The sequence below is a fragment of the Thermosporothrix hazakensis genome, from assembly GCF_003253565.1.
Classification (GTDB): Bacteria; Chloroflexota; Ktedonobacteria; order Ktedonobacterales; family Ktedonobacteraceae; genus Thermosporothrix; species Thermosporothrix hazakensis.
The window spans coordinates 1-56,958 of record NZ_QKUF01000031.1 but is presented as its reverse complement, the minus strand read 5'-3'; the positions used below and the strand labels follow the sequence as shown (position 1 = coordinate 56,958).

Here is a 56,958-nt window from a genome sequence, read left to right as displayed (position 1 = left end):
GGCCCAGGCAGACAAGCAATACGGGCTCTCCTCGCCAATCCTGATGCAAAACGCAGGTAAAAGCGCCGCAGACATCTTTATCGAGCATTTACCCTCACAGCAAGATATTCATAACCTCAATATCCTGCTCCTCATCGGGCCGGGGAACAACGGTGGTGATGGTCTGGTGATGGCGGAGCACCTGAAAAATGCCGGTGCAAGCATCAATCTCTATCACTGGAAACAGCGCAGATTGATTATTCGCGGCGAAGAGATCGAGTCCGAACATGTTGCGCGCGAGTTTGAAGCAGCGCTGCAACGCGCCGATTATATTATTGACGCCCTCTTAGGCACTGGAACTTCACGACCACTTACCGAAGATATGCGGCACCTGCTTCAGCGGGTTGAGCAAGAACGCAAGCGCCGCAAGTCCGTGCGCGTTGTCGCGATCGATCTACCCACCGGGCTAAACGCGGATACCGGCAAAGTCGATGAGGGCTGCATCCGCGCCGATATGACGATTACGCTGGCCTGTCCCAAACAGGGCTTCTTCTTCTTCCCCGGGCGCGATTACATTGGCGAGCTCTATGTTGGCTCTATCGGGCTACCTGAAGCCCTTGAACAGGATCTGCACACCGAGATGCTAACGACAACGCTGGTGCATCGCATACTCCCGGAGCGCCCACTGAACAGCAACAAAGGGACATTCGGCAAGGTCATGCTCTTCTGTGGCTCACCTCCCTATCCGGGGTCTGCCTATCTCGCAGGACGTGCTGCGGCCCGGGTTGGAGCCGGTTTGATTACGCTGGCAGTCAGCGAACAGATGCTGCCAATCTATGCCAGCTCCTTCCATGAGGCAACCTTTGCGATTCTACCTGAACGCGCCACTACGGCCGGTCCGACTGAGAACGAGACCACGGTCAAAGTACGCAGCTTGATTGCACATATGCAAGGATATCGCGCTCTGCTAATCGGTCCTGGCCTGGGCCAATCAGCACAGACCCGCGAAATGATCCTGCAACTGCTGGAATACCTGCGCTCTCAACCCCGCGAACAGCGCCCGCGCCTGATTATCGATGCGGATGGCCTCAACAACCTATCGGCACTTGAGCACTGGTGGACCTACCTGCCGGAGGACACCGTAATTACCCCCCATCCAGGCGAAATGGGGAGGCTCTGCAATGGTCACAAGGTGTCAGGGGGCGATATCGAGAGGCTGGAGCTGGCACGCGAGAAAGCCCGGGAATGGAAGGTAACACTTGTGCTCAAAGGGGCCTGTACGATCATCGCGACCCCCGACGGCAAGACACGCATGAACTGGTATGCTAACCCTGCACTTGCCTCTGCCGGTACAGGCGATGTGCTTGGGGGCATGATTGCGGGCTTTCTGGCTCAAGGGCTAGCGCCGTTTGATGCCGCCAGCGCCGGTGTCTATCTACACGTAGCAGCCGCGCAACTGGTCAGTCAGGAAACAGGGCCCGCTGGTCTGCTGGCCTCGGATCTGCTTCCTCAGATTCCTCGGGCCATGCTGCTGACAACGAAAGAAGAACTCTAGCCAAAAAAGAAGAGGCCGTCTTCAACTGTATGTCAGTAGGGGACGGCCTTTAATAGTAACAATGGCTTGGTAGGGTCTAGCAAAGCTACTCGGCGCTGGTCTCAGCGGTCTCCGCAGCGCTCTCTTGAGCCGGAGCAGCATACTTGCCAGCCTCATCAACCACATGCACTGTGATCTTCGGTTCCAGTTGGGATGCAACCTTGACGGTAACGCTATATGTACCAACGGAACGAATTGGCTCAGGCAGAGTGATAGAGCGACGATCAACCACAATACTTGCGTTGCGCAGTGCTTCCGCAATATCCTGTGAGGTGATCGACCCATACAGGCGACCCTCGCTACCAACTCTCTCCTTAAAGGTCAGAGCAACCTGGCTCAAACGCTCCGCGAGCTGGCGCTGCTGCTCAGCCAACTTCTCCTGCTTGCGCTTCTCGGCAGCAATGCGCTGTTCGCGATTAGCAAGCAGACTGGGAGTGGCCCCCGCCGCAAGCTGACGCGGCAAGAGATAGTTGCGGGCATACCCATTAGCCACATCTTTTAAGTCTCCGGCCTTTCCAAGACCTTCGACATCCTGTAAAAGAATTACTTTCATCTTAATAAAGCTCCTCAAGAGGTGTAGGGCGATAAATGACCCGGCTACCTCCTCACGCAAAGTCAACGCCGAATATTATATCGCTTTGAACAGGGTTTGTCCAGAAAGCTTTTTCAGCCGAAATACCGCTTCCCTGCATCATCTCCTCTCCTGTCATCTCCAAATCAGAGTTTCATCTTCCGAAAATGAAAGAAAAGATATGAACACGCATGGAATTTCGTCGATCTTGAATCAAAAAGCCAGTCTTTGCCTCCCAAATGGTAGCCCTTACAGGCCATAGAAGCGCTGTGCTTTTCCCTGATATAGCTGGAACACTCTCTTCTCTTTCGCCGTGGCACATGCAAGAGGTGGTTTCATCCTTTGCCAATTCTTGAGTGACATAACCTTCCACCTCTCTTTTGCTTTTTCACCGAGCGGGCAACAGACAAAGGATCAGAAAGACATGGGAAACACATCACGGCAACAGGGTGAGCGCTGGTTTGCAACGCTCATCGAGCAGAGTCATGACCCTATCGCGCTTGTGCAGCTAGACGGAACTATCACCTATATCAGCCCATCTATTGAGCGCCTTACTGGATATTCTGTTGCGGAATATCTGAACAGGAACTTCTTTACTTTACAACACCCTGATGACGTTGCCGTGGTGCGTGCGCGTATTGACCAGATCAAAGACAAGGCAGGAGCCACCACTACGGTCAAGTATCGGCGCCAGATTAAAAATGGCGCCTGGATCTGGATCGAGGCCGTCGTCACCAATCAGCTCGCACACCCACAGCTCCAGGCCCTGTTGATGAACTACCACGATGTCACCGAGGCCGAGCAGACCAAACGCCAGATTCAGGAAAGCCAGGAACAGTATCGCGCCCTCATGGAAAAATATCAATGCTTACTTGAGCGGGAGAAACAAGCACGCGCCGAGACCGAGGCAGCCAGACAACACCTGTATGATCTGTTCATGCAGGCCCCCGCCAATATCACCATTACCAGTGGCCCGGAGCATCGTATCACGTTAATGAACCCTAACACACAGCAAACCATCGGACGCCGCGATATACTCGGCAAGCCCCTGCGCGAAGCTATACCAGAACTGGTCGAACAGGGCCTTCTATCGCTGCTTGATCAGGTTTATCGGACCGGACAGCCAGTTATCGGCAAAGAGCGCCTGATCCGTTTCGATAAATATGGGACCGGCCATCTAGAGAACGGCCACTTCAATTTTACCTATCAGCCGGCCCGTAACGCGCAGGGCGAGGTCGAGGGAATCATGATCTACGGTGTTGAGGTCACGGAACTGGTCGAGGCTCGGCAGCGGGCCGAAGAGCTGGCAAATCAGCTCGAAGCAGAACATGCACGCCTGGAACAGGTACTTCAGCAGATGCCCTATGGCGTCATAATTGTTGAAGCGCCCACTCATAAAATCGTGCTGTGCAATCAGCAGCTTGAACAGATCCTGGGGCTGACGTTCCCAGCAAACAGCATACTTGAGTATGACCAGTATCGTGGCTACCACCCCGACGGACGCCGCTATGAGCCTGAAGAATGGCCGCTCTATCGCGTCGTCACAAAAGGGGAGACAATCCAGGGCGAAGAAATCACGTATGTGCGTGATGATGGCACATCCATTATCCTGCGGGTAAACGCGGCACCGATCTATAATACTCGTGGGGAGATTATCGCCGGTGTCACGGTTCTCGATGACATTACCAGGCGGAAGCAATTCGATACACGCAAAGATACCTTCATCAGTATGGCAGGCCATGAGCTGAAAACGCCCCTTGCCGCCCTCAAAGGCTATTCACAGCTACTTCAGCGCCGCCTGAAGCGCCAGAATGACGAGCAAGCCAAACAGTTTATCAACAAGATCGAGGCTCAGACAACACGACTCCATCGCCTGATTGATGACCTGCTGGATCTCTCAAAGATTCAGAGTGGCCGCCTGGAACTGCATACTCAGGATCTGATGCTTGATATCCTGGTACATGAGGTCGTCGATGATATCCAGATGACGACCCAATCTCATACGTTGCGTATTGAGGGCAAAACAGATGCCATTATCCACGGAGACAGAGACCGTCTCGGACAGGTGTTCACCAATCTGCTGACTAACGCGCTGAAATATTCGCCCGACGCCGATACTATCATCATTCATCTGCGTACTGAAAACAAGTGGGCAGTGGTCAGCGTGCAGGATTTTGGTATCGGCATTTCCAGGGAGCATCAACAGCGCATCTTTGAGCGCTTTTATCAGGTACGCGATGATACCGGACGTACCTTTTCCGGGCTTGGCCTCGGGCTCTATATCACCAATGAGATTATCAAAGCACATCAAGGGCAGATGCACGTTGAGAGCACTCCGGGGCAGGGCTCCATCTTCAGTATTCTCTTACCAATCAAGTCGTAGCATGACAGAAGGGCACTCCGAACAGAGCGCCCTTCTTCGAGCTGCTCGCTTAATAAGCAAGTTCCCTCTGGAACGTCGTTACAAAGGGACGATAGAAGGCGGCAATTGAGCGAGGTAACCGCCCGATCAAAAGTGTCCCCTGGGTCTGGTATTCCATGTGCTCCACATAGCCCCGCCGATGGAACAATTCAACAAGATCGCCACGATCAAAAGGGATCACCACTTCAACGGTGCCCATATGCGTCGCCAGCACCGTCGCAATCATGTCACCTAACGCTTCCAGCCCCTGTCCCTCGCGAGCCGATACCGGCACCGCGTTCGGATACAGAGTAAGGTCAAGGTCAGTTGGATCATCCAACAGATCCACCTTATTCAGGACGGTCACACGTGGCTTCTCTCCTGCACCTAGCTCATCCAGCAACATATTCACTGTCACACTCTGCTCAATCGCATTAACATGGCTGGCATCAACCACCTCAAGCAATATGTCAGCGTTGAGCACCTCTTCCAGTGTGGCCCGAAACGCGGCGATCAGATGCGTGGGCAGCTTCTGGATAAAGCCGACTGTATCAGAAAGCAGGATTTCCTGATTTCCGGGTAACACGAGATGACGGGTAATTGGGTCAAGCGTGGCAAACAGCTTGTTCTCGGCCAGCACTCCAGCAGCAGTGAGCGCATTAAACAGCGTCGACTTGCCCGCATTGGTATAGCCAACCACAGCTACATGTGGCATTGAACGCGTAATACGCTGTCTTCTCTGCACGGCACGCTGCATCCGAATCTGCTCAATCTCCTCCCGCAACTCGGCAACGCGCCTGCGAATGCGGCGACGGTCAACCTCCAGCTTTGTCTCACCGGGGCCACGAATGCCGATAGCCCCACCAGCAGCACCAACCCCACGCGAGCCACCGCCCTGCCGGGAAAGCGCCAGATTGTTTCCAGCCAGCCGGGGAAGCCGATATTCAAGCTGAGCCAGTTCAACCTGAAGCCGTCCCTCGCGGCTCAAGGCCCGGCGGGCGAAAATGTCGAGGATCAACGCCGTACGATCAATCACACGGGCATGCAGCATCTTTTCCAGGGTGTGCTGTTGCGTGGGAGTCAGTTCGTCATCAAAGATCACGAGGTCGCAGTGTAACTGTTTTTCCAGGTCAGCAAGTTCCTGGGCGCGTCCCTTCCCCAGGTAGGTCAGAGGGTCGGGATGAGGAAGGCGCTGAACAAGAGAACCCACAACCAGAGCTCCGGCAGTCTGGGCAAGGGCTGTCAACTCAGTCAGAGAATCCTCCGCACTCCACATCCCATCATGCTCATCAGCCTCTACAGCTACCAGCAAAGCCTGTTCCGGCCTGGTTCGGGTATGCGTATAGTGAAGACGTTCGCGGTTCGCCGTAGCTACCTCCAGTCTGGTACTGAGAAAACCAGCTCGACTGATGCTACTGTCCCAAAAACGGGGCAGCAACATGGACACCAAAAATCATCTATACATTTCAAGAGTAGTCTTTCTTCTCCGAAAATGCAAGCATAGCAATCCTGTTTCTTCCGGTTATGGCATCGGGGGCAGCGTGTGCAGGAAGAGACTGTTTATGCGAACGAAATAGCTCCCCTGAAGCATTCTATTGTAGAAATCCCGCCAGGGCAGATAGTCTTCTGTCTGAAGATGCAGAGCCGCCAGTTGGGGATCTTTATTCTGCAAAGCCAACAGAAAACCGCCGAGCAGCATCAATAAGAACAGCCATAACAGCCATGACTCAACCAGGCCAAGCGCTCCACCGACCAGCAGATCAACCACGCCAGCAGCCGGAATGCTCTGGATCAGCCCGCGAATCACCGTTCCCAGGATATGCAGCAAGAGCACCGCACCCAGAAACAGCGCGATATAGACAATGACCGGAGTTGCCGCAAGCCCATTTGAGGAAAGGAACGCCACCAGTTGCGGACCAAAGAAAAAAACCACAGCAATTCCTACAGGAATACTGAGGAGATGTATCAGGCTAAAAATAGCCCCGTTCCGTATTCCATTGAAAATGAGCAACAAAGCACTTATCAGAATCAGAATATCAAGAAGCATCTATCCCTCCAACCAAAAAACAGGAGTAACGAATAGGAATAATATCTTCTATTAGGATACGTCCCTGCTCCATTCTCCGTCACAAAAAGCGCCTTCTGAAAAGCCTGTAGAAGAGGAAGAACAAGGAAGAGCTACGACGAAGGCAGCGCTTACCAGTAGACAGATAGGATATAATGAGGAAAATTGCTGAAGCCAAAGGACATCCATGCACGCCAGCAAAGAACAGAAACACACCGAAAACGGGGCACGCACGCTCCAGCTTCCTCACGGGCTCCTGAAACTCCCGGTCTATCTACCTGATGCCACCCTCGGAGTGGTCCGCGCCGTTGATAGCACAGACCTTGAACAGTGCGGGGTACAGGCACTCGTGATGAATACCTATCACCTGATGCAGCGCCCCGGCTCATCAACCATTCAGGCCCTCGGCGGTCTCCATACTATGAGCGCGTGGGAGCACCCGATTATCACCGATTCGGGCGGCTTTCAAGCCTACTCTCTGATTCAGCAAAACGCCAGGTTTGGCACGCTGGACGCGGACGGCATCACCTTTAAGCCCGAAGGAGCTACCCGCAAATTTCAACTGACACCGGAAAAGGCGGTCCAGCTTCAGTTCAGCTATGGAAGCGATATCGTGATGTGTCTGGACTATTGCACCCATGTCGATGCACCCGATGATGTTCAGCGCCTCTCGGTCATGCGCACCATCGAATGGGCCAAACGTTGCAAACGCGAGTATGAGCGCCTGCTGAAACAGAAGAAGCTGGCGGAAGAGAAACGCCCTCTGCTCTTCGCGGTGATTCAAGGTGGCGGCTCAAGGGAGCTGCGCAAACAGTGCGCTGAAGCCCTGCTCGACATTGGCTTCGATGGTTTCGGCTATGGCGGCTGGCCGCTGGACAAACAGGGACGTTTACTCGCCGATATCATCAGATACACGCGTGAGCTGATTCCCGCGCAGTATCCCATGCATGCCCTGGGCGTCGGCCACCCGAGCAATGTCGCGGAATGTGTGCAGATCGGCTACGAGATCTTTGATAGCGCCATGCCAACCCGCGATGCACGTCATGGGCGCCTGTATTGCTTTCAGGATAGCGCACAGGAAAAATGGTTCCAGTACATCTATGTGGGCGATGACAAGCATATCAAGAATAAGCGCCCGGTCTCCGAAGTCTGCGACTGCCTTTGTTGCCGTCACTACTCGCTCGGCTACCTGCATCATCTCTTCAAGGTGGGTGACACACTCTATTACCGACTGGCAACCCTGCACAATCTGCGTTTTATGACCATGCTCACCGAGCGACTGCGAGCACATTATGTCCACAACTGATGAGCAACTGGAACGCCTGGTTAGCGCCGTACTGGACAGCAGCAAGTATAGCGGAGTCTGCCCTGACCTGGTACTACAGGTCGGGCAGAGCGAACTTGCCAGGCGGAAAACCTTCAAGGAAGCGGTCAAGAGTACCAAAAACAAGCTGCACCAGGTCAGCGGCGCGTACTTCACCGGCAAGGAAGATTACACGCGTTGGCTTGGGCGCTTACAGCAGGCAAAAGACCAGACACAGCAGAAGGAAGCATGCACAGATATCATGCGCTATCATGCCTCAACCAGAGAGCGCCTTCCTTTTCTTGAAGAGTTCTATGCCAGCCTCAGCCCCGAACTCTCCTCAGCGCACAGCATTCTGGACCTTGCCTGTGGCTTCAATCCGCTCGCCCTGCCGTGGATGCCGCTCGCAGAGGATGCAAGCTACCATGCCTGTGATATTCAGCAGCCAATGATGGACTTCCTTCAAGAGTGGTTTCGGATCAGCGGTGTTCACGGACATGCCGAGAGCCGGAATATCCTGCTGCATCCGCCACAGGAGCAGTTCGACGTTGCGTTCCTGCTGAAAACGCTTCCCTGTCTGGAACAGATCGACAAACAAGCAGGTCTCCATCTTTTACAGGCGATACAGGCCCGCTACCTGATCGTCTCGTTTCCGGCCCGCAGTCTGGGAGGCAAAAAGAAGGGGATGGAGACCTACTACGAGGAGCATTTCCGCTCTCTGGTAGCAGGCACTCCGTGGGAGGCTCGAAGCATTCAGCTTCCAAACGAACTCATTTTTGTTGTTCACAAACCCGAACTCAGCGCCGAGAAGCCGACATAGGTGGAAGCTCCTGCGGTTGCCCGTGTGGAGGTTGCTGCTTTCGAGATGGAATAAACCGCGAGGCCCACCAGCAGAACAGCAGCATACAAGCCGAGAAAAACCCGATCAACAGGTTCAGACCCAGGAACTGAGCGATAGCGCCCGCAAACAACAGAACGGGAATCGAGCCAATGTTATAGAGCATAAATTGCAGCGAAAGGACACGGGCTCGCCCGGACTCTGGCGCCCGCTCCTGCATAATCGTGTTAGTAGGAATATTCACACAGGCCAGCGCTCCGCCAAGCAAGAGCACCAACACAATCGTAACGATCATCACCCACGGTGCGGATGCTCCCTGTGTATGATCGATCCGCAGAGCCACCCAGTGAATCAATGGAAGCAGCACAAAGCCCACAGCCAGCGCCACAAAACCAATGACCGTCAGCCGAATCTTGCCTATCTTCTCGCTGATCGGCGTCATCAGGATCGAAGCCACCACCAATCCAATACCTGCCGGAGCCAGAATCAGGGACATATCCTCGGGAGGTCGATTCAGGAACTCGCGCACGAACGGCCCGGCCAGCTCACCAATCAGCAACTGAATGATCCCGACCACAGAAAGCTGAACCACCGCGAAGAAGAGCAAGCGATCAGCCTGCACAATGCGCCAGCCCTCAAGCATATCCTGCCACAGGTTCATCAGCAGCGAGCGATATACATGGGTCTCCTGTAGCTTCGGTTTCTGCTGCACCTGACGCTTTGCGGTAAAGGCACGCGCCGGGATCAGGAGAATCAGGATCGCACACACCACATAGAGCGCCCCTACCAGCAGGAATAGCATGTCTATCGGCTCTGTATGCAGTGTGACTGTCCCGAAATGGAAAGTAAAGGGCGGAAAGAGCGCTACCACAAAACGTCCCAGAACCAGAAAACCAAGCGCTTGAGAAACGGTCGTCGAGATATTAAACAGCGAGAGGGCCGGCATAATGTCGCGCTCCCCAACCAGCAGGGGAATAGAGGAACCTTCAGCGGGAATAAAAAACTGACCAATGAGCGATGTAATATACGTCAGCACAAACAAAGGCCAGACGTTGGTACGATCGTAGAGCAGGCTGACAAACATCACTACAACTGTCACCATGCGCAGAAGATTACTGAGCCAGAGCACCGTGCGTTTATCAAAACGATCAACCAGTACCCCGGCCACTGCACTGAAAGGCAGTGCGGGCAACGTAAAAGAAATAATCGCAAGTCCAGCCATAAACACGGAATGCGTGACATCATTGACCAGCACAATCACACCATAATTCGTGGCATTCAAAATGGTCAATGAGATGAGTTGTGCCAGCCAGAGCTTGAGGAAATTCGGATTGCGCAGTACTTGCCGCACACTTGCACTGCTGCCTCCCGGCTTGGTAGACAACGACATTGTCGAGATACTCCTGAAAACAAACAGATAATGGAGGATATGGCTTCACGGCTCATAGAAACACTGCTCCGAAACAGGCTCCACTGCTTTTTTAAAACCTCATCCTCTGAGTTTTGTTGCTTTCTTCTCTAAACGAATAAGCCATATGAAAAGTTTGATAAGGAGCGTCACGCAACAAGAAATAATGAAAAATTCCTGCTTTCTCCGTGTTCAGAACCGCGAGAAAGCGCGATATTCACTCTCATCAAAAGAGGGAGGTCATGCGCTCTTTGATTGACAAGCCAGGAAACCAGACCAGAGAAAAATTGCAGTAATAGTTTCGCGTACACAAAGCCGATCCCGTTCCAAAGCGCGTCCATCCTGACAAGGCAATTACGGCACAGAAACGCTCCTGCCTGCTTGATATAGTAGTACATCCCAATACACAACGCAAGCAAGATAGAGGCAAGGCGGCAGCGAGATCAGCCCGTTACCTTGCCTGAGCTTCAATTCGTGCTATAATTTGGGGTCAGGAGAAAATAACGTTGCAAGAAGAACAGCAGAACAGGCACCAGAAGAAAGAAATGAACACAATTACGCAACCATCTACGACACAGCAACACCAGCAGAAGACAGATTTGCTCTCGTTGACCCTGCCCGAGATGAAGGCATGGTTTGTCGAGCAGGGAGAAGAGGCCTATCGCGCCAAGCAGGTCTATAGCTGGATCTATCAACGGCTCGTCACCGACTTTGAGGAGATGACCAACCTGCCCAAAGCGCTACGACAACGCCTTGCCGATAAAGCCAGCATCGGGCCAATCGTGGTCCGGAGTGAGCTGCATTCAAAAGATGATCGCACCCGGAAGATCCTCATTGAGCTGGAAGACGGCAAACTGATCGAATCGGTGCTGATGCTGTATCCACCACTGGGAGAGAGCAGCGCCCGCGCAACCGTTTGTGTGTCCAGTCAGGCGGGCTGTGCCTATGGCTGTACCTTCTGCGCAACCGGACAGATGGGTTTTGATCGGCACTTACGCGCGGGTGAAATCGTGGCCCAGGTGCTTTTCTTCGCCCGAGAGCTCCGCAAGGCTCCCTGGAAAGCCGCAGGGCTGCCTGCAAGCGCCCCCATCGACCATATCACCAATATCGTGCTGATGGGCATGGGCGAGCCACTGCATAACTACAAGAATGTCCTTCAGGCACTGCGTATCCTCAACAGCAAGGACGGCTTCAACCTCGGCGCACGCCATATGACGGTTTCAACCGTCGGGCTGGTACCAGCCATCCGCAAGCTCAGTCAGGAGCCGCTTCAGATCAACCTGGCGATCTCACTGCATGCACCAAGCGATGAGGCACGTAGCCAGACCATGCCGATCAACCGGAAATATCCGCTCAGGGAGCTGCTAAGCGCCTGCCAGGATTATATTCAGGCGACAGGCAGACAGGTGACATTTGAGTATGTGCTGCTTTCAGGAGTCAACGATACGCCCGATCACGCGAATCAGCTCGGCGAACTGCTTTCGCCCCTGCATCAATTTGCCCATGTGAACTGTATCCCGGTGAACCAAACCGCGGCAGGGTATCGCCCGCCAACGCCGGACGCGATCCGAACATTCAGAGCGATTCTCAATCAGCATGGAGTCAGTAACAGTGTGCGTGCCGAACGAGGAGATGATATCGCGGCGGCCTGTGGTCAGTTGCGCACGCGCTTCGAGCAGCGGAAACAACTGAGCGTCATCAACAACTAGCGAGGAAACAAACAAAGGGTGTCCGCAAGGAATATCTCGAAACGAGTGTACCCCTTGTGGACACCCTTGTTTGATCGCACTCTTGCATAGGCAAAGCCGGCTCTTAGCGAACTTTGGGGAGCTTGCTCATAGTGCGCAAGCAACGTGTGCAAATGTTCACCGTACGAGGAGTGCCATTGATTGTCAGGCGACGGCGCTGCACATTGAGCACGAAACGACGACGAGTGCGGTGCTGCGAAAATGGTACATTGTTACCATACATGGGCTTGCGCTCACAGATATCACAACGACCTGCTGCCATAGCTCTATCTCCTTCCTTATCGGCTTCTACGATACACAAAAACGCTCCCCAAAGGGAGGTCAGCGCATCGTACAGCGACTGATTCTTGATTTATGAAAGAGGACTCTGGTATACTGCTTCCGTGGTTTCCCCTCAATTGCGAGGATTGCTGGTTTGATACCAGGGCCACACCGCAATGATAATAAGCGGAAACAGAAACGTTGTCAAGAGCGATAGCCCTTTTCAAGGCATAGAACTCCGACACGTTATGCGAGTATACCCGATATCGCCTCATTTGGCAAGAGAGAAGAGCATCATATATGTCGGAAGCCCATACACTACAACCACAAACGGGGAACCGCCCACGAGGGAAAATCGAAGTGTTGCCAAACGCAATCCAGAGTATTGCGGTACAGGCAACGACTCTGTGTTATGGCGTGCTTGGCCTGGCCTCACCGCGTCTACGCAATGGAGAGGCTGTACGACTGGATGCAAAGCAAGCCAATCAAGGGGTACGTGTTAACGTGGTTAATGGTCAACTCATAATCGACGTATACGTTGTCCTGGAATATGGACTGCGTATCTCCGAAATTGGTCACAATATCATGAGTACCGTCAAATTCTCAATCGAAAAGATGCTCGGCATTCAAGTTGCTGAGGTCAATGTGAACGTTCAGGGCTTGCTCCACAGTCCTGACTCACAACCTGAGCAAGCATAATTCATAACAAAGGTAGTTAAATCCCCAATGCAGGAACAAACACCACGCACACTACGCCACCGGACCAGACGGATCAGCGTCTTTGATGGTCAGGACCTCAAAAATGCCATCCTGGCGGGAGCAGCCTGGTTAGAAGAAAATAAAGAGACAATTAACGCTTTAAACGTTTTTCCCGTCCCGGATGGTGATACCGGCTCAAACATGTCTGCTACGCTAAAGTCAGCTATCCGCACAATCGCAACCAGTGAAGAAACCTCCGCCGCCGCCATTGCGGCCCGAGTCGCGCACGATGCCCTGCTTGGTGCACGCGGCAATTCAGGCGTCATCCTTTCACAGACCCTGCGTGGTCTGGCTCAGGGGCTCGATAAAAAGACAACCTTTACCGCGCCCGATCTGGCCCAGGCATTTCAGGAGGCCTCACGCCTGGCCTATCGTGCCGTGCTCAAGCCGGTAGAGGGCACGATCCTGACTGTCGTTCGTGAGACAGCAGAGGCCGCGCAACGCAGCGCCCAACAGGGTGATGACCTTGTTTCTCTGCTGCATGAAGTCGTTATAGCCGCTCGTCTGGCAGTCGCACGGACACCAGAACTTCTCCCCACTCTGAAACAGGCAGGCGTTGTCGATTCTGGAGGGCAGGGTTTTTATCTCTTCCTTGAGGGCATCTGGCGCTACATTCGAGGCGAAAACGCGACCGATGAGGCCAGTACACCGCAGCCCATAGCACCCCAGACCAAAAAAGGACGCGTCACGGTTGAAGAAGAGTTTGGCTATGAGGTTGTCTTCCTGCTCAAAGGGAAGGATCTCAACGTTGAGCAGATTCGGCAGGCCATCATTGATATGGGTGGCGTCTCAACCGTTGTCGCCGGTGATGATACCCTGCTCAAAGTACACACGCATACCCTGACCCCGGGCAAAATCCTTGACTATGGCGTTAGCCTCGGCAGCCTGTCAGATATCAATATCGAAAACCTTCAGGAACAGAGTCTCTCCTATGCCGCAGAAAGCGCACAGGAACACGCCGAGACAACGAAAGAGCAGGAGGCACTTCCAATCGCTACCATTGCCGTCGTTGCTGGCGGGGGCTTTGAAAAGGTCTTCCAGGGCCTGGGAGTCTCCTCCATCGTCTCCGGTGGCCAGACCATGAACCCAAGCATTGAAGAGCTCCTCGAAGCCGTTGAGAAGGCTCCTTCCCGACAGGTCATTCTCTTACCCAACAATAGCAACGTCGTGCTCAGCGCACAACAGGTCAGTTCCCTCACCGAAAAAGACGTCTACGTCGTTCCAAGCAAAACCTTACCACAGGGGATTGCAGCCCTGATCGCCTTCAATTTTGACGCCGATTTCGCAACCAATTGCTCCACCATGACCGCGGCCCTGCAATCCGTCCAGACAGCAGAAATCACTACCGCCGTTCGGACTGTCCAACTGGGAACGGTCAACGTTCGTGAAGGCGACTTTATCGGCGTGATTAACGGACACCTTGCAGTGGCAGGACAGGATCTTCAACAGGTCATGACTGATACCCTGCTCCGTATGCAGATAGATGCATATGAACTTGTCACCATTTACTACGGGGCAAGCGTTTCAGAAGAAGATGCAGCAGAGATCAGTAAGAGCCTGAAGGAACAGCATCCCCACCTCGAAGTAGAAGTTGTCTCAGGTGGTCAACCATACTATGCCTACATTCTTTCGGCAGAATAAAAACATTGCAGGAGGCCAGAATGCCCATACGAATAGTCACCGATAGCACCGCCGATATTCCCGCAGAACAGGCTCAAGCGCTTGGCATCACTGTTGTTCCACTGACCGTCTTCTTTGGTGAAGAGTCGTATCTTGATGGCGCTGAACTCGATACCGCTACGTTCTATCAGAAATTGCAGGAAGCGCCAGACCTACCACGCACCTCACAGCCCTCACCAGCTCGCTTTGCAGAAGCATATACCCGCCTGATCCAGGAGGGAGCCGATGGCATCATTTCAGTCCACCTCTCATCCGGTTTGAGTGGCACATACCAATCAGCATGCACCGCCCGTGACAGCCTCCCGGAAGAGCTCCGCCAGGTCCCGATAGAGATCATTGATTCACGCAGTATTAGCGCCGGTATGTCGCTGGCAATTTTGAAAGCTGCCCGAGAAGCGCAAGAAGGACACAGCCTGGACGAGATCAAGAATGTCTTGCTTGACCGCCTCTCACGGAGTCGCGTGCTCGCGATTCTGGATACGCTGGAATATCTGAAACGGGGGGGACGCATTGGCGCAGCAAAAGCCTTTTTGGGCAACATGCTCAGCTTTAAACCGATCGTGACCGTTAAGGAAGGCGTTGTTGCCCCGCTTGAACAGCCACGTACCCGCAGTAAGGCCTATGTCCGGGCTGCACAGCTTGCGAGCGAATTCGCCCCCTTTGAAGATATTGCCATTGTAGAAGCCAACGACGAGGTTGGACAGCAACTGGAAGCCACGCTGCGCACAATCTATCAGGGAGAGATCACGCATTATAAGTTTGGCGCGGTCCTCGGCACCCATACCGGTCCGGGCCTTGTTGGTGTAGCCTTCATCAGTCAGAGGCAGCTCGACTGAGCAGACACCCGGAGTGTATGGAGCATTCGCCCATACACTCCGCATTTCATCCCTTCCTCGCTTTATTCCTGAATTCCCCCGCTTCAAGCTGTGCGCCTGCTCTTTGTCCGCTGTTTGAGGCTTTTTCTCGCTCCGCCAACATCAAGAAACGTGTTGACAAGCATTGACTAATAATACCATGTCACGTACAATAGAACTAAGATCATGCTTTTCTACCGGAAAAGCGACATCACATGGTAGAACGAGAAGGGTGTGCATCCAGAAAGGAGTACGAAACGAACCGCTAGAGCGAAACGTGGACCATCAGAGAAGAGTGAAGACAGGCATCGGTTCAGGAGAAGTAATCTCTAGCAAGCTCTATAGCATGTCCTGTTATACTCGATATAGACATAGGCAATCACCATAGCATGGTTGCTTCCGACTCATAGTTTCATGTAGGAATTGCCAGCATGGCATAAACTACAAAAGGAGGAACGACTGTGGGAATGTTACGGGTGATGTCAAGACGTGGTGACGACCGTCTGACATGGGATGAACAAAAGGCTCTGGTAAAAGACCCCGAAGCCCTGGCCGCAGTTCGAGAAGCAGAGCGCATCTTTGAGCAAGAGCGTAGCAAAGGCGCAACTGCATTCCGTATTGAAACAGGCAAACCGGCACAGCGTATCGACAAATTTGATGCTACTGCTGAACAAATCATAATGGTTCCGCGTGTCGTCGGAGGATAGATCCTTTTCCTTGCCTTACGACTTGCGCTGAGCTCTCGGTGTCTTCGGCTCATCTCGCTCCGCCCTGACAGATTACTCCATATCTGCACAGAGGTTACAGCCTCTCTAAAAGCAGAAGGGGGAGCGCTCCATTCTCCCGAAAAAGGGGTACAAGACAACACTGTATCTTTCATCAAAACACGAGAGGGTATGGAGCGCCTTCCCGAAGTGCCAGGGCGCACACAGACGTGTTTGTCATTGGAGAAAGCAGGGTCTCCCCGTTCCCGGGCATTGAAAGCACCGGGCAACTCGCTCTGTCGGTTTATGCAATCAGGTCAGGGGGTAAGGGCGCACAAAAGAGCGTCCTTATTCCTCCTCATCTTCATCCTCAGAACCACGCAGTTCAATACGTGCGATCTTCTGATGACCATTCTGTTTCGCGCATGAGTGCGGCCCATCCCCGAGTGGAGCTTTGCAGTAAGGACAGGTTGGCCGCCCTGCCTCCATTAACAGATTGACCTCATTGGCCAGGGCAAGGGCATCTTGTGGCAAAAAGTGAAAGACAATAGCATCATCCTCACGAATAATCACTTCCGGCTGCTCGTCCTCATTCAGTGCGATCTCAAGCGGAGTCAGCAGCAACAGGAAGGTATCATCCTGCTCATCATAATTGAGCTTGATTTGGCCGATATGAAATTCATAGGTAGGCAGCGTCGGGAAATCGTCGGGCATTCCACTGGGTTCAGGAAGCCCCCCGGGACGCGCTTCAAGCCGAAGCACCTCCCCTTCAATCACAATTTTCAACACTTCATCTAGCGTCTGCGCCAGCGTTCGCAGATACTCTTTCTCCATCCAGACGACAGCTGTAGCGTACTCGCTTCGTGCGAACAGCCGAAAGCGCCTCTGACCAGGAGCGCCTACTGCATCCGCTCCTAAAAGATTGACACGACCAAGATCAGTACTCATTACACACCTCTTATTCCAGGAATCTCACTCCTCACGAGTGGGAAGATTTGCCGTCTCTTCTGTATACCAACGAGCAGGCAAGCTCAGGATGTACAATCGCCTCATACACGTTTAACAAACTGGAATGTTGACAAAATAGCCCTGCTTCTTTCCGCGGCCCTATACTCGCTTTCATGGCGTCATCGGCCTCGGCCACAAAAGCGGCCAGCCACCTGGCGCGTACACGTCACCAGGCGGCTACGATGGGTACCACACCTTAATAGCCACGATTGGGATCATACACATTTTGCAATGGTTGACCGGCAGTGTAGCGTGCCAGATTTTCAGCGAAGAGATCGGCCAGCCGCTTTTCATAGTGGATATTCTCTCCAGCAATATGCGGCGTAATGATGACATTGGGCAGGGAAAACAACGGACTTTCCGCGGAGAGCGGTTCTTCTGCAACAACGTCCAGCCCGGCACCAGCAATCCAGCCTTCTTGAAGAGCCTGAATTAGTTTTGGCTCATCGATCACCTGTCCCCGCGCAACATTCACAAGATAGGCATTTCGTTTCATTGCTCGTAGCTCGGCTTCTCCTATCATGCGCTCGGTCGCGGACGTCAGCGGAACCGCAATCACGATGTAATCGCAGTGTGCAAGCATTGCCAGCAGATCCGAGGCTGGATAGAGTAAATCAACATCGGGATCTTTGTCTCCTGGCTGCGCCGAACGCCGCGTCCCCACCACATTCATGCCGAATGCTCTTCCCAGTTGTGCCACTCGTCGTCCAATATGGCCCAGACCGATGACTCCGAGCGTCTGTCCGGCCAGTTCCCGCCCTTGCAGCCGATACCAGCTTGCACTACGCGGCCAGATATGGCGATCCTGTAAACGAACCATTTCAGGCCAGGAGCGATTGAACATGAGCATGCTTCCAAACACATATTCACCGATACTGGCCGCATGGATACCAACCGCGGTTGTAACCAGCACACCGCTATCAGGAGCAAGAATACCGGTATGTTGCAGATTATCAATACCTGCTCCCGTTGCCTGAAGCCAGCGCAGCTTGGGCGCCAGCTGACGCCAGTTGTCTGGCACCCAGTATGAGCAGAGAATCTCTGCATCATGGAGCTGAGCCAGAAACGCATCAGGATCAGTGACACACAGGACAGGCTCTCCAACGATTTGCTGAAAGCGCTGTACCGAAGCTGTGGCAAACGGAAATGTACTGATAATAGTCATAGAACGTACGCTCCTCCATCACTGGTAACGACAACACAAGAGAGGATCCCGCAAACGCCTGTAGAAGAGGATCACGCGGGAGATTGACCACTCCTGAGCGGACAGTGGCCCGGCCTCAAGAACTGGTCTGTCAAATAATGCCAGGCATAAAACACTTGCACACAAAAAGAACCATCTTCTCCTATTTTACACCGAAGATGACGTAACAGCTTGGCAGCACTTGTCTGGCATCAGACTGAAAGCCCTGTTACAGATCGGTCATCTCGCGTCAAAGGCCCCTTCTCCCTGCTATAGAGACAGGAGAGCAAGGAGGTCCCATCCTTCAATAACAGTAGCAGACGTCACGTGCTTTGATCTACCAGCACGCACACATAGTACACTCATCATGGAGAGCGGGCGGACTCATACAGAGGGTCGGGTCAGGAAGGGGGAGAACAGAGTGATATTGCAGACTATACGAAAAACCGAACGTAAGTTACACGTGTGAAAGAGAGAAGGGGAGAGCAAGGACAGAGAAGGATCGAGGGCATAAAGAGAAAAAGGCCGTTCTTTTTGAAGGTAAAAAGAGAAAAAGAGAAGAAAAAGAGAAGCAGGAAGCAGAGAGAAAAGCCAGACAGGCAAAAGCAAGGCGACAGATAGGAGAATACACGATCATGTATCTACTGTTGCATTTATTTAACTCGCTGTGCTATAATCCGAGTGGCTAAAATGGTGGGTACAATGTGAAGTAAAACAGACAGGGTAAACCAGGATGAAGCAAGAGCCGCCCTCTGTTTGGGGACCGTTAGTGTTAGTCGGTCAATTAGGCTTCACTATCGCCATTCCCATTGCGTTGTTAGCATTACTTGGATACTGGGTTGATGGCAGGTTCCATACCGCGCCATTATTTATACTGCTCGGGCTGCTGCTTGGCCTGATCTCAGGGATCTTCGGAGCATACCGTTTATTGAAGACTGCGGGTATTTTCCGATCCTACGAAAAGAAGAAGGATCGTTAACGATACTATGAACAAGAGACAAGATTTCAAGAACGGAAGCCGCCTGTTCATCATTGGGATTCTGCAAGCAGTACCCCCACGCATAATGGAGGACGTCGCGTGCAGCTCTGGAAACTTCCTCATTTTCAATTAGCGCCAGAAGAAATTTTTCATCTCGGGCCTATTCCTGTAACCAACACACTTCTCTGTACTATACTGGGAATTGTAATCATACTCGTGTTATTCTTCTTTGCTGGTCGGCGCAAAGAGATGGTCCCCCGTGGCCTGCAAAACGTCGCGGAGTGGGCGCTTGAGTCTCTCATGAGTCTCGTTGAGAGCATTGCCGGCAAAAGATGGGCGAAAAAATTCTTCCCCCTGGTTGCCACTCTCTTCATATTTATCTTTGTCTCGAACCTGGTCGACATTCTGCCGGGTGTTGACTCGATCGGCACCATTCACGGCGCAGTCAAAGCAGGCGAGCAGATGGGTCCGTTCCTGTTCGGTGACTCATCCAACAAGATCATACCCTGGCTTCGCCCCGCGACGACAGACCTGAATCTGACGCTTGCGATGGCGCTGGTCACGGTTCTCACCGCGCAGGTTTTCGGTTTCTACGCACTGGGTGCGAAAGAGCACATCTTCAAGTACATCAACTTGCCAGCGCTGAAGCAGGGTCCTGTCGGGTTTATTACCTTCCTTGCCACCTTGCTGGAAATCGTACAGGAATTCAGCCGCATTCTGTCGCTCTCCCTGCGACTCTTTGGTAACATCTTCGCAGGTAGCGTCGTGCTGGCGGTTTTTGCCTTCCTGCTTCCAGCCCTTGTGAATATCATCTTCATTCCCTTCGAGATGCTGGTTGCATTCGTGCAGGCATTCGTGTTCTCGCTGCTGACGCTGGTGTATCTCCAGTTGGCAGTGACCAGCCATAGTCACGAAGAGCATGGAGAAGAGCACAGTGTTGAAGGGCAGGCAGTAGCGACACACTAAGACCCATCAAGCCACGGGAACAGGCATTACCCGCCTGTTTCCACCAATCCTTGTGACACTTTTGTCATGCTACTCGCGACATCACGTTGCGATTGCATAAATGAATTCATTTAATTACGAAACAACAGGCTTTGTCCTTAAGGAGGATTTTTCAAATGGATCTCAAACCACTCGCAGCAGCTATCGCAATTGCAGTCGGCGCACTTGGCCCTGGTCTTGGTATTGGTATCGCAGCCGGACAGGCATTCAGCGGTGTTACCCGCAACCCTGAATCCGCCCCTGTGGTTTTCCCTCAGCTGATCCTGGGTCTGGCCTTCGCAGAAGCTATCGCTATTTATGCTCTGGTCGTTGCCCTGATGATCCTGTTCATCTAGTCCAGGTGCTATCTGAACATTGCCAATTGCAAGCGCGAAGAGACACAGCACTCCGTATGGAGCATCTCTAGAACAGGAGGCAACATACGTGAGGCTGCGTCTCAACGCGCGTAACAGTTAACTATCTGGACGCCAGGAGAAAAAAGCATGCAAACACTGTTGCATACAATGGTTATCGCTGAAGAATCGAGCGGTGGCGTCAGTGCGCTTGGCATTAACACATGGTTCTTCGTTTCACAGCTGATCAGCTTTCTTGTTGTTCTGGTCATCCTCTGGAAGTGGGGCTTCCCGATGATTCAGAAAACAATGGAGAAGCGCCAGCAGATTATTCGTGAAGGGCTTGAGAACGCAGAGAGAGCCAAGCGAGATCTACAAGAGGCACAGGCTCGCGCAGACCAGGTTCTGCAAGATGCACGCCGCCAGGCCCAGGAAACGATTGAAAAAGCGGCCCGCGACGCACAGCAACAGGCAAACCGCATTATTGAAGACGCGCAGGCTCGCGCCAAGCAGGTTGAGCAGCAGCAACTGGCCCGCATTCAGCAGGAGAGCAACCGCGCTCTGGCCGATATTAACCGCTACGTTGTCAACCTGTCAATTGAGGCAGCCAGCAAAGTCATCGGCAAATCGGTTGATTCAAAAGACAACCGCCGCCTGATTGAAGATTTTGTCGTCGCCGCCGACAAAACGAGGAATAACTGATGTTAAAAGGAGCGATTGCACGGCGCTACGCCGAGGCCATCTTCAACCTTGCGCGCAAGCAAAATACGCTTGATCGCACCCTGGAGGATGTAAAAGGGATCGCTCAGCTATTCTCAGGGCGCAAGCTGTCCTATCTCTTGCGAGAGCCAAAGGTACCGGCCAAACGAAAAGAGAGTGCCTTGCGTGAGGCTCTGGCCTCTCATGTGTTACCAACATCACTCAATCTTGCCCTGCTTGTGGTACAGCGTGAACTGGTTGAAGTGATGCCCAACATTGCTGCCGAGCTGGAACAGCTTCTACTGAACTACCGGAATCAGGCAGTAGCAGAGGTCACAACCGCAATGCCGATGGACGACGAGCAGCGCACCATCGTTCAGCGAGCCCTGGAAAAGACAACAGGCAAATCCATCATTTTGCAGACTCGGGTCGATCCGAGCATCCTGGGTGGAGTGGTTGCACGCGTGGGAGATCAGCTCATAGACGGCAGCGTTCGCAACCGCCTGCATATTTTGCAGCAGCAGTTGCTGAACAAGGCCGATACTATCAAGCCTGACTTTCAGTCGAGGGAGGAACTAGCCGTTTAGCCTTAGATGCAACGGCTCTCCCCCCTTTTCAAAAGCAACATTCTGTTTCATCCACTCAGTCGCGAAAACGCTCAACTTTTGACCCCGGATAAACGCATCCACACCCCGTTGTGGAGCAGCAAGACTGTATTACAAAAAGAACCACTAGGATAAAACTAGGAGGACAACGATGGCATCTTGGGCTGATGAAATCAGTGCCATCATTGAGAAAAACATTGCAGGGTTCGGAACCGAGACCTCGACCGCAAGCGTCGGCACCGTTATCGCAGTGCAGGACGGTATTGCGCGTGTCTACGGCCTGCAAGATGTGAAGTATCTGGAACTGGTAGAATTTCCGCGTACAGGCTTGTACGGCCTCGCCTTCAACCTGGAAGAAGAAACCGTAAGCTGCCCGATCCTGGGCGATTTTACCGAGATCCGAGAGGATGACGAAGTTCGTACGACCGGACGTATTATTGAGGTCCCCGTTGGTGACGAGCTTCTCGGGCGTGTCGTCAACCCACTCGGTCAGCCAATTGACGACCGCGGTCCAATCAACACCACCAAAACGCGCCCGGTTGAGCGTGTCGCTCCCGGCGTTATCACCCGTCAGTCGGTCGATACCCCGGTTCAGACTGGTATCAAAGCGATTGACAGCGTTATCCCTATCGGTCGTGGTCAGCGCGAGCTTATCATTGGTGACCGTCAGACCGGTAAAACCGCGATCGCGATCGACACGATTCTGAACCAGAAGGGGAAGAATCTTATCTGTATCTATGTTGCTATCGGTCAGAAGAACTCCTCCATCGCTCGTATCCGCTCGATTCTGGAAGAGCATGGCGCAATGGAGTACACTGTCATCGTGGCCGCAGGCGCTGCCGATCCCGCTCCGTTGAAGTACCTCGCCCCCTACGCAGGCTGCGCAATGGGTGAAGAGTTCATGGAGAGCGGACGCGATGCTCTGATCGTCTATGATGACCTGACCAAGCACGCAGAAGCGTATCGTAACATCTCTCTTATCATCCGCCGCCCGCCGGGCCGCGAAGCATTCCCTGGTGACGTGTTCTACCTGCACTCCCGCCTGTTGGAGCGCGCTGCACGCCTGAACAAAGATTACGGTGGTGGCTCGCTGACCGCGCTGCCAATCATCGAGACGAAGGCAAACGACATCTCGGCCTACATCCCGACGAACGTCATCTCAATTACTGATGGTCAGATCTTCCTGGAAACCGACCTCTTCAACTCGGGCCAGCGCCCCGCTATCAACACCGGTATCTCGGTTTCGCGTGTGGGTAGCTCCGCTCAGACTCGCGCAATGAAGCAGGTCGCAGGTACGTTGCGTCTTGACCTGTCGCAGTTCCGTGAACTGGCTGCATTCGCACAGTTCGCTCAGGACCTTGATAAAGCCACCAAAGCTCGTATCGAGCGCGGCCGCCGCGTCAACGAAATCCTGAAGCAGCCGCAGTACAGCCCGGTTCCGGTTGAGCATCAGGTTATGATTATCTTCGCCGCCACCAATGGCTATCTCGACGATGTGCCTCTGGAGCTGGTCGGTGAATGGGAAGCCGGTCTCTATCGCTTCATGGACGCAAGTCACCGGGATATCCTCAATGAGATGGTTGAGAAGTCTGTGAACGGCAAAGAGAAGATGTCGGACGATCTTCTCAAGAGAATACGTACCGCTATCGAAGAGTACAAACAGACAGCAGCACCGCGCCAGGAGGCTTAATTATGCCATCAACCCGTGAAATACGGCGGCGTATACGGTCTGTGTCTAACACGGCGCAGATTACGAAGGCTATGCAGATGGTAGCCAGCAGTAAGATGCGCCGCGCGCAGGATCGGGTACAATATTCCCGTCCTTATGCCGAGCAGATCCGCGGCCTGGTCTCGCGTCTGGCAAGCGTGACCGACACCGAGGAACTGGGCGAAGAAGTTGAGTTGCTCAAGCAGCGTCCGGTCCGCAAGGTCGGCTATCTGGTCATTTCGCCTGATCGCGGTCTCTGCGGCGCGCTACCCGGCAATATCAACAGAAAACTGGCGAACAGCGCACTGGAAGAGCAGCGCCGACTGGAAAGCAACGGCATCACCCCGAACATCGAATATATCGCTGTCGGGCGTAAGAGCCGCGATTTCCTTGTGCGCACGCAGCAGCAACTTATTGCGGAGTTTACCAATCTCGGTGATCGTCCGGGTATGAATGATGCCAGCGCCATCGCACAGGTCGCAGTGGACGCCTTTATCAAGGGCGATGTTGACGTTGTCTATCTGGCCTATCCAAAGTTCGTCAACACCGTCACCCAGGTTCCCACTGTGGAACAGCTTCTCCCGGTTCAGCCGCCAACAGGAGAAGCAGACACAAAAGAGGCTCTGGATTATATCTATGAGCCAGACGCAAAAGAGATTTTCAAGGCGCTGCTCCCTCGTTACGTCGATGTGCAGGTCTATCAAGCACTGCTCGAAACCATTGCAAGCTTCTATTCAGCACAAATGGTAGCGATGAAAAACGCAACCGACAGTGCAAAAGAACTGATTCAGGACCTGACCTTGACCTATAACAAGGCTCGCCAGAGCGCGATCACGACGCAGATTCTCGAAGTGGTCTCTGGTGCAGAAGCCCTGGGATAAGCAATTAACACGTCGTTTCATAGAAAACAGAGAGAACAACGAGAGGCATTTGCAATACGAACTGCCTCGATGATGGAGAGATACATACTATGACGCAAGCACCAACCCGTACGAAGGGTAAAGTCGTGCAGGTTCTGGGGGCAGTTGTAGACGTCGAATTCCCCACAGATAAACTGCCTGAAATTTACAACGAACTTCGCGTCCGCCCTGCCGGTGCTGATGAAGACCTCTCTTTGGAGGTGGAACAGCACCTCGGCAATAACTGGGTCCGCTGCGTTGCTATGGGTCCTACAGATGGCTTGCAGCGTGGCGTTGAGGTCGAAGATACCGGCGCACCGATCTCTGTTCCAGTCGGCCCTCAGACGCTCGGTCGTATCTTCAACGTCCTTGGTCAACCGGTAGACAACAAGCCGGCCGTCGAGGGCACCGAGCGCTGGCCTATTCACCGCCCGGCTCCTGACCTGGAAGAACAGGCTTCTACTGTTGAGATCCTGGAAACCGGTATTAAGGTTATTGACCTCGTCTGCCCCTTTGTAAAAGGTGGTAAGATCGGCGCGTTCGGCGGTGCCGGTGTGGGCAAGACCGTTACCATTCAAGAGCTCATCAACAACATCGCAAAAGGTCACGGCGGTTACTCCGTGTTCGCTGGCGTCGGTGAGCGCACCCGCGAAGGAAATGACCTCTACCATGAAATGGAAGAGAGTGGCGTTATTGACCGTCTGGCAATGGTCTTCGGTCAGATGAACGAGCCTCCTGGCTCCCGCCTGCGCGTGGCGCTGACCGGTCTGACGATCGCTGAATACTTCCGCGATGTCGAGGGCCGTGACGTGCTACTCTTTATCGACAACATCTTCCGTTTCACTCAGGCCGGTGCTGAGGTGTCCGCGCTGCTGGGTCGAATGCCGTCCGCCGTGGGATATCAGCCAAACCTGGCTGAGGAAATGGGTGAGTTGCAGGAACGCATCACGTCGACGAAGAAGGGTTCTGTTACCTCGATGCAGGCCGTGTACGTCCCCGCTGACGACTACACTGACCCCGCACCGGCAACGACCTTCGCGCACCTTGACTCAACGCTTGTGCTTGACCGCGGTATCTTCGAACAGGGTATCTACCCTGCGATCGACCCGCTGGCCTCGACCAGCCGCATTCTGGACCCGCAGGTTGTCGGTGAAGAGCACTACAATGTGGCCCGTGGCGTACAGCGCGTCCTTCAGCGCTATAAGGACCTTCAGGACATCATTGCCATCCTGGGTATCGACGAACTGTCCGATGATGACAAACTGATCGTGGCCCGCGCTCGTAAGCTTCAGCGCTTCTTCGCACAGCCGTTCGCTGTCGCTGAGGTGTTTACTGGCCGCCCTGGTAAGTACGTTTCTCTGAAGGATACCGTTACCGGCTTTAAAGAGATTCTCGAAGGAAAATATGACCATATTCCTGAGCACCACTTCTATATGAAGGGGAACATCTCAGAGGTCGTCGCTTCCTACGAGGAAGAGAAGGAATAAGAGAAAATGGCAAGTAGGGCTCCAGAAAAGACCCTGCATGTCGAAGTGGTGACCGCAGAGCGTGAGCTGTACAACGGCGAAGCGACGCAGGTTCAGGCCCCAGGCGCAGATGGGCAGCTAGGCATTCTTCCAGGCCATGCCGCTCTGCTGACCTTCCTGACTCCTGGCATGCTCCGCATTGAGCTTGGCGACGCAGAAGCTCCGCTCTTCGTTTCTGGTGGCTTCCTGGAAGTAGCCAATAACCGCGTCACCATCCTGGCCGATGCCGCCGAACATGCGGAAGAAATCGACCGGGCACGAGCGGAGGAAGCCCGTCAGCGTGCACAGCAGCGTCTGGCAGAGGCCTCAAACGCGGAGGAGCGGGCCGAGTATCAGGCAGCCCTTGAGCGGGCAGTTTCTCGCCTGCATGTACTCGAATTCGCACGCCGCCGCACACGCCGCCGCCTCGATGTGCAAGGTGTCCACGACTAAAGCGACCTGTTCTGAACAGGCAAGGCAAAAAAGAACCCCCGGCATTGCCGGGGGTCATTGTTTTTCTGTCTCTTGCTGCGTTACGCCTAGAAACCGCTACTCCCTGAATCACCACCACCACCGAAGTCCCCTCCGCCAAAGTCTCCACCACCAAAGTCACTGTCAAAGCCGCTGCTCCCTACGTCTCCGCCGAAACCACTGTCACCGCCATAATCACTGTCAAAGCCGCTGCTCCCTACGTCTTCGCCGAAGCCTCCATCATTGTTATGGGCCTGGTTTTCACCCGCGTGACGTCCAAGCTCATAGCCAAGCAGTCCACCGGCAGCGGCACCCAGACCGCCAGCCGCCCAGGGATTCATTCCGCCACGCCGTCGGTCATAATCGGGACCATAGTTCGGGCCATAATTTGGCGGATAAGGCTGCCCATACTGGTTATAGGGCTGCTCACCATATGGCGGAGGAGGTGTCGGGCGCGGCCCACGATTGAAGAGATTGCCAAAGCCGCCAAAGCCACCGCCAGGTCTGTTTTTGCGGGAGCGGATAATACCAAAGATGCCCAGCCCCAGAAGAACCAGCAAACCAATACAACACCAGGTGCCAAAGCCACCGCCACGGCTGATGCTCCCGAGCGGTCCACCACTGGAAGCACTGCTCAATGACTCAAGGGCGGCTGCGGCTGCATCAGAGAAACTTCCACCGCTCTGCTTCTTGTCAGTAAATGCTTTGGCAGCGGCTGAGTAATCGCTACCATTGAGTTTCACGTCAGAGCCACCCGAGATCGCAACTCGACCGCCCCCACTGCCCAGACGCAGCGTAATCGCCATCACAATCTGATTTTTGCTCTTGACGCTCGCTTTCGTCTTCTGCTCAAAGGCGCGCTGATCGCCGTTAAAGCCAGACATCGTATAGATAGTGACAGGATACTCAAGCGACTGGGCCGCGTTTTGAATGCGCCCGCGATCCTGCAATATTCCGGCTCTATCCTCGATATTCACGCTGGCAGCCAGAGTACTTGTTGTCGTAAACAGTACCAGCAGACACGCCGCCAGGAGCGCCAGGATGCCTTGTCCCCCTCGCTTCTTGATAAAAGAGGTGCTCCGTTCTCTCTGCTTCATAACCGTCCTTCTTTATACTTCATGCACTCATTCTGTTGATTGGTATTACACTCTTTTACAGCACAAACTCTCTACTGTACTTTTTATGTGAACACCTTCCAGGGCCTCTCACCTATGTACAACGGGAGCAAGCACAGGAAATCAAATGGCGCGCCGCTCCCTTTACTTTGTATACCTCTGATCCTTGCTTTTTATACGATGAAATACCATGCGAAGTTGAAAGAAACCCCGATCAAAAAGGACAAGCAAAAAGAGCCGCTGCTTTAGCGACTCTTTTTCTTGTCTTCCTCGCCCGTCATCATGCGGTGTACCTCACCGGGCTGTGGACGCTGCGTTACCTCGCGGAAGTCTCCACCGATATCGGTACCACGCGGATCTTTCCCGGTCTCGCTCGCCGATTCATCCCCAAGTTTTCTGGCAATCTCTTTGTTCTTCAAATCAATGTGCGCAGGCCCTCCTACCTGCTCAGTTCCTTGCCGCTTCGACACACGCCGTAAGCCAATGATCTGTACAATCAGGACTATCCCCAAAATCACGAGGATAAAACCTAACCAGACAGGTAGCCAATCAGATGAAGTGAACCAGGACATACTTTTCACCCCCATTTATCGACAAAACAAACATTGTTCCGCTTCTTCTCGCATCATCACGCATATCAGAAACACGATAGACAACCCGGTTCGGATACAGATCAGGGTTTTGCGTGCTACAATAAAGAGACACTGCATTGTGTCTTGAGGCAACATCCATCACTCTTCTGATTTCTTCTCGTATCCTGCTTTTCTTCAAGATGCAGGAAATACATTTGCTGTTTTGGGATTGAATATTATGAGCACTTTTCATAGCGGGCAACGCCCGTTCGTTCTGATTATTATGGATGGTTGGGGCATCAACCCTCGTAAAGAAGGGAACGCTATCGCGCTTGCTCGTACCCCCAATCTGGATACCATTGCGCGTGAGTGGCCTCACACGGCGGTCAAAACGTCCGGCGAGGCCGTTGGTTTGCCTCCCGGCCAGATGGGAAACTCCGAGGTCGGTCACCAGAATATCGGCGCCGGAAAGCGCGTTCTACAGGACTACACCCGCGTCAGTGAGTCCATCCGCGACGGCAGCTTCTTCCATAACCCCGCCTTTATGAGGGCTATCGAGCATGTCAAGAAGAATAACTCGCAGCTCCACATCTGCGGCCTGCTTGGCAATGGCGGTGTTCATGCCCATGAAAGCCATCTGGAGGCTCTGCTTCAGCTTGCCGAGAAGCACGATCTTGAACGTGTGTATATTCACTCCTTTACCGATGGTCGCGACTCTTCGCCCACTGGTGGCATCGAGTTTATGAAGCGCCTGGAAACACGCGCCCGCGAGATCAACCCGCAACACCCGGCCCGCGTCGCTACCGTTACCGGTCGCTACTACGCAATGGACCGCGATAACCGATGGGATCGGACCGGACGTACCTACTTCGCGATGACCCGCGGCGAAGGCTTGCAGGCTGATTCTGCCATGGCAGCAATCCAGCAGTCCTATGATAAAAACATCACTGATGAGTTCATTGAACCGACCGTGATTATGGAGAATGGTCATCCAGTCGCGATGGTTCAGCCCGGCGATGCCGTCATTCACTACAACTTCCGGCCCGATCGCGCTCGTCAGCTCACAAAGGCCTTTGTGCTTCCCGAGATGTCACCGCAGGCGGTCGAAAAGTTCCCGCGCGGTCCTCGCATGGAAGATCTTGTGTTTGTGATGATGACCGAGTATGAGCCCGGCCTTGATGCAGAGGTGGCGTTCCGTGCTGATGAGGTCGAGATGCCGATTGCACGCGTGATCTCTGAGCAAGGCATGCGCCAGTTCCATACCGCCGAGACCGAGAAATACGCCCATGTGACCTATTTTATCAATGGCCGGCGTGAAACACCGTTCACGGGTGAAGATCGCGAAATCGTTCCCTCACCAAAGGTTCCGACCTATGACCTGCAACCGGAAATGAGCGCCGAAGGAGTCACAAAAACAGCGATTGAGCATATCCGCACCGGGGATTACAGCTTTATCGTGATGAACTATGCGAACGCCGATATGGTCGGACATACAGGTGTGATTGAGGCCGCAATGAAAGCCTGTGAGGCCGTTGACAAAGGAGTCGGGCAGGTTGTGGAGACAACGCTTCAAATGGGCGGAAACATCCTGATTACAGCCGACCACGGCAACGCAGAACAGCTTATTGAGTATGATACCGGCAAGCCGTTTACGGCCCATACCACCAACCCGGTACCACTCTATCTTGTTTCGCCTCAACTGGCTCACGCCAAACTGCGCACTGATGGCATTCTGGCAGATGTTGCCCCCACCATCCTGCAAATCATGGGCATACAACAGCCAAAGGATATGAGCGGCCGTTCGCTGCTGCTTTCCTGACGCTCAGGCAGCCTGTAGGGGCCTTCAAGCAACTATTGCATTCCCCTACAGGTTTTTTTCATACTCCCAATCGAGACAGCTATGCTACACCCTTTTCCATAGAAGATGCTTCTACGAAAAGAAGAGTTATTTGAGCATTCCTTACAGCGAACTATGCTCTGAGGATAGTTACAGCGAACTATGCTCTGAGGATAGTTTTCGCAGGAAAAGTACAAGAGTTATCCACTTATTCTGTGGATAACTCTGTATAATTGTGGATAACTGTGCAGCCAACCGCTTAGCCAAGCCGCTCCAGCGATGTGCTCGGCACAACAACTGGTGTACCATCTTCAAGCATGATACGCATGGCACGCGTCCTTATACCTGAAGGAAATTCCTGATCATAGGAGAAAATATAGTCGATCACGCCCGTTGCTCCCATATATTCACCGCTATTGATACGCACATAGGCACCGATTGCCAGCGTAAGATCAGGGTGGACAGGCGTCCAGTGTTCCTGTTTGTTGTAGGGCAGGGAGATAAGCAACTCTGGCACCAGATGCAGCCGCGTGGAAGTCAGCCCGGAGAGCAGGACCGGTGCCCCCTGATAGCTGCTCAGCAAGTTCGCGATGCGAGCAGGCATGGAGAACTCGCCCACACCCTCGGTAAACATCAGGGTTAAACGGGGAAGATGCGCGGTAATTCGCTCAATCTGCTCGGAAGCCAACAATTGTAAGAGGTCAACCCGTAAAAATCCTTCTAGATCGCGCAGGGTGATGCTGCCGGCAATCACACCGGCCACCCCTGCCTCACTGGCCTGACGCAACTGGGAAAAGGTGAGCGGGCCGGGTATCACCAGAATGGTACCGGGCTTCTGCGGTGTGATGCGCCCATTATGCCAGAGGGTGAGCGAGCCACACACCTGATAGCCTACCCCGAGCTTTCCCTGAATCACGGTCGCCCTGCTCTCGATCACCACTCCACCACGCCGGGTCAACTCTGTCACCCGTCCCCATAATCCCGAGAAGGCCAGCTCCGCCTGCGGAATAGCCCGGAGTGCCGGATTTGACGCCGAAGACAAAGAGAGCCGAGAACGAGATGTTCTCGACTCCTGATATGGTTGTACTTCCTGAAAGCGTACCTGCTCAACACGAATCACAGGTTGCTCGGGAAGGACATTTTGTCCGGGTCGTACCAGGGGAATAACAGACCGATAGCTGTTCCCACCGGGCCAGCGCTCCCTTTTTATCATCATTTGTGGAATAACAGACCAACCTAGTGGATAGCTCACAGCGTGGCCTCCTCCCTGTTAGCCTCCTAATGCCTGCATCCATTGAGTGAGGCGCGCCTGCCTCTCAAGCTCATTCGTTGGCAAGACCAGAGGCCGTCCCCGGGCGTCAATAATCAAGCCAACAAGCCCGCCATCAATCTCCTCAGCTACCCGGGCGCGTTCGCCGGGACCAAGCCCGACATCAACCCCGGGAGCAGGATAGAGCGTTAATAGCGCCTGCTCGTTCATTCCCAGTGGAATGACTTCCATTGAGCCAGCCATCACGTCAACATCCAGTTGTCGCCCATTACTATACTCAACCCCGACACGTACTGCCAGCTCACCCGGTTTCAAGTCACCAAAAGGAATAACACAGGCCCCCAGACGATGCGTGACAGCGTCGTTCTCATTGACCTGAACCGCTGTCAGAGGAGCGACCGCCGCCACCGCGCCAAGCTGAGGAATCAGCATGGTGCGATCCAGCACCAGCGATGTGACTCCCTTTGGCTGTAAAGCATCCAGAATCATCATCGCCGCCTGTGAGAACTTGGGCACATGGGCAAGCACGCCGCCAGTTGCCAGAATCAGATCTGAATCTGGCCACAAGCCGCTTGTCTTCTTCGCCTCCTCCATTGTCAGGATCATCGCCTCGCGCGCAAACGCCTGCATAATCTGTAAATCGCGAATGCTGGTCGGAACACTCTCTGCATGGGTCATATGCTGTAACGCGAACTGGCGAATCTCTTCCTCAGAAATAGTAAAGGGAAGCCAGCGGGCCACACGTTGCCAGCCAACTTTCTGTAAAATGGCGCTAATAGAGGATCCCACGCCAATGCCCGCATTGACAACAGGAATAAATTCGCCCTGCTCTCCAGCAATCATCACAGTCGTTGTTGCACCACCAACGTCAATCGCGGTTACATTCATAGAGTAATGCTGTGCGAGGAAGCGTATCAGACTACTCAATGAGGTCGCTGTTGCCACTGGTGGCGTCTCGGTCCATGCAACCAGACTGGTATAACCAGGCAGGCGCTGAATGATTTTCTGCTCATGCAGCTGACCGACAGCCATACTCATTGAGGCAAGTTGAGCCTGAGAGGTCAGGGGCTCTGCTCTGGTGAAATCGGCTGCGCCCGCCAGTAAGCGATGACTTGCCTCAACATATTGAGGCGCACCAGCATAGATGACTGAATACGGCGCAGAAGTGAGGGCGGGATTCTGCTGTTTGAGCTCTCGCGCGGAAACAGCCAGAAGCTGGCACGCTTCCTGGAGCGCATGCGGTCCTGCGGGTCCCTGTGCCATGCCAACAATTAATGCTCCCTGTGGATGCAGCTCACGCAACCGGGAAACCTGGCGCTCCCACTCCTGAGCAATACGCTCGCGTGACCAGGCTTGCTGTGGGTTTGCGGTCTGGGAAGAAGCTCTTGCAGCCTGGAAAGAGGGGGAAGGAAGCGGGTATATTTCAGCATAGAGTCCTGAGACAGCCTGATCAACCAGCTTCTCAAGCGTCTCATCGACCCCGCCCAAAACCAGGAGACGTAAGGAGCCTCCTGCGCTTATTGTTGCAATAAATACATCAACACCATCGCCATTAGGCTGCTCGGGAGTAAGGACCTGCTTCTCATTCACGAAACGGCGTCCGGTGATATGCTCGATGGAATGAATTGCCTGGATTACTCCCTGTAAGATATCTTCTTGTGGTGGAGTCACCGTCGTTGGCGCTTCTCCACGCGCCATTAAGCGATATTGGCCCTCCACCAGCCCAAATAGCGAGACCTTGGTAAATACGGAACCTACATCGGCAACCAGGAGCGAACCAGCATTCGCCGTATTCTGCCCCTGGTTCTGGTCATATGCAGGCCCCTGTTCTCCCTCTGAAAAGGGTTGTGTAAACATCTCCGGTCGTTCTCTCCTCTGAAGTTAGCGGAAGAAATGTATCAAGCAGTTTGTTGTCTGACAGAGACGCCTGCTTTCAGCTCTTACTTGTTTACCCGGAACAAGTCCAGGATTGCCTGGAAAATGCCACGCTTCGCCGGTTTCTGTTCAGCAGGCACACCATAGGCCGGAGCAGGCGGCATGCCTTGCTGCTGCATCATCGGGTTCTGTCCCATCTGTGGTAACGCGCCAGAAGCAGGCTGCTGTTGTTGCATATAGGGCCCCTGCGCTGAATAGCCCCCCCCATAGCCAGGCTGATTGTCGCCGGGTGTATTGGGAATCCCGTTGAGAGATCCGGGTTGCTGCGGTGCATTCATTATACCAGATGGCATCCCCTGCATAGGTTGCATCATGCCATGCTGAGACAGAGCAGACTGCTGTGGCACAGGAGAATCAGGCACACCCAACGACGTATTCGGTGCCATCATCGGTGGCGACTGCGGCTGCTGTGGCTGTGATTGCGGAAGATTGGGCGCAACAGATGCCACTCCAAGCATAGAAGCAAAAACATTCGCAGCCACTTCTGTTCCTTCGGAAGCCGCTACCTCGCTCTTCGGGCGGCTTGGAACGCGCATACTGGCAGTATTTGAGTGAAAGACCCCGGAACGATACTGGTTGTTGCCTCCCTGCTGCTCCTGGCCTCCCTCACGTAGCCAGGTGGGTAGCGAGCTCTCATCGATTAAGGATGACGCTACCAGATTCCCGCCCTCAGACGGAATGTTCTGTGCTCCCCCTGGCGTTGCTGGCACAGCAGACGGGGCCTGAAAAACGCCACTGTTCGGAGCTGGCATCGTTGAATTCTGCTGTCCGCTTTCCTGCATCCAGCTCGGCAACGCGTTTTCGTCGAGCAGAGACGAAGCGGCAATTCCTGGCTGTACAGGCTGCTCCACGCCTCCGGCAGGTGATGGATCTTCTTGTTTCATCCAGGAAGGCAGAGACTGCGAGTCAAGTAGATCCTGCGCAGACAACAACTGACCGGGTTTCGGCGGCTGGAAAGCTGCTGGCGGCTGCTGTGGCTGCGCTTGTTGCGTGCCCGGGAACATCGTATTTGCCGGCGGCTGCATCACTGGCGGTTGTTGTTGTGGCTGCCGCCTGTTGGGTTGCGCAGGCTGAGCAGCAGCGGGCTGCGCCGGTGTTCCAATATTTTTGAGCCAATCAGGCAGGGCCTCGGGCTCAACCAGGCTGGACGCATCAATACCTGATTGCGGGATCTCACCAGAAGACTGCTGATCCTTCATCCAGGAAGGCAAAGATTTTTCATCAATGAGCGAGCTAGCGGAAATTGATTTCTTGCTCTCATCGGTAGCAGGAGTGGCGAAAGAAGCAGGACTCACAGCGGCCTGAGGGCCAGAGAGACTCTGATCATTCTCCATGCCAGCAGGGCGCATCCAGGGCGGCAATGCGCCTTCCTCTACCAGATCAGCGGCAGGAAACGCATTAGGACTGCGTGGAGGGGTCGCAGGCCGTTCGTTTGCTCTCAACGATTCCAGCCAGGGCGGCAATCCCGGTTGACCCTGTTGGGCCGGGGGACTCATCTGTGCTTGCTCATTTCCAACTCTGCCGGAAAGAGGTGCGCCGCATGATTGGCACCTCCCTGTAGTAGCAGGCGTTAACTTCCCACAGCGGTTACACGTAATCACTATTGCTCCTCACTTTCGCCAGGTCTCGCTTTCTTTGGCAGTGTATCACTCTTCTCGGCACGTGACAATGACAGCAATTTACAAAAAGAGACATGCTGATATGATACAATACACACCATATACATTCCAAAAAGTACTACACCAGGAGATACCCATGCCAGAGCAACTGTCGGGCAAAAGTGGGATAACAAAACAGCCGCCATTTACATTATATTTGACGCTTCCACTTCCACCGAGCATTAACGAGCAATACGCTACTGTAAATGGGTACCGCGTCAGCACGCAGATAGCTCGTCGCTTCAAACAGAATGTCCGGGCTGCACTACGCACACTGGAGCAGCAAGGGTACCTGACAGATTGGCTCCGCAAGCAGTTTCAGGCTAGCTACCTGGCACTTTTTCTCGATTTCTATTTTGAGACCCCATTCAAGCGGGATCTCGACGGAGGGCTTAAAATCACCCTGGACGCGCTTTGTGAAGGGCTCGGGGTAAATGACAATAGGGTAGTGAATATTCATCTTATGAAACATATTGACCCGCTTCACCCCCATCTCTATCTTGAAATGGAGGCGCTCACAGATTGGCAATTCGATAAACAGTACGTTCTTCTTACTTAGTCTTTGATGCTTGTCAGCCCTTCGCGCCTTCACTAAGATAGAACTGATAAAGATGGCTTTCTGTAACAGATGCAGCAGCCGATTTTATACATAGTACTACGAAATTGATACCTCCTTACTGTACAGCTACGTCCTGAATCAGGTGACAATTATAATGACGAAAGAACACAGAAAACGGCTACTTTTCGGCCTTTTTTTGAGTAGCGGCATAGGCCTCCTGGCTTATAAACGTCGCTCGCTTAGTCGCGGCGGAGTGGCAGGAGCAACGATTACCGGCACCGCCACCGTTGGTGCGGGCGGCTGGCCCTGGGGCTTTGCGCTGATCTTCTTCTTTGTTTCTTCCACTTTGCTCTCGCATTTCCGGGTACAGGACAAAGAACGAACCGCCGCGGACAAGTTTAGCAAAGGCTCTCAGCGCGATCTTGCACAGGTCGCGGCCAATGGTGGAGTTGCCACCGGGCTCGCACTGGCGCATGGGCTGGCTCGCTCATCAACCACAAAAGAGCTGCTACATGCTGGCTATCTGGGGGCACTGGCAACTGCGACTGCCGATACCTGGGCGACCGAGCTAGGAGTGTTAAGTCCTCATCCTCCCCGTCTGCTGACAACCGGTGAGATCACCGCTCCGGGCACATCAGGAGGCATCACCCCGCTTGGCACTGCGGCAGCAGCAAGCGGCGCCCTCAGCCTCGGCCTGTTCTCCTTGCTACTCTCCCTGAAGCAAAAGGGGGCACAATATTTCCCATTCCTGACATTGCTCAGTGGTTTCGCAGGCAGCATGATCGATAGTGTGCTTGGCGCGACCGTTCAGGCCATGTACTACTGCTCCACCTGTCAGCAGGAGACCGAACAGCCCATTCATCGGTGTGGCACTCACACTCGCCCGCTTCGTGGCTACTCCTGGTGCGATAATGATGTTGTGAACTTTCTTGCCACGTTGTGTGGTAGTCTGATTGCAGCAGGAGCTTACGGTCTCTCTGTCATCTTAGCAAGAAAAGAAAGGTGAGGAAATAGAAATAGCTATGCGCCTTCTCTTCCGTCTTCTCTCAAAAAACTGGCATCCTGGACGGGCTGCCGTCGCGGGCCTGCTCGCCACGCTGGTGTACAGTGCCGCAATGGAAGGCGATACAGTCCTGATCGGGAATCGCTTCAATGATGTTCGCTTTATTGAGGGTATAATTGGCGGGACACAGCGAACGAAGAAGAGCCTTGTGCTCGCCTGGCTCATCCATTTACTGAACGGGGTCGCGCTCGCCGAGCTCTACGCAGCAATTGGCAAGCGGTTTCTTCCTGGCCCCGATTGGCTCAAAGGCTCTATCTTCGGTGAGGCCTTTATTACCGCTGCCTGGGTCCTGACCCCGCTGGCGGACAAGTACCATCCCCTGATTCAAAATGGCGAGATGCCCCCTCTGGCAAACTGGCGCTCTTTTGGTCAGAACCTGCTGCGGCACCTTGCCTATGGTCTGACACTTGGCCTGCTCTATCGTGACAGGGCATAAAAAAAGGGGAAGCGATACTGAACGCTTCCCCCCTTTTCAGGAAAAGTAAACGCAGATCTATATACACAGCGCCTCAGACAATATGGCGTACCCACTGGCTGATAAGCGGAAGCCGATAATCTGGATGCATCCAGGCCATGACCATCAACCAGCCCCAGAGAATAGCGCCGACCCACCAGAGAATATTCAACAACAACCCAAGCCCAAAATCGGTCAGGATGTGCAACACTGGTAACCAGCCAAGCATTCCCTTGAGCATTGATATGCCAAACATGACGATCGAAAGGGCTCCAAAAACAATAATGGATTGCAGTCCGTGCCAGCGCACATTACGATTCTTCTCAAAGAGGAAGAAGAAAAGACCCGAGAACGGCCCAAAGAGATAAGCAAGCACTCGTTCAAGCCGCTCATCCAGTCCGAGAGATGTCATCTTTTGCATCATGGAAATGCCTCACATTTTCAAACCTGGAACATTTTCGCCAGTCTGCTAACATATACGGAGAAGGCTCATGTGTTGTTGCACGATGACAGGACCATCGGGATAGGGGTGTTCGCCAACTGTTCTGATACATGGCTTGTTGTCGGGATAGGAAATTTGCCGTATAATTGGTAACAACCTGGGAATAGTCTGTACAACTGGCTTGGTAAAACTATTATTTCTTGCGGAGGCTGAACCCTTCATGGATGGTTTTTTGATTGCTGATATCTTCGGTTTTCTCATTTCCCTGCCTATCGCGCTGTTCCTCGCCTTCTGGCTCAGTGCAGTGCGTAAAAAAGCGGCTGTTGTAGGCGGTGCATTTGTTGCCGGCCTGATTGGCTTTCTCATTATTCTCTTGCTGACTGATACACACATCTTCGCGAATCCGCTGATCAACACCGATCCGCTGGCCGTTTTCTTTAGCTCGGTCTTCTTCTGTTCAATTCTCGGTCTTGTTGGTGGTATCCTGACAGATCTGCTGCTTGGCGGAAAACGAAACAACAATTATTCAGCGGCCCATTAAAGTAGATACATATGTTTTATCTCCTTCACGGTGACGATGAGTTCACTCTGAGAGAACACCTGAAAACGCTGAAAAAGCAGGGCGACTTTGGCTATAACCAGGATATCTTTGATGGCTCCTCAACCGAGCTGCAAAAGATTATCGTGGCAAGCGATACCATGCCTTTTCTCTCGGAACAGCGCCTTATTGTTGTTGAGGGACTTCCTAAGAAGAAAGGCAGAGGCACCGCTGAAGCAGACGCATCGGGAAAGGCGACCAAAGGGAAACGGAGCAAGAAAAGCAAGGGCGGTGCAATGACCCGTGCAGCCTATGAGAAAGCTCTTGCAGAATATATCGCTCAGTTGCCCGACTATACCGTGCTGATCTTGCTAGCGGATGAGACCCTTGAAGCCTCTCATCCGCTGGTCAAAGCAGGCGAGAAATACGGTAAGGTTCTGCAATGTACCCTTCCCAAAGGGAACGCGCTGGAAAGCTGGATCAAGCAGCGAGCAAAGAGCGTTGGCGTCTCGATTACCCCCGATGCAGTCTCGTTACTGGCAAACTTTATCGGAAATCAGCTTCGTCTGCTTGCCAACGAAATCGACAAACTGGCAACCTATGTCGGTGATAACGGAACCATCACTGTCAGCGAGATCGAGAAGCTCTCCGCTCAGGTCCAGGAGGCAAAAGTTTTCGACCTCACCGATGCGCTGGCACGTCGCAACCGCAAGCAGGCCTTAAATATCCTGCATGATCTGCTCTCGGATGGAGAGCCGCCAATCAAGCTGATCAGCCTTATCATCTCACAGGTACGCTCATTGTTGCTGGTGAAGGAGCTGGCACATAAGGGAATGCGAGACGGACAAATTGCCTCAACGCTCGGCATGGCTCCCTTTATCGCGAAAAAGACCCTCGGTCAGGTCAATAACTTTACACCTCAACAGCTTGAAAACACCTACCGCAAGTTACTGGAAACAGATGCAGCGCTCAAACGCAGTCGCCTGACACCTGAAATGGCTCTGGATATGTTGATTCTGAGCTTTGGTGTGTGACTATTCTCCTCTCTCCCTCTGAAAGCCACAAACCAGTATGCTACAATGAGGAAGGATCAGACGAAAATCTGTCCTAACACCTGGCACTCTGGTGCTATGAAGAGAGAAAAAGGGGGAACCTGGATTATGGCCGATATTGAGCGGCTACACAACATCATCGGTTTCCTGGAAACAATCGATCAATTTAAAACGCGCTATCGTGCCGCTTACCTGACAAACAGTGACCGACACGAGAATGACGCCGAACATACATGGCATATGGCAATGTTTGCCCTCCTGCTCCATCAGGAGCTGTCCACGCCGGTTGACCTCGAACATACCCTCAAGCTTATTTTGACGCACGATCTGGTCGAAATCTACGCAGGCGATACCTTCGCGCACGACGCGGAGGGGCATCGTGATAAGCAGGCCAGAGAGGAGGCAGCAGCTCATACTCTCTTTTCCCGGGTTCCTGAAGATATCGGGGAAGAGCTCTATCAATGGTGGCGCGAATTTGAGGAAGGGCAAACGCCAGAAGCACAGTTCGCTCGGGCAATGGATCGGCTTCAGGCCTTTGCGCAGAACATTTTTGCCCGGGGGCGTCTCTGGCAAGAACGGCAGGTCAGCGAAACAACCAGCCGTGCCTATAACGAGCCAGTGATGCAGTTTGATCCCGCCATTGCCAGCGCTTATGAACTGCTCTACCGTCGCGCCCGCGCAGAACGGCTCTGGCCTGAAATCGAATAGTAGCGATGTTTCCGCGTCTCCGAGTATGCTATACTGTCAGGCACCCGGAAACTGGCTCGTCACTGCACAGGCTCCATATGGCCTCTCAGAAGAGAGGATGAGGATAGAAGATAGAAGAGTTATGACAGCAACACCTCTGCAACAACGGATTATCGAACGAATTCAACAGGAAGGCCCATTGACCTTTGCGCAATATATGCGGATCGCGCTCTATGAACCGGAACTGGGCTACTATGTCAGCAACAAGACCCGCGTTGGTTGGGAAGGAGACTTCTATACCAGCACTGATGTCTCCAGCCTTTTTGCAGCCTGCGCGGGACGACAGCTTCAGCAGCTCTGGGAAGCGCTGGACCATCCTTCGCGCTTCGTCGTCGTTGAACAGGGAGCAGGCCGAGGCGATCTGGAGCGCGGCGTACGCTCATGGGCCGAGCGTACAGTCCCCGAACTGGCGGCAGCCCTTGACTACTATACGACCGATATCGGGACCGGGCAAGATGCACTCGATCCAGCCACACAAGGGCTACAGCCGCATGTGCTCCTCTCCAATGAGCTGGTTGACGCCTTTCCGGTACACGTCCTTGAGAAACGAGGCGACATCCTGTATGAGCTCTATGTTGATCAGGAAGAGGGTCGCCTGTGTGGGTTCTTGAGTGAGCCAGAAAACGAAGAGGTCAGCACCTATCTCGATCGTTTCGCAATACCCTGGCGCACGTTCCCGGATGGCTGGCGAGCCGAGGTGAACCTTGATGCCCTGCGTTGGATTGCCAATACGGCACGCTGGCTTCAGACCACACCTCACGGCTTCCTGCTGACCATTGATTACGGCGAGAAGGCGCGTCAGCTCTACACACCCGAACGTCCACGGGGCACGCTGGCCTGTTACTATCGCCACACCTTTACCGAACAGCCGCTTGCAAAGCCGGGTGAGCAGGATATCACAGCACATGTGAATTTCAGCGCTTTGATTGATGAGGGAGAGCGGCACGGCCTGCACCTGCATACCTACACGACTCAGGCCGCCTGGTTACAAAAGATGGGGATCTTTGAAGAGCTGGAACAGATTCGCAAGCATGACTTCGCGGTGATCGATAGCGCAGAACGCGCCAGCGATCAGGGACAGACAGCCCTGTTTCAGTGGTATAACCTGCGCCAGCGCGTTCTCGCTCTGACCGACCCTCGCGGTATGGGCAATTTCAAGGTCCTGATTCTACAGCATTAATGCCTGCGCGGATACTGGTAGTTATCATAGGAATTGTCATCGCCCGGGCCTGCACCCGTCTGAGGGAAGCCGCCAAAGGGATTGGGAAGCAGGCTCGGGCTGGCGGGGCTATTATCAGGATTATTGGCCGCTTCCTGATTCTGCCTCAAGGGGTCCAGTCCGGGGCCCGGCGTCGCGTTATTAAAATTATTCAATTCCTGGCTGTTTATTTTCACTTCGCCACAGGCCAGCGATTGACCACTCGCATCGCCCTGATGCACATTGACCCAGACTCCTTTTTGAATCTCGGAACCAAGATTATCACGGGATACGGTTAGCGTCGCGTTCCCCTGGCCATCAGAGGCTACTTTCCCTAACACAGCCAGGGTTTCCCCTCCACAACTCCCCTTATCCAGTGTAATCGTGTAATTCAGGCCACTGGTCAGGCCCTGCAGTGTCACCTGAAAATCTCGCCCTTTTCCGTCAGGCCCGGGGATAAACTGCGTCACCCCCCCAACCGTTGAGCCATTCGCGGCATTGATCAAGGCATTGCCCGCATTAGCAACATAGTCAGGACGAACCAGCAAGAGGAAAAGAATTACCACTCCAACAATCAACGCTACCTGGAACAACCGACCAATCATAGTATCTCCTTGTATGACGCCCAAACGGCGCGTCTTTCAAGAACTCCTGGCAAAAACACTGGCAGTAGCTACGTTACAATTGATACTCATCTACCACTAGTATAGGCAAAAACGGCATGACTTACAAGCTCACTTTGAGTTCCTCCCACCAAGCGAGCGTTTCTGGTGATATGATACGAAAAGAGGCAACCAGATACACACTATGAAACGTGTACATGACAGTATGGCCTTGAAGTTTTCTACAGGGGGAGAAAAGCATATGAGCGATGAAACAATAGAGCTTGTGCGAAACTTTACCACTGCGATTGATAATAATCAGCCAGATGAATATGAGCCTTATCTTGCGGATACCTTCCATTTTGAGGGCTGGACACCGAAACCACTCGACCGTCAGGGCTTTCTTGACCTGATTAGCGGCCTGAAAGCGGGTATTCCCGGTCTTGCCTTTAATATCCACAATATGATTGATGAGGATGATACAACCGTTTCAGCCACCTGGCATGTCACGGGCTACCAGTCGGACAGCTTTGTGCTCCCGGTGCTGGGCACGCCGCCTATTCCACAGACCGGGCGCAGTATCTCGCTCCCAACCGAGGATGTCGTCTACAAGCTTCAGGACGATAAGATCACAGCGATTCACGCCACAACCAACGATGAAGGGGGAGTCAGGGGAATCTTAAAGCAGCTTGGTATTGATCTGCCGCTGGTACAGTAAAGCAACCGAATGGCAAGCATAAGAATGGCGGTTGAGCCCGCAACGGGTAACACAACCGCCTTCTTCTTTATTTCTCAGGCTCAAGTGGCTGTACGTTTCCAAAAACACGGGCAGGAGCCGGCGTCGGCGCAGCCCAACGTACGGCATTGATAATGACGCGTTGCACCTCGGGCCGATGATAGGTCGGGAAGGTTTCGTGCCCGGGACGGAAATAGAAGATCTTGCCTCGTCCGCGGGTGTAGCAGGCCCCACTGCGGAAAACCTCGCCGCCGCTAAACCAGCTTATAAAGACAAGCGTCTCGGGAGCAGGCACATCGAAATGTTCGCCGTACATCTCCTCGCGCTCGATCTCAAAGTATTCGCCCAGACCCTCAGTAATGGGATGTCCGGGAGCAACAACCCAGATGCGTTCATGGTCATTGCCCTCACGCCATTTCAAATCACAGGTGGTGCCCATCAGTTTGCGGAAAATCTTCGAGAAATGGCCTGAGTGCAACACGATCAGTCCCATGCCATCCAGGACCCGCTGATACACGCGCTCAACAACCTCATCCTGTACCTCTCCGTGCGCCATATGGCCCCACCAGATCAGCACATCTGTTGTGTCAAGCACATCCTGCGTTAATCCATGCTCCGGCTCATCCAGAGTCGCTGTACGAGCCTCAATGCCAGCCTGCTTCAGTGCAGCCGCAATGACACTATGCATTCCCTCAGGATAATGTTTGGCAACTTCCGGGTTTTTACGCTCATGACGATATTCGTTCCAGACAGTCACTCGAATAGTCGATGTCATTGTTTCCAGCTTTCCAGATATAGAGACACTATCTTGACACACTCCCCGGGGCTTCAGTCGGAGGATTCTTCTTCCAGCCAGCATGCATATGAGCCACCCAACGCGACCCGCTGCCAGCAGCTTTTGACGAGACTCCCTCGACGGTTTTCGTCTGCCCGGCGGTACCGTGCAGAGCCTCCTGCTCACCAGGTAATTACAGTCTATTGTAACATTTCTTCTCTGGCCCTACCAGACCGATAGCGATCGCTTTCTAGCAATGGGACAAATACGTTTTGCAGGAAGAGCCTTTCTGATTCCAAAAGCTGGATCAACAGCTCTTGTTTCCTATTGCTCTCATCAAACTTGAAGAACGGGAAAAAATCTTGTAGAGAATACAGTAATGCCTTTTGTGTCGAATCTCCAACCACAGAGCGACATTCGTTAGCCCGACAAAGGACAGGCGCAAAAGGCATCTTCTCTCTCGAAGATCTCCATTCATTGTCAGCAATGTATTGCTAGCAGCACAGCGCTGATGTACAATCACAATAACAATCATAATCCAATTCCAGTACAATCACGAAGACAGTAGACCGCATACCTGAACCATAGCTGCTGTCTTCCGGCTCCAGGCAATCGAGATGTCACCAGCAAACAGACACTGTGAAAGAAATTATCAGGCGCGTATGCTATGTATCAATACATAACGAAATCGCTAGAGATGTAGAGCGTTCATGCAACCACGAAGACTCTTACGAATCATTTCTGTCCTTATCCTGGGAGTGGCCGTCTTAGCAGGCGCATGCTTCTTTGTACCTCCTCTTTCGGCTTCCGCCCATAGCTTTGTTATTGGCTCAGATCCAATTGATGGCTCCACCATCGAGAAGGTACCCACGGTCGCGCATATTTACTTCAACGCCGACCTCAGCCCGCTCAGCCGTGCCCGAGTCTATTCGATCCAGAATAACACCCTTGTTGACATTACCGAGGGTGAGAGCAGTATTTCATCGACCAATCCCAGACAGCTCAATATCCCCGTGCAAGCGCCCGAAAAGCAGCCGAAAGGGAGCTATGAGATTCTCTGGACCGCTGTCGCCAATGGAGATGGGCATACTACCAATGGCATCATTGGCTTTAATGTAGGCTTTTCCAGCACCGGAGTCACAGGAACCGTTGTGGTTGGCCCCGAGAGCAGCAATAATCTCTATGGCACAGATGGTTCTCGGGTCTTCACCCCGACTGCTCTTCTTGGTATTGTCTGGGACTGGCTGATGCTCCTGGGACTTGCTCTCTGGATAGGCATTGTTATCACCGAACACCTGATTTTGCAGCCCAGACAGGCGCTTCACGACCTGCTGGAGCGAGTGCGCGAGAAGAGTACTTCGTTTCAGTGGCTCTGCCTGTTTTTGCTTCTCTTTAGCGAGCTCGTCTCGTTTCTGCTTCGTCTGATTCAGATGACGCAACAGCTTCAGACAGGGATAACGGCCAACACCTCCCTCGGGCTTCTGCTCCAGAGTAATTATGGCCGCTTCCTGATCGCGCAACTACTGCTGACGCTCTGTACAATGGGCTTTCTATACTGGACGCACAAAAACACGGTGACCGCTCCGGTCGTGCGCCCAAAGAAGGCCGCATCCAATCCGGGAGGCATGCGTTCTACCACAAGCGAGCCCCGACATGGAGCGTTAAAAACGCCCTCACAGCCAGGATTGAAGCCCTCCGGCAACGAGCCAGATAAAGCCGCACTCAACCATCCGCAGGCGCGCATGCTGTCATGGCAAACGATATTCTGGCTTGTACTGATTGGCCTGTTCTTGCTGGCCTACGTTCTATCAAGCGATGCCGTTCAGGTGCTACGACCGCACTTCAGCGTGATTATCTTCGAGTGGCTATTTCTGGCGGCGCTCTGTGTCTGGCTTGGTGGTCTGGCCTATCTTGGCCTGATTCTGTTGCCGAATATTGATAGCGACCATCAACAGCTACTGAACACAGTTCAGCGCTGCATGGCACCATATCATAAAGCTTGTATTGGCATTTTCCTTGTTAGTGGTATCTTTCTGGCCGAAACAGCGATTCCAGGCATGCAGGAGCTCTTTGGTGACCCATATGGGCGCACACTGCTGGTCGAAGCGCTGCTGTTCCTGTTGCTGCTGGCAAGTGGAGCCTACGCGCTCTATCAGGTGCTCCCTAAAATGGCGCGACAGGCGCGACTCGTACCGGTCGTCAAAGCAGAGCTCCCGGCCAAGAAAGCCCGTCAATCCGCGCTGCAAAACACGGAACGGACTCTCAGACAAACAATCTATACACAAATTATTCTGGGCGGCAGTATGTTTCTTTGCCTGGCCCTATTGACCTTTTATGCGCCCCCGATCGTCTTTCCCGCCAATCAGCCGGGAACTGCTGTATCTCCTTCTGGGAGCAACGCAACGGGCCCGATCACACAGCAGGTAGGCGATCTCTCGGTAACGCTTCAGGTACTTCCCGGCAAGGTGAACGCCACAAACAGCATCGTGCTGGCACTGAATGACGCCAACGGCGCGGCCGTTACAGACGCACAGATCCAGTTACAACTGAATATGATTGCAATGGATATGGGAACAACCCGTGCAAGTGTCAAGAGCGGGAATCCGCTCTATGTCGCCGTATTTGAAAAGGGCACCACCTTTGATATGTCTGGTGTCTGGGCAATCACGGTTCACATTCAGCGACCCGGACAGCAACCGCTTCAAACCACGTTTCAGGTAACGCTACCCTGATTTCGGAGAGGAGATGGAATGATGCAGGAACAACAGCTTCAGCGTGCCCGAGAGGCACGTCTTGTCGTACAGATCACCGAGGAAGCCATCAGACAGGCCATTCGGCAGGCCCCCCAGAAGGCCGGCCAATCCGGGCACACACATGGATAAACCGTTACTCCTGTGCGAGCGCCATTCGGTTGAACAGGAACTGGCAAAGCACTGGTGGAGTCTGCCGCAGGGCACCCGACTGCTGTTGCAGGATGGAAGCATCTATCATCTCCACTTCGCGGGCTATATTGGCACATCAGCCGGCCCCGATGTCCGTGACATTGTACTGAAAGATGTCACAGGCTCACCGCTCTACGGCGATGCCGAGTTTCATCTTCGCGCCAGCGATTGGTACGCGCATCGGCATCAGGATGACATTCGCTATAACCGGGTGATCCTGCATATTGTGCAGGTCTGTGATCTGGCTGAGCCGGTACAGCGGCAAGACGGGCAACATATCCCGACCTGTAGTTTGGCCGATATCCCACAGCAGCCGGGAACGCAGCACAGCCCACTCTGGCCCTGTCAGCAAACCATACCACAGCTTTCCCGGGAGGAACAGCATCGTTTATTCAGGACGGCAGGTCTGCTTCGCTTTGAGCAGCGAGTACAGCACTTTATCGAGCAGCTCCGCGAACAGGAAGATTATGACACCCTGCTGATTCCCGCCATTGCCGAAAGTCTGGGATATGGGCGGGATCGCCAGATGTTTCGTGCGCTCGGTCATGTACTTCTTCAGCAGCAGACGCGCATTCCATACCCGGCCTCTGAGCACCCTGCGCAGCTCGATCAACAGCGTTTACAGGGACTCCAACATCTGATAGTACAATGGCAGGAGTCGGGGGCCTGGGCGCAATTCGCGTCTGTGCTCGAGCAGCCATTCGCAAGGCTTCGATCCAGCCTGCGACAGATCTTCTGTCAGGAGGGAATCAGCCAGACCCGAGCCGATATCATCATCTGTAATGTGATCCTGCCATTTGCCGGGGCGGTTGCCCTGCTGGAACAGCAAGAGCAGTTGAATAATCTGGATGATCTGCACAGTCTGTACAATCGGGTTGAAATGCTTTATAGTGAGTACCCCGGTCTGGTCTCAAACCATATCACCCGGCGGATGCGCCGCCAACTGCGGCTGAGTGCCGAACCGATAGGCGCCTGCCAGCAGCAAGGGCTACACTATATCTATCGTGAAACCTGTCAGCAGAAACGTTGTGAGGAGTGTATTGCAAGCAAATATCTATGAATAAGCCACAACCACAGGAGGGAGAACGCCTGGCCCGCTTTCTGGCCCGTGCGGGCGTGGCCTCTCGCCGCAAAGCAGAAGAACTGATCGCCGCGGGCCGAGTACGTGTCAATGAAACGGTCATCTCCACGCAAGGCGTCAAGGTCGATCCCGAGCGCGATCGTATCTATGTCGATAATAAGGAGATACACGCCCGAACACAGCACCTCTATCTGCTCTTGCATAAACCGATGGGCTATGTCAGCACGGTTTCTGATCCCGAAGGACGCCCGACGGTGCTTGATCTACTTCCACCCGAACTGCGTACGCAGCGCCTCTACCCGGTTGGGCGCCTGGACCGTGAAACCAGCGGCCTGCTCCTGCTGACCAATGATGGGGACTTTGCACAACGTCTGACGCATCCCCGATACTCAAAAGAGAAGCATTATGAGGCATATGTCAAAGGGATACCAGACGCACAGACAATACAGCGGCTGGAACAAGGAGTTGCCTTCCTTGAGGATGATGGACGCATGTATACAAGCGCTCCTGCCCGGGTACGGCTGCGCGAAACTCAGGGGCGGGTCAGCCGCCTTGCAATCACGCTCCGAGAGGGACGCAAACGCCAGATTCGCCGGATGCTCGATGCGGTAGGACACCCGGTAATTCGCCTCAAGCGAGTAGGGATCGGGAAGCTTACCCTTAAAGGGGTAAGCTCAGGCCACTGGCGCCATCTGACAGAAACGGAGATACGGGATCTTCTTCGGCAGCCCTGAACACCTTTGCGAGTATCTATCTTCTCTGTCTCGATATGATATAATCCTTCCCAGTATGTTTACGACAAGTGGAGGATACAAGCACGTGCCAGGACGCATAGCTATAGATGGGCCAGCAGGCGCAGGCAAAAGCACAGTAGGCGAGCATCTAGCCCGAAGGCTAGGCTATCTTTATTGCGATACAGGCGCAATGTATCGAGCAGTCGCCTGGCTGGCTTTACACAGGGGAATGGACCTCAACAATGGGGCAGCTCTGGGAGAACTGGCAGAGAAAGCAGATATCGTTATCAGCAAGCCCCAGATCGCTGATGGTCGCCAGTATACCGTAACCGTACACGGACGCGACATCACCTGGGATATTCGCACCAGCCAGGTAGGTCGTGCTGTCTCTACTGTTGCGGGCCATCCAGAAGTGCGCCGTGTGCTGATCCAGCAACAACGCGCCATCGCAAGTAAGGGACAGATCGTCATGGTGGGGCGCGATATTGGCTCAATAGTCCTACCCGATGCAGAACTGAAACTTTATTTAACCGCCAGCCTGCACGAAAGAGCCCGTCGCCGCTATGCAGAAATGGTCGAGCGCATGGGAGAACATAATCCTGCACTCCCAAGCTTTGAAGAAGTGATGCAGGATGTCGAGAAGCGGGATCAAGACGATCAAGCAAATATGCGTCCCGCGCCGGATGCAATTATCGTCGATACCGATCATCTCAATATTGAACAGGTGCTTGACACCATCTGTCAGTACGTGGAGGAAAAAGTATGAGCGCGGATCGACAAGAGCAACAGCAAGATCCACAACCCACGCAGAAGAAGCAAGAGAAAACAGAGAAACAGAAAAACTTGTACGAGCCCTACGTTACTCCACGTCCTCTGTATGAACTGCTCCGAGTCATTGCTATTGTGGTGCTACACCTGATCGCCCGTATACGCATCCGTGGACGGTACAACATCCCCAGAAAAGGACCCTATATCATCGTCTCAAACCATCTCTCCTGGACAGATGTTCCCCTGGTACCGCTGCACGTTCCCGGGCGCGTCGTCTATATGGCAAAAGAAGAACTTTTCTATAGCAAACTTGGTTGGCTGGTTCGATTTCTAGGCGCCTTCCCGGTCAAACGGAACTGGGCGGATCGCCAGGCCATTCGCGCCGCCGGTGAGCAGCTTCAGAAGGGCAAGGTCTTTGTTATTTTCCCGGAAGGGACACGCAGTAAATCCCGGGCACTGGGCAAGGCATTCAACGGGCTTGGCATGATCGCGCTTCGGGCAGGTGTTCCCGTCCTTCCTGTCGCCATATGGGGCAGTGAAAATGTGCTGAAGAAGTTCGGCGCAGAAGTGACTATTTCATATGGTGAGCCGCTGCATTTGAAGCCAAAGGGAGCGAAAATGACGCGTGAAGATATCGAGGAAGCAACCGAAACCGTCATGCTCAAAATCGCTGAAATGCTCCCCCCTCAGTATCGGGGCTACTATGGCGATCAGCCGCCCGTAGTAAAAGAGTCATAAAAGCATATAGAAAAAAAATCCAGTCCACATTCAGGGGCTGGATCTTTTTTGCGCTTATTGTTTATAGTGTTCCACAATATTTCGATCTCGAACCTGCGCATCATCAGGATTCATACCGAAATCGCGGCGAGCCCGGCGCTGGCGCAAGAGGTCCCAGCACTGATCAAGCCGTACCTTCAGATCATCAACTCGCTGACGCTCATCTCCTTGAAGTTGGCCTTTCTCAGCTCGCTGTAACAGGGCATGCTCTTCATCGACCAGCTTACTGATTTGCTTCAAGATATCCTGATCATCCATCGTAATATCACCCTTCTTTCGTTTATTCAACCCGATATCTTCTACAACAGATACGATTGACTTTCTATTTCGTATTCACTCAGGACAGATAAAGAAGAAGGGGCAGCCCGGACAACGCCGTGCGTCAGGCCGAGGCGGATAGAGATCCTGTTCAAGCGCCTGAACGCTCTTCTCGGCCTCTTCCATCAGAGCCTTTTCTTTGCGTGCAGTCAGCCTGATAGGCTCCGTCTCACCGGTTGAGAGGTTTCGGCTCACAAGTTCAACAGGCTCATCAGGATATAATTGCCGCGAAGCCAGCGTATAAAGCAGTTCCCGGGTGTCCGGGGTTGGTTTGCTCTTTCGCTTGCCCATTCGCACTCGTTCAAATGCGACGCGCTTGGAGGGATCAGAAGACGTGGAGATTCGATCAACAGCCACGCGCACCGGTCGGCCCGCGATCTCGACATGAAAGCGTTCATGCACCTTCAAGGCATTCTGCTTTCTGGCAGCCAGGATACGCCGCTCTTTCTCGACCACCTCAAAGCCATGTTCCCGATAGTAGGCAGCGAAAGGCGCTTGCTCTCCTTCCTGTTCCTGCCAGTAGCGCAGATAGAGCTGACGCGCCGCTTCTTCATCAGGGAACCAGTCAGCCTCTTGCTCTATGCGCTGACGAAGCTCCTCTACAGCTTTTTGGGCAGCACGCCAAAAGCGTTGATAGGACGACGTCTCTTCCTCGAACCGATAGATGTGCTGATACAGATATTGACGTGGGCAGCGTTGATAAGCCTCTAACGCGGACGCGTATAACTCATGCGGCTTCATCCGTTGCAAAAAGTCCTGCCCCGGCGTTGGAGCATAGGCTTCGTCTGGAGCCCATCCGTGATCCGCCTTGACGCTATCCCAGACTTTTTTTGTGATCCTGTCAGCGGGCAAACCAGCCTCCAACGCATCAAGAAACAGTGAACGTTTATAGGCACGTTTCCCATAGCGCTCACTATAGCTCAAAATAAGCTGGTCGCGGGCCCGCGTAACGCCAACATAGAACAGGCAGGACTCGCCACTCTCATGGGCTGCTCGGCCCTCACAATCGGGAGGCAACATACCAGCAGGCGCAGGCACTGCAACCGACGTATACATCAGGGGGAACCGATACTGCGCCAATCCCGGCATATAGACAACAGGGAATTCCAGCCCCTTACTCGCGTGCACCGTCATCACGCGAATAATATTGGCGTTCGCTTCCTCTCCATCTGCCTGCTCGCGTTTCGCACCGTCCTGACGCAACAGGACCAGGAGCCGCAGATAGTCAAAAAAGGCTCGGATACGCTCTTCCAGTGGTGGTAATTCGGCCTCTTTCTCCTCTTCGGCCAATAACCTGAGACGAGCCTGTTGTTGCAAATCAAAATGGCGTGCCATCTGCAACAACGACGCATAATCGTACAAGAACGCTTTAGCCTGCTCATCATTGCGTATAAGCAGATCGCGCACTATTCCTGTTTCCAGCAACAAATACTGCGCAAGCAAGGTCCAGATATCGGGGGCATGCTGTAACGACTGAAGAATTTCGGACAGGCGCTGTAAAGAGAGCGCCCCAACCGGGCTCACCGTCGAAGGAATTTCCCCATTAAAGAGCATCTGCGAAAGCTTCTTCTTCTGTTCACGGGCAGCAAGGATCAGCGCCTCTTTATCTTTTGCATCAAGAGGATGCGCCGGAAGCAGGGAAGCGCGAATAATACCCATACCGCTCTCATTCAGCAATAACAGAGGAACCGCCAGCACATTCTTACAATGCGGCTGCTCCAACACTCCATTCTGCTCCAACACAGGTAGACCTGCCGCCAGCAAAGCGCTCGTCACCTTCCGAGCCAATGCCCGAGTCCGACAGAGTACCATGATATCCTTATAGGTATAGCCCTGCTCAAGCTTGCGCTGAATGTCCTGCACAATTCCTGCAAGCTCACTCGCCTCATTCGTCGCCTTTGCCAGTTCAACCGAGGTACCGGGATGTGTGAGACGGACTGGCTGATTCTTGCCGGGCTCTTGCCCCAGTTCAAGCTGTAAACAACGGAATGACTCAGCAATAGCTACCAGATCAGGGCGCGAACGATAATTGCGGCTTAACGGCAGAATGCTTGCTCCCGGAAAATCTGTCTCGAACTTGCTGATATTTGCCGGCGATGCCCCTCGAAACCCATAAATAGCCTGATTGGCATCACCTACCACCCAGACATTACGCGTCTCACCCGCCAGTACACGAAGCAGCACGCCACTTGCGCGGTTGATATCCTGAAACTCATCCACCAGAATATGCTGATATTTGTTCTGCTGTTCTCGTAACACAGCAGGATGCTCGCGTAGCAGGCGCACTGTCAGCATAATCAGACCGCCAAAATCGGTATCGCCTCGACGAGCCAGTGCCGCCTCATAGAGCTCATAGAGCCGAGCCACTTCCAGCGCTCTTTCAGCCTGTTCCTTTGCCTCTTCATCTTGAGCCTGTGCCAGCATGCTCTGCGCCAGTTGTTGATACTCGGCGGGTGAAACAAGCTCATCTTTTGCCCGCGATATTGCCTGAAGCATATCGGGGAACGAGTGGGCCGGATTCTGCGGACTCATATAGTGGCGCAAATGCAACTGACCGGCCTGCTGACGCAAAAGGAAATACCCCTCAGCCTCATCAATCAGCATAAAATCGGAGCGCAGACCGACGAGGGTTCCATACTCACGTAAAAGCTCCGCACAAAACGCGTGAAAGGTACTCATTTTCGGGATCTGTGCCGATGGGCCAAGCAACAACCGAACGCGCTCTTCCATCTCCTGCGCCGCCTTGCGCGAGAAGGTCAGCGCCAGAATAGCCTGAGGTGGCACCCGCAGCGTCTGCACAAGATAGTCAACGCGTCCGATCAATGTACTTGTCTTTCCGCTCCCGGGACCGGCCACAACCAGAGCAGGGGTCGCGGCCTGAATGGCGGCCTGCTGAAACTCATCATAGCGCTTCTTTGCGGCTGTAGAAGCTGCGGTTTCTCCCGGTGAAGCAGGCTCAATGATAGGTTCTTGCATCAGCTCAGCCAACCGATTCAAGAGCGCTCCGGTTGAGACTCCAAATCGAGCCGCCAACGTCTGAGGGGCTACCTGCTCCTGAATATAGAGCGTACGCACACGCTCAAGCGGCATCAGCAGTTCAGCCGCAAAAAGGTTCGCGGCCAGCTCACGCTGACTGCGTGGGTCATATTCCATACCGACGGTATCATGTAGCAGATCCTGCCCGGCCAGTGCATCAGTGACATCCTGCTCCTGACAGGGATCATTACGAGAAAGTGCGGGGAGATGAAAGTGAGCAATTTGTTCCCTGAGCGGGGCCATGAGCTTTTGAATCCTTCCCTCATGGCGACAATGCAGTACGACATGGCCAAGCTCATGGGCAAGCGTAAAGCGACGCAGAGTTTCCGGCATATCGCGGCACAGCCAGATCAGTTGCTCGTCCTCATCGGCATCCACATAGCCATATGTCCCTTCTGGTTCGTCGCCAGGATAGAAGGTCGCAACAGAGAGGTCGAGCCACTCAACAAGGTCATCCAGAGGCGTGCAATCATCGGTCCAGTGCGTGTTTTCTCGACGGAATTGCTGAAGAAGAAGACGGGCCGCCGCTTCAGCGAGCGCATGTAATTGATTATCCATAGCAATAAAGCAACTTCTGCTACACGAACAGCGTTACGGGGACACTCCATACATATTATTCCAGAGCACGCTTTATTATAGCGTATTCTGGTACCTCTTTCTATAGGGAAAAGAGGGGGCCAGAGCGCCAATTGACTTCATTTCTTCGCTACCGGGTAAAAACAGGGTGAATATTTACCAGTCATGAACGTAATTCAAGGTAGATTATCGTGTATACCTTTCAGCTATCCTGTCTGGTATAATAGGGCGAATAATAGAGAAATGGCACCAAGCAAGTGACAAAGGAGAGTATACATGCAAGCAGAGGAGATCCTGAGACTCGCCAAAACAGAAGAGGTGCCAGAAGACTGGCATGTCTACCCGCTTCAGAAAAATAAGGTCATTATTGGCCTGATCGGTTGGGCATTTGGCACCATTATCGGTTTTGGCCTTTTTGCGCTGGTTTATCAGCTCGTCGTTCCCTCTAATTTTCAACGTGGTATTATCCTGATACTATTTACCCTTTTACTTTTCGCCATTTTTCTGTTTATCGGCCTGGGAAGCCTCTGGACCTTCATTACAGATGCGATTCGCCTGAAAGAACATGACAAGCATCTCATTGTGATCACGCCAGAAAGCTTCGTCCAGCAGAAAGGCAGCAAGATCATCCATGTCCCGACACAGCATATCCGCTACGTGACAGTACGTGGCCTACGCAAACCGCCTCGCAAGGTCACCGAAGACGATATCACCAGCGTGCGTCAGATGCCAAATATGGGAGACACCATTGTGACCCTGATCTTCGGGCGAGCCTGGACGAAGGAAGGGCGCAAATGGCGCCGGAAACGCATGCGTACTCCACTCACACTGGCATTCCTTGATGACCGCACCAACAAGACCCATGTGGTCCTGCAAGATGAGACATACGGCGACCCCGCAGAAATCGGCGAAGCGCTGAACAAATACGCGCCAAAGGAAGACGAAGAGGAAAAGCGGGAAGAGGCAGAGGAAATCAAAGCAGAAAAATAGACCAGAGAAGAAAAATACCCGATATGCTTCTTGCTATCGACGTCAGCAATACCAACATCAAACTTGGAATATACCTCGGTGATGTCATGAAACAGCACTGGGTGATTTCCACGGTGCAACAGCGCACCACAGATGAGTATGCGATGTTGCTTAACAATCTCCTCCGGCATGTCGGGTATTCTTTTACCGATATCAATGCGATTGTGCTTGCCAGCGTTGTTCCTCCCCTTACACCGGTTTTTCAGGAGCTAGCTCAACGTTATTGCCAGCAAGAAGCCTGCATCATCACCCCTGACCTTGATCTTGGTATCACGCTGCGTATTGATAACCCACAGGAACTGGGTGCGGATCGTATCGTCACAGCGCTGGCAGTTCACCATCTGTATCGAGGACCCTCAATTGTGATCGCGTTCAGCACTGCCACCACCTTCGATGTTGTGGGAGGCGATGGCAGCTTTTTAGGCGGTGCGATTGCCCCGGGTCTGATGATCTCAGCAGAAGCGCTGAGCAGCGCAGCGGCCAAACTCTTTCGGATAGAGCTTCGCCCGCCCAGACATGCCATCGGCAAAAACACTATTGAAAACATGCAGTCCGGGATTATCTATGGTCATGCAGGGCTGGTACAGGGACTGATCAAGCGGCTTCGAGCTGAGATTCCAGATGTTACCGACGAAAGTCAGGTTAACATCATAGCGCATGGCGGGCTCGTACACAGTATTGCCCCCTTCATCCCGGAAATTCAGCATATCAATCAATTTCTGCCCCTGGAAGGTCTGCGAATTGCCTACACACTGCTTAACCTCCCCTGAGAGTGGGTCGCCTGCGACTCAGCAAAAAGCCCAGGATCACAATGCCGATAAGCCAGACCGGAATAGTCACGATATCCAGAATGTTGGGATCCGCAATCGGACGCAAACGCATCCACTCCAGAAAAAGGATAAACTGTACAAAATTATACATGGTATGCAGTGCACAGATTCCCCATAAACTCCCCTCATAAAGCACGTAGAGGCCAGCAAAAACACCAAAAACCAGGGTAAATAGCAGGTAGAGCGGAGAGAGTGCTTCATTGAGACTATGAATAAACAAAAAGACCAGCGCCTGAAGCAGTAGACCTGTCAGCACCCCGAAATGGCGACCAAGCAACGGAAAGAGCCAGCCTCGAATCTCAATCTCTTCGGCTGAGGACTGTATCACATAGGAAAGCAACTGAACGAGAAAGGCAAGCAGCAACGCCGCCGAGAACGGCTGACTGAGCCCTCCAAGCACGCGAACCAGGCCCAGTGCATAGGCGGCATAGCCGCTTATCAACGCGGCCACCAGGCCAATCAGCAGACCAAAAAGGAGCTTGCGCCATACTCCTCTGCGCCACTCAAAGCCAAGCGCCCAGAACGGTCTTTTCTCGTACCAGCGAACCCAGATCCACAGCAGAAAAAGGGGTAAGCCGAAAGTGAAGAGGGATGCAATGAGGCTGAAGAGTGAGCCAGGAACAGTAAGCCGTTGTATCCCACCGATCGAGCGCACGCCGAGCCCATAGAGCACAAAACCCGCCAGAAGCGCCCCCAGAATTTGCACCAGAGGAATCGCCAGAATAATCAGGATCAGGGCCAGCCACCAGGGAGTGGGACGCCGCGCCAGATGAAGCAAACGGAAAAGGCGATTTTCAGTAACCCGGGGCATGTCTATTCTCCCTATCTACAAGTAGCACATCTTTTATAGATAGGATACAGAGGTGAGGGAAACGAGTAGAGAGAGGAAAAGCCAAAAATGAAAAATGGGCCTTCCTGGACTCGAACCAGGGACCTCAGTCTTATCAGGACTGCGCTCTAACCACCTGAGCTAAAAGCCCGCTTATAGCGATAAAATCCGCCTGTATAGGCGGGCGGAGCGGCAATGTCCTATTTTCCCAGGCGGCTGCCCGCCAAGTATCGTCGGAGCTGAAAGGCTTAACTACCGTGTTCGGGATGGGAACGGGTGGAACCCTTTCGCGATAATCACCGCTCCACCCGCATATACAAACGGGTGGAGAATTTATCTCCTGGTGGAGATGAGGGGATTCGAACCCCTGACCTCCGCCGTGCAAAGGCGGCGCTCTTCCAGCTAAGCTACATCCCCGGGCAATGGGCCTTCCTGGACTCGAACCAGGGACCTCAGTCTTATCAGGACTGCGCTCTAACCACCTGAGCTAAAAGCCCGTGAACGAAAGCACCAAGATTGTTAACAACTCAAGAGTGGTAAGGCCAAGCCGCCAAGTATTCCACCTGGATAAGCTTTGCAGGTTTCACTTACCTGAAGGTAAGTATCGACCTGGGATCGGATGAGTCTTGTGTGATGCCGTCTCTTGCATCCCTCATCCTGTACTCCCTAGAAAGGAGGTGATCCAGCCGCACCTTCCGGTACGGCTACCTTGTTACGACTTCACCCCAATCACCGACCCCACCCTCGACGCCTGCCTCCTCAATGAGGTTAGCCCAGCGGCTTCAGGTGTTGCCGACTTTCGTGGTGTGACGGGCGGTGTGTACAAGACCCGGGAACGTATTCACCGTAGTGTGCTGACCTACGGTTACTAGCAACTCCGACTTCATGCAGGCGGGTTGCAGCCTGCAATCTGAACTGAGACCGGG

General features: G+C 53.4%; 53 protein-coding genes, 3 tRNA genes and 2 rRNA genes (1 of these 58 only partly in view). 35 read left to right on the top strand and 23 right to left on the bottom strand.

From position 1 onward, the window contains the following. On the top strand, positions 1-1,534 hold the 3' portion of the coding sequence (locus tag EI42_RS26435) for an NAD(P)H-hydrate dehydratase (protein ID WP_111325643.1). It extends 38 nt beyond the left edge of the window; 1,534 of the gene's 1,572 nt are visible here — the last part of the coding sequence; the start codon falls outside the window, past its left edge; it ends in the stop codon at positions 1,532-1,534. A gap of 85 nt (positions 1,535-1,619) precedes the next feature. On the opposite strand, the gene rplI is transcribed toward EI42_RS26435, so the two are convergent. Then, entirely contained in the window at positions 1,620-2,126 is a 507-nt protein-coding gene (gene rplI, locus EI42_RS26430) for a 50S ribosomal protein L9 (RefSeq protein ID WP_111325642.1), read from the bottom strand. Between the two features lie 442 nt (positions 2,127-2,568). Here rplI and EI42_RS26425 point away from each other — a divergent pair, with 442 nt between their 5' ends. Beyond that, entirely contained in the window at positions 2,569-4,527 is a 1,959-nt protein-coding gene (locus tag EI42_RS26425) for a PAS domain-containing sensor histidine kinase (RefSeq protein ID WP_111325641.1), read from the top strand. 49 nt (positions 4,528-4,576) lie between these two features. Here EI42_RS26425 and hflX read toward each other — a convergent pair whose 3' ends face one another. Both hflX and EI42_RS26415 read right to left on the bottom strand, forming a co-directional pair. Beyond that, positions 4,577-5,986, bottom strand: a complete 1,410-nt coding sequence (gene hflX, locus EI42_RS26420; protein ID WP_111325640.1) for a GTPase HflX — start codon at positions 5,984-5,986, stop codon at positions 4,577-4,579. 81 nt (positions 5,987-6,067) lie between these two features. Then, positions 6,068-6,592 carry a CvpA family protein gene (locus EI42_RS26415; RefSeq protein WP_111325639.1) on the bottom strand — a complete coding sequence of 175 codons (525 nt, stop codon included), beginning with the start codon at positions 6,590-6,592 and terminating at the stop codon, positions 6,068-6,070. Between the two features lie 205 nt (positions 6,593-6,797). On the opposite strand from EI42_RS26415, the gene tgt reads away from it, so the two are divergent. Both tgt and EI42_RS26405 read left to right on the top strand, forming a co-directional pair. Next, the gene (gene tgt / locus EI42_RS26410) at positions 6,798-7,916 is read left to right on the top strand and encodes a tRNA guanosine(34) transglycosylase Tgt (RefSeq protein ID WP_111325638.1); all 1,119 of its coding nucleotides are present in this window, start codon (positions 6,798-6,800) and stop codon (positions 7,914-7,916) included. Beyond that, positions 7,903-8,733 (top strand): Rmt family 16S rRNA (guanine(1405)-N(7))-methyltransferase, encoded by an 831-nt coding sequence (locus EI42_RS26405; protein WP_111325637.1) that lies wholly within the window; start codon positions 7,903-7,905, stop codon positions 8,731-8,733. The genes tgt and EI42_RS26405 overlap by 14 nt, the downstream gene beginning before the upstream one ends. On the opposite strand, the gene EI42_RS26400 is transcribed toward EI42_RS26405, so the two are convergent. Continuing rightward, positions 8,711-10,141: an MFS transporter gene (locus EI42_RS26400; protein ID WP_111325636.1), complete on the bottom strand. Its 1,431-nt coding sequence runs from the start codon at positions 10,139-10,141 to the stop codon at positions 8,711-8,713. The two genes, EI42_RS26405 and EI42_RS26400, sit on opposite strands and share 23 nt — an antisense overlap. Before the next feature lie 563 nt (positions 10,142-10,704). Between EI42_RS26400 and rlmN the strand changes: the two genes are divergently transcribed. Beyond that, positions 10,705-11,868, top strand: coding sequence for a dual-specificity RNA methyltransferase RlmN (rlmN, locus tag EI42_RS26395; protein ID WP_111325651.1), 1,164 nt, complete (start codon positions 10,705-10,707; stop codon positions 11,866-11,868). A 103-nt stretch (positions 11,869-11,971) separates the two neighbouring features. On the opposite strand, the gene rpmB is transcribed toward rlmN, so the two are convergent. Next, positions 11,972-12,169: a 50S ribosomal protein L28 gene (gene rpmB, locus EI42_RS26390; protein WP_111325635.1), complete on the bottom strand. Its 198-nt coding sequence runs from the start codon at positions 12,167-12,169 to the stop codon at positions 11,972-11,974. Between the two features lie 299 nt (positions 12,170-12,468). On the opposite strand from rpmB, the gene EI42_RS26385 reads away from it, so the two are divergent. The 4 genes from EI42_RS26385 to EI42_RS26370 all read left to right on the top strand — a co-directional run bounded on the left by EI42_RS26385 (position 12,469) and on the right by EI42_RS26370 (position 16,168). Next, positions 12,469-12,867: an Asp23/Gls24 family envelope stress response protein gene (locus EI42_RS26385; protein ID WP_111325634.1), complete on the top strand. Its 399-nt coding sequence runs from the start codon at positions 12,469-12,471 to the stop codon at positions 12,865-12,867. A gap of 27 nt (positions 12,868-12,894) precedes the next feature. Continuing rightward, positions 12,895-14,568: a DAK2 domain-containing protein gene (locus EI42_RS26380; RefSeq protein ID WP_111325633.1), complete on the top strand. Its 1,674-nt coding sequence runs from the start codon at positions 12,895-12,897 to the stop codon at positions 14,566-14,568. Positions 14,569-14,588: 20 nt separating this feature from the next. Beyond that, a complete protein-coding gene (locus EI42_RS26375; protein WP_111325632.1) occupies positions 14,589-15,443 on the top strand; it encodes a DegV family protein in 855 nt (284 codons plus the stop codon). A 485-nt stretch (positions 15,444-15,928) separates the two neighbouring features. Continuing rightward, positions 15,929-16,168, top strand: coding sequence for a hypothetical protein (locus EI42_RS26370; RefSeq protein WP_246046411.1), 240 nt, complete (start codon positions 15,929-15,931; stop codon positions 16,166-16,168). Between the two features lie 345 nt (positions 16,169-16,513). Here the strand turns inward: EI42_RS26370 and EI42_RS26365 are convergent, their stop codons facing one another. Both EI42_RS26365 and EI42_RS26360 read right to left on the bottom strand, forming a co-directional pair. Continuing rightward, positions 16,514-17,113, bottom strand: a complete 600-nt coding sequence (locus tag EI42_RS26365) for a DUF3090 family protein (protein ID WP_111325630.1) — start codon at positions 17,111-17,113, stop codon at positions 16,514-16,516. A 256-nt stretch (positions 17,114-17,369) separates the two neighbouring features. Next, the gene (locus EI42_RS26360; protein ID WP_111325629.1) at positions 17,370-18,338 is read right to left on the bottom strand and encodes a D-2-hydroxyacid dehydrogenase; all 969 of its coding nucleotides are present in this window, start codon (positions 18,336-18,338) and stop codon (positions 17,370-17,372) included. A 787-nt stretch (positions 18,339-19,125) separates the two neighbouring features. Between EI42_RS26360 and EI42_RS26355 the strand changes: the two genes are divergently transcribed. The 9 genes from EI42_RS26355 to EI42_RS26315 all read left to right on the top strand — a co-directional run bounded on the left by EI42_RS26355 (position 19,126) and on the right by EI42_RS26315 (position 26,541). Continuing rightward, a complete protein-coding gene (locus EI42_RS26355; protein ID WP_170142927.1) occupies positions 19,126-19,335 on the top strand; it encodes an AtpZ/AtpI family protein in 210 nt (69 codons plus the stop codon). 99 nt (positions 19,336-19,434) lie between these two features. After that, on the top strand, positions 19,435-20,301 hold the full coding sequence (gene atpB, locus EI42_RS26350; RefSeq protein WP_111325627.1) for a F0F1 ATP synthase subunit A: 867 nt from the start codon (positions 19,435-19,437) through the stop codon (positions 20,299-20,301). Between the two features lie 155 nt (positions 20,302-20,456). Beyond that, positions 20,457-20,675, top strand: coding sequence for an ATP synthase F0 subunit C (gene atpE / locus EI42_RS26345; protein ID WP_111325626.1), 219 nt, complete (start codon positions 20,457-20,459; stop codon positions 20,673-20,675). Between the two features lie 147 nt (positions 20,676-20,822). Continuing rightward, positions 20,823-21,374 (top strand): F0F1 ATP synthase subunit B, encoded by a 552-nt coding sequence (atpF, locus tag EI42_RS26340; RefSeq protein WP_111325625.1) that lies wholly within the window; start codon positions 20,823-20,825, stop codon positions 21,372-21,374. Beyond that, positions 21,374-21,958 carry an ATP synthase F1 subunit delta gene (atpH, locus tag EI42_RS26335; RefSeq protein WP_111325624.1) on the top strand — a complete coding sequence of 195 codons (585 nt, stop codon included), beginning with the start codon at positions 21,374-21,376 and terminating at the stop codon, positions 21,956-21,958. Before atpF ends, atpH begins: the two co-directional genes overlap by 1 nt. A gap of 169 nt (positions 21,959-22,127) precedes the next feature. Continuing rightward, positions 22,128-23,666, top strand: a complete 1,539-nt coding sequence (atpA, locus tag EI42_RS26330) for a F0F1 ATP synthase subunit alpha (RefSeq protein ID WP_111325623.1) — start codon at positions 22,128-22,130, stop codon at positions 23,664-23,666. Positions 23,667-23,668: 2 nt separating this feature from the next. Then, a complete protein-coding gene (gene atpG, locus EI42_RS26325) occupies positions 23,669-24,565 on the top strand; it encodes an ATP synthase F1 subunit gamma (protein WP_111325622.1) in 897 nt (298 codons plus the stop codon). Positions 24,566-24,654: 89 nt separating this feature from the next. Then, a complete protein-coding gene (atpD, locus tag EI42_RS26320; RefSeq protein WP_111325621.1) occupies positions 24,655-26,070 on the top strand; it encodes a F0F1 ATP synthase subunit beta in 1,416 nt (471 codons plus the stop codon). A 6-nt stretch (positions 26,071-26,076) separates the two neighbouring features. Continuing rightward, positions 26,077-26,541 carry a F0F1 ATP synthase subunit epsilon gene (locus EI42_RS26315; RefSeq protein WP_111325620.1) on the top strand — a complete coding sequence of 155 codons (465 nt, stop codon included), beginning with the start codon at positions 26,077-26,079 and terminating at the stop codon, positions 26,539-26,541. Between the two features lie 86 nt (positions 26,542-26,627). Here EI42_RS26315 and EI42_RS26310 read toward each other — a convergent pair whose 3' ends face one another. After that, positions 26,628-27,656: a hypothetical protein gene (locus EI42_RS26310; RefSeq protein ID WP_111325619.1), complete on the bottom strand. Its 1,029-nt coding sequence runs from the start codon at positions 27,654-27,656 to the stop codon at positions 26,628-26,630. A 263-nt stretch (positions 27,657-27,919) separates the two neighbouring features. Continuing rightward, the gene (locus EI42_RS26305) at positions 27,920-28,246 is read right to left on the bottom strand and encodes a hypothetical protein (RefSeq protein ID WP_137686177.1); all 327 of its coding nucleotides are present in this window, start codon (positions 28,244-28,246) and stop codon (positions 27,920-27,922) included. A 238-nt stretch (positions 28,247-28,484) separates the two neighbouring features. On the opposite strand from EI42_RS26305, the gene gpmI reads away from it, so the two are divergent. After that, positions 28,485-30,065, top strand: a complete 1,581-nt coding sequence (gene gpmI, locus EI42_RS26300) for a 2,3-bisphosphoglycerate-independent phosphoglycerate mutase (protein ID WP_111325617.1) — start codon at positions 28,485-28,487, stop codon at positions 30,063-30,065. Between the two features lie 277 nt (positions 30,066-30,342). Here gpmI and EI42_RS26295 read toward each other — a convergent pair whose 3' ends face one another. The 3 genes from EI42_RS26295 to EI42_RS26285 all read right to left on the bottom strand — a co-directional run bounded on the left by EI42_RS26295 (position 30,343) and on the right by EI42_RS26285 (position 34,784). After that, positions 30,343-31,335 carry a hypothetical protein gene (locus EI42_RS26295; protein WP_111325616.1) on the bottom strand — a complete coding sequence of 331 codons (993 nt, stop codon included), beginning with the start codon at positions 31,333-31,335 and terminating at the stop codon, positions 30,343-30,345. An 18-nt stretch (positions 31,336-31,353) separates the two neighbouring features. Next, positions 31,354-33,210 (bottom strand): glutamate mutase L, encoded by a 1,857-nt coding sequence (locus EI42_RS26290; RefSeq protein WP_111325615.1) that lies wholly within the window; start codon positions 33,208-33,210, stop codon positions 31,354-31,356. Positions 33,211-33,293: 83 nt separating this feature from the next. Next, positions 33,294-34,784: a hypothetical protein gene (locus EI42_RS26285; protein WP_111325614.1), complete on the bottom strand. Its 1,491-nt coding sequence runs from the start codon at positions 34,782-34,784 to the stop codon at positions 33,294-33,296. Between the two features lie 259 nt (positions 34,785-35,043). On the opposite strand from EI42_RS26285, the gene EI42_RS26280 reads away from it, so the two are divergent. The 3 genes from EI42_RS26280 to EI42_RS26270 all read left to right on the top strand — a co-directional run bounded on the left by EI42_RS26280 (position 35,044) and on the right by EI42_RS26270 (position 37,004). Then, entirely contained in the window at positions 35,044-35,505 is a 462-nt protein-coding gene (locus tag EI42_RS26280; RefSeq protein WP_246046347.1) for a RusA family crossover junction endodeoxyribonuclease, read from the top strand. A 196-nt stretch (positions 35,506-35,701) separates the two neighbouring features. Beyond that, the gene (locus tag EI42_RS26275) at positions 35,702-36,511 is read left to right on the top strand and encodes a DUF92 domain-containing protein (RefSeq protein ID WP_211326351.1); all 810 of its coding nucleotides are present in this window, start codon (positions 35,702-35,704) and stop codon (positions 36,509-36,511) included. A gap of 16 nt (positions 36,512-36,527) precedes the next feature. Next, the gene (locus EI42_RS26270; RefSeq protein WP_111325612.1) at positions 36,528-37,004 is read left to right on the top strand and encodes a DUF6789 family protein; all 477 of its coding nucleotides are present in this window, start codon (positions 36,528-36,530) and stop codon (positions 37,002-37,004) included. Between the two features lie 73 nt (positions 37,005-37,077). Here EI42_RS26270 and EI42_RS26265 read toward each other — a convergent pair whose 3' ends face one another. Next, positions 37,078-37,434 carry a DUF4870 domain-containing protein gene (locus EI42_RS26265; RefSeq protein WP_170142926.1) on the bottom strand — a complete coding sequence of 119 codons (357 nt, stop codon included), beginning with the start codon at positions 37,432-37,434 and terminating at the stop codon, positions 37,078-37,080. Positions 37,435-37,684: 250 nt separating this feature from the next. Here EI42_RS26265 and EI42_RS26260 point away from each other — a divergent pair, with 250 nt between their 5' ends. The 4 genes from EI42_RS26260 (at position 37,685) to EI42_RS26245 (ending at position 40,981) form a co-directional block, all read left to right on the top strand. Beyond that, positions 37,685-38,005 carry a PTS sucrose transporter subunit IIBC gene (locus EI42_RS26260; RefSeq protein ID WP_111325610.1) on the top strand — a complete coding sequence of 107 codons (321 nt, stop codon included), beginning with the start codon at positions 37,685-37,687 and terminating at the stop codon, positions 38,003-38,005. Positions 38,006-38,016: 11 nt separating this feature from the next. Next, positions 38,017-39,036, top strand: a complete 1,020-nt coding sequence (holA, locus tag EI42_RS26255) for a DNA polymerase III subunit delta (protein ID WP_111325609.1) — start codon at positions 38,017-38,019, stop codon at positions 39,034-39,036. Between the two features lie 126 nt (positions 39,037-39,162). Beyond that, a complete protein-coding gene (locus tag EI42_RS26250; RefSeq protein ID WP_170142925.1) occupies positions 39,163-39,762 on the top strand; it encodes an HD domain-containing protein in 600 nt (199 codons plus the stop codon). Positions 39,763-39,883: 121 nt separating this feature from the next. Continuing rightward, positions 39,884-40,981, top strand: a complete 1,098-nt coding sequence (locus EI42_RS26245; RefSeq protein ID WP_170142924.1) for a class I SAM-dependent methyltransferase — start codon at positions 39,884-39,886, stop codon at positions 40,979-40,981. Here EI42_RS26245 and EI42_RS26240 read toward each other — a convergent pair. After that, positions 40,978-41,604, bottom strand: a complete 627-nt coding sequence (locus EI42_RS26240; protein WP_111325606.1) for a hypothetical protein — start codon at positions 41,602-41,604, stop codon at positions 40,978-40,980. The two genes, EI42_RS26245 and EI42_RS26240, sit on opposite strands and share 4 nt — an antisense overlap. Before the next feature lie 259 nt (positions 41,605-41,863). On the opposite strand from EI42_RS26240, the gene EI42_RS26235 reads away from it, so the two are divergent. After that, positions 41,864-42,319, top strand: a complete 456-nt coding sequence (locus EI42_RS26235; RefSeq protein ID WP_170142923.1) for an ester cyclase — start codon at positions 41,864-41,866, stop codon at positions 42,317-42,319. 67 nt (positions 42,320-42,386) lie between these two features. On the opposite strand, the gene EI42_RS26230 is transcribed toward EI42_RS26235, so the two are convergent. Next, positions 42,387-43,112 carry a ThuA domain-containing protein gene (locus tag EI42_RS26230; RefSeq protein ID WP_111325604.1) on the bottom strand — a complete coding sequence of 242 codons (726 nt, stop codon included), beginning with the start codon at positions 43,110-43,112 and terminating at the stop codon, positions 42,387-42,389. A 710-nt stretch (positions 43,113-43,822) separates the two neighbouring features. Between EI42_RS26230 and EI42_RS26220 the strand changes: the two genes are divergently transcribed. From EI42_RS26220 to EI42_RS26200, 6 genes are all read left to right on the top strand, one after another. Continuing rightward, the gene (locus tag EI42_RS26220; RefSeq protein ID WP_111325602.1) at positions 43,823-45,844 is read left to right on the top strand and encodes a copper resistance CopC/CopD family protein; all 2,022 of its coding nucleotides are present in this window, start codon (positions 43,823-43,825) and stop codon (positions 45,842-45,844) included. 18 nt (positions 45,845-45,862) lie between these two features. After that, the gene (locus EI42_RS34505; protein ID WP_281278955.1) at positions 45,863-45,994 is read left to right on the top strand and encodes a hypothetical protein; all 132 of its coding nucleotides are present in this window, start codon (positions 45,863-45,865) and stop codon (positions 45,992-45,994) included. After that, positions 45,987-47,114: a DUF2851 family protein gene (locus tag EI42_RS26215; RefSeq protein ID WP_111325601.1), complete on the top strand. Its 1,128-nt coding sequence runs from the start codon at positions 45,987-45,989 to the stop codon at positions 47,112-47,114. The genes EI42_RS34505 and EI42_RS26215 overlap by 8 nt, the downstream gene beginning before the upstream one ends. Next, positions 47,111-47,869: a pseudouridine synthase gene (locus tag EI42_RS26210; protein ID WP_111325600.1), complete on the top strand. Its 759-nt coding sequence runs from the start codon at positions 47,111-47,113 to the stop codon at positions 47,867-47,869. Before EI42_RS26215 ends, EI42_RS26210 begins: the two co-directional genes overlap by 4 nt. A gap of 85 nt (positions 47,870-47,954) precedes the next feature. After that, positions 47,955-48,635, top strand: a complete 681-nt coding sequence (gene cmk, locus EI42_RS26205; protein WP_211326350.1) for a (d)CMP kinase — start codon at positions 47,955-47,957, stop codon at positions 48,633-48,635. Then, positions 48,632-49,375 carry a lysophospholipid acyltransferase family protein gene (locus EI42_RS26200; RefSeq protein ID WP_111325598.1) on the top strand — a complete coding sequence of 248 codons (744 nt, stop codon included), beginning with the start codon at positions 48,632-48,634 and terminating at the stop codon, positions 49,373-49,375. The genes cmk and EI42_RS26200 overlap by 4 nt, the downstream gene beginning before the upstream one ends. Before the next feature lie 54 nt (positions 49,376-49,429). Here the strand turns inward: EI42_RS26200 and EI42_RS26195 are convergent, their stop codons facing one another. Next, positions 49,430-49,672: a DUF2630 family protein gene (locus tag EI42_RS26195; RefSeq protein ID WP_111325597.1), complete on the bottom strand. Its 243-nt coding sequence runs from the start codon at positions 49,670-49,672 to the stop codon at positions 49,430-49,432. Positions 49,673-49,747: 75 nt separating this feature from the next. Continuing rightward, on the bottom strand, positions 49,748-53,326 hold the full coding sequence (locus tag EI42_RS26190; RefSeq protein WP_111325596.1) for a UvrD-helicase domain-containing protein: 3,579 nt from the start codon (positions 53,324-53,326) through the stop codon (positions 49,748-49,750). Positions 53,327-53,620: 294 nt separating this feature from the next. Here EI42_RS26190 and EI42_RS26185 point away from each other — a divergent pair, with 294 nt between their 5' ends. Further along, a complete protein-coding gene (locus EI42_RS26185; RefSeq protein WP_111325595.1) occupies positions 53,621-54,334 on the top strand; it encodes a hypothetical protein in 714 nt (237 codons plus the stop codon). A gap of 23 nt (positions 54,335-54,357) precedes the next feature. Continuing rightward, positions 54,358-55,143 (top strand): type III pantothenate kinase, encoded by a 786-nt coding sequence (locus EI42_RS26180; protein WP_111325594.1) that lies wholly within the window; start codon positions 54,358-54,360, stop codon positions 55,141-55,143. Here EI42_RS26180 and EI42_RS26175 read toward each other — a convergent pair. From EI42_RS26175 to EI42_RS26150, 6 genes are all read right to left on the bottom strand, one after another. Further along, positions 55,130-56,014 carry a CPBP family intramembrane glutamic endopeptidase gene (locus EI42_RS26175; RefSeq protein ID WP_111325593.1) on the bottom strand — a complete coding sequence of 295 codons (885 nt, stop codon included), beginning with the start codon at positions 56,012-56,014 and terminating at the stop codon, positions 55,130-55,132. The genes EI42_RS26180 and EI42_RS26175 overlap by 14 nt on opposite strands. 95 nt (positions 56,015-56,109) lie before the next feature. Further along, positions 56,110-56,183, bottom strand: a tRNA-Ile gene (locus EI42_RS26170). A 36-nt stretch (positions 56,184-56,219) separates the two neighbouring features. Continuing rightward, positions 56,220-56,336: ribosomal RNA gene (gene rrf / locus EI42_RS26165) — 5S ribosomal RNA — on the bottom strand. A 37-nt stretch (positions 56,337-56,373) separates the two neighbouring features. Next, a tRNA-Ala gene (locus tag EI42_RS26160) sits at positions 56,374-56,449 on the bottom strand. 6 nt (positions 56,450-56,455) lie between these two features. Beyond that, positions 56,456-56,529, bottom strand: a tRNA-Ile gene (locus tag EI42_RS26155). A 173-nt stretch (positions 56,530-56,702) separates the two neighbouring features. Next, positions 56,703-56,958, bottom strand: a 16S ribosomal RNA gene (locus EI42_RS26150); the annotation flags it as partial.

Excerpts from the sequence above, each read along its gene's own strand:
- rplI (WP_111325642.1), bottom strand. The coding sequence starts at position 2,126 with ATGAAAGTAATTCTTTTACAGGATGTCGAAGGTCTTGGAAAGGCCGGA.
- EI42_RS26425 (WP_111325641.1), top strand. The coding sequence starts at position 2,569 with ATGGGAAACACATCACGGCAACAGGGTGAGCGCTGGTTTGCAACGCTC.
- hflX (WP_111325640.1), bottom strand. The coding sequence starts at position 5,986 with ATGTTGCTGCCCCGTTTTTGGGACAGTAGCATCAGTCGAGCTGGTTTT.
- EI42_RS26415 (WP_111325639.1), bottom strand. The coding sequence starts at position 6,592 with ATGCTTCTTGATATTCTGATTCTGATAAGTGCTTTGTTGCTCATTTTC.
- tgt (WP_111325638.1), top strand. The coding sequence starts at position 6,798 with ATGCACGCCAGCAAAGAACAGAAACACACCGAAAACGGGGCACGCACG.
- EI42_RS26405 (WP_111325637.1), top strand. The coding sequence starts at position 7,903 with ATGTCCACAACTGATGAGCAACTGGAACGCCTGGTTAGCGCCGTACTG.
- EI42_RS26400 (WP_111325636.1), bottom strand. The coding sequence starts at position 10,141 with ATGTCGTTGTCTACCAAGCCGGGAGGCAGCAGTGCAAGTGTGCGGCAA.
- rlmN (WP_111325651.1), top strand. The coding sequence starts at position 10,705 with ATGAACACAATTACGCAACCATCTACGACACAGCAACACCAGCAGAAG.
- rpmB (WP_111325635.1), bottom strand. The coding sequence starts at position 12,169 with ATGGCAGCAGGTCGTTGTGATATCTGTGAGCGCAAGCCCATGTATGGT.
- EI42_RS26385 (WP_111325634.1), top strand. The coding sequence starts at position 12,469 with ATGTCGGAAGCCCATACACTACAACCACAAACGGGGAACCGCCCACGA.
- EI42_RS26380 (WP_111325633.1), top strand. The coding sequence starts at position 12,895 with ATGCAGGAACAAACACCACGCACACTACGCCACCGGACCAGACGGATC.
- EI42_RS26375 (WP_111325632.1), top strand. The coding sequence starts at position 14,589 with ATGCCCATACGAATAGTCACCGATAGCACCGCCGATATTCCCGCAGAA.
- EI42_RS26370 (WP_246046411.1), top strand. The coding sequence starts at position 15,929 with ATGTTACGGGTGATGTCAAGACGTGGTGACGACCGTCTGACATGGGAT.
- EI42_RS26365 (WP_111325630.1), bottom strand. The coding sequence starts at position 17,113 with ATGAGTACTGATCTTGGTCGTGTCAATCTTTTAGGAGCGGATGCAGTA.
- EI42_RS26360 (WP_111325629.1), bottom strand. The coding sequence starts at position 18,338 with ATGACTATTATCAGTACATTTCCGTTTGCCACAGCTTCGGTACAGCGC.
- atpE (WP_111325626.1), top strand. The coding sequence starts at position 20,457 with ATGGATCTCAAACCACTCGCAGCAGCTATCGCAATTGCAGTCGGCGCA.
- atpF (WP_111325625.1), top strand. The coding sequence starts at position 20,823 with ATGCAAACACTGTTGCATACAATGGTTATCGCTGAAGAATCGAGCGGT.
- atpH (WP_111325624.1), top strand. The coding sequence starts at position 21,374 with ATGTTAAAAGGAGCGATTGCACGGCGCTACGCCGAGGCCATCTTCAAC.
- atpA (WP_111325623.1), top strand. The coding sequence starts at position 22,128 with ATGGCATCTTGGGCTGATGAAATCAGTGCCATCATTGAGAAAAACATT.
- atpG (WP_111325622.1), top strand. The coding sequence starts at position 23,669 with ATGCCATCAACCCGTGAAATACGGCGGCGTATACGGTCTGTGTCTAAC.
- atpD (WP_111325621.1), top strand. The coding sequence starts at position 24,655 with ATGACGCAAGCACCAACCCGTACGAAGGGTAAAGTCGTGCAGGTTCTG.
- EI42_RS26315 (WP_111325620.1), top strand. The coding sequence starts at position 26,077 with ATGGCAAGTAGGGCTCCAGAAAAGACCCTGCATGTCGAAGTGGTGACC.
- EI42_RS26310 (WP_111325619.1), bottom strand. The coding sequence starts at position 27,656 with ATGAAGCAGAGAGAACGGAGCACCTCTTTTATCAAGAAGCGAGGGGGA.
- EI42_RS26305 (WP_137686177.1), bottom strand. The coding sequence starts at position 28,246 with ATGTCCTGGTTCACTTCATCTGATTGGCTACCTGTCTGGTTAGGTTTT.
- gpmI (WP_111325617.1), top strand. The coding sequence starts at position 28,485 with ATGAGCACTTTTCATAGCGGGCAACGCCCGTTCGTTCTGATTATTATG.
- EI42_RS26290 (WP_111325615.1), bottom strand. The coding sequence starts at position 33,210 with ATGTTTACACAACCCTTTTCAGAGGGAGAACAGGGGCCTGCATATGAC.
- EI42_RS26285 (WP_111325614.1), bottom strand. The coding sequence starts at position 34,784 with ATGAGTCCCCCGGCCCAACAGGGTCAACCGGGATTGCCGCCCTGGCTG.
- EI42_RS26280 (WP_246046347.1), top strand. The coding sequence starts at position 35,044 with ATGCCAGAGCAACTGTCGGGCAAAAGTGGGATAACAAAACAGCCGCCA.
- EI42_RS26270 (WP_111325612.1), top strand. The coding sequence starts at position 36,528 with ATGCGCCTTCTCTTCCGTCTTCTCTCAAAAAACTGGCATCCTGGACGG.
- EI42_RS26265 (WP_170142926.1), bottom strand. The coding sequence starts at position 37,434 with ATGACATCTCTCGGACTGGATGAGCGGCTTGAACGAGTGCTTGCTTAT.
- EI42_RS26260 (WP_111325610.1), top strand. The coding sequence starts at position 37,685 with ATGGATGGTTTTTTGATTGCTGATATCTTCGGTTTTCTCATTTCCCTG.
- holA (WP_111325609.1), top strand. The coding sequence starts at position 38,017 with ATGTTTTATCTCCTTCACGGTGACGATGAGTTCACTCTGAGAGAACAC.
- EI42_RS26250 (WP_170142925.1), top strand. The coding sequence starts at position 39,163 with ATGGCCGATATTGAGCGGCTACACAACATCATCGGTTTCCTGGAAACA.
- EI42_RS26245 (WP_170142924.1), top strand. The coding sequence starts at position 39,884 with ATGACAGCAACACCTCTGCAACAACGGATTATCGAACGAATTCAACAG.
- EI42_RS26240 (WP_111325606.1), bottom strand. The coding sequence starts at position 41,604 with ATGATTGGTCGGTTGTTCCAGGTAGCGTTGATTGTTGGAGTGGTAATT.
- EI42_RS26235 (WP_170142923.1), top strand. The coding sequence starts at position 41,864 with ATGAGCGATGAAACAATAGAGCTTGTGCGAAACTTTACCACTGCGATT.
- EI42_RS26230 (WP_111325604.1), bottom strand. The coding sequence starts at position 43,112 with ATGACATCGACTATTCGAGTGACTGTCTGGAACGAATATCGTCATGAG.
- EI42_RS26220 (WP_111325602.1), top strand. The coding sequence starts at position 43,823 with ATGCAACCACGAAGACTCTTACGAATCATTTCTGTCCTTATCCTGGGA.
- EI42_RS34505 (WP_281278955.1), top strand. The coding sequence starts at position 45,863 with ATGATGCAGGAACAACAGCTTCAGCGTGCCCGAGAGGCACGTCTTGTC.
- EI42_RS26215 (WP_111325601.1), top strand. The coding sequence starts at position 45,987 with ATGGATAAACCGTTACTCCTGTGCGAGCGCCATTCGGTTGAACAGGAA.
- EI42_RS26210 (WP_111325600.1), top strand. The coding sequence starts at position 47,111 with ATGAATAAGCCACAACCACAGGAGGGAGAACGCCTGGCCCGCTTTCTG.
- EI42_RS26200 (WP_111325598.1), top strand. The coding sequence starts at position 48,632 with ATGAGCGCGGATCGACAAGAGCAACAGCAAGATCCACAACCCACGCAG.
- EI42_RS26195 (WP_111325597.1), bottom strand. The coding sequence starts at position 49,672 with ATGGATGATCAGGATATCTTGAAGCAAATCAGTAAGCTGGTCGATGAA.
- EI42_RS26190 (WP_111325596.1), bottom strand. The coding sequence starts at position 53,326 with ATGGATAATCAATTACATGCGCTCGCTGAAGCGGCGGCCCGTCTTCTT.
- EI42_RS26185 (WP_111325595.1), top strand. The coding sequence starts at position 53,621 with ATGCAAGCAGAGGAGATCCTGAGACTCGCCAAAACAGAAGAGGTGCCA.
- EI42_RS26180 (WP_111325594.1), top strand. The coding sequence starts at position 54,358 with ATGCTTCTTGCTATCGACGTCAGCAATACCAACATCAAACTTGGAATA.
- EI42_RS26175 (WP_111325593.1), bottom strand. The coding sequence starts at position 56,014 with ATGCCCCGGGTTACTGAAAATCGCCTTTTCCGTTTGCTTCATCTGGCG.